Here is a 55,665-nt window from a genome sequence, read left to right as displayed (position 1 = left end):
GAAATCGGTGCATTTCATCCTGGACGGCGGATCCTTTTTAAACCGGAGCCCGGACAATGAGGAGCTGGAGCAGGCCATCAGCCTGTTGGCTTCGGCCGCGCTGCGGCTGGAGGAAGCGCAGGTGCGGTGCGGGCTTTCTCTGCCCGCGAGCAGGTCGATGGGTGCGGTAAACCTCTTTTCGGCGGATCAGAGCGCCGCGGTTTCCGACCTGCTGTTCAATCTGGCGGGCTACGATCCCGAAAGCCCGGCATCGGCCTTTGAGGAGGCGGAGCTTGCCCGTGCCAAGGAAGGCATCGGGCAGGTTTACTTCTTTACCTATGATGTGGCGGAAATCTCCTGCAAGGGGCTGCTGGACGAGCTGGGCATCTACAGTGTGACACTGGTTCCATACCGCGAATATCTGCCGTCCAGGGAGTCGGGAGCGGAATTTTTGGATTATAAAGTGGTCCCGCTGCATACGCTGGAAGGGGGCGGCGCGCATGGGTGAACGACGGGCATCGGTTGCGGATTTTACCGCGATCTTTACTGAGCTGAGCTTTATGGCCAGCCTTTTCTTCCAGTTTTCCTTTCTGCAGACCGACGTGGCAATGGAGATTGAGATCCTGCCATGGGCCTGCATGGCGTTTTTGACCTACCTGTTGAACCTGTGGGTCACAAGGCGGGGATGCACCATCCCGCAGCTGGCTGCGATGGGTGCGGCGATCTATGCGGTGCAGCTGGCCCTGGTGTTTCTGTTTTTTTCCTCACTGCAGGGCATTGGGCCGCATCTCTTTGCCGTTTTGTTTGTGGGGATCGCTGTTTTCCGCTGTGCCTATATCTGTGTGGTGCCGATTCCCAGGGACCGGTATCTCGGCTACACCGAATGCGCGATTATCGGTACGGCTCTGCTCATTTTTACCCAGATCGGCGTGGTGGCCTTCCCGCCGCTTTATAATGTCTGCCTCTTTGCGTCGGTGGTGCTCAGTTTTCTTTCAACCGTGCGCGCCCGGGTCACCAGCGATAAAAGCGAAACTCTTTCGCTTTCAAAAGGCCAGGGGATTGTGGCGCTCTGCGCAATTGCAGCGGTGGCTGCCGCACTGCTTTTTGCAGCGGGCTCGATGTTCGCGCTGCCGGTGCGGCAAGGGCTGCAAACAGCCGTGGTCACCGGCGTTTCGGCCATAAAGGCGATTCTGGGCGCGGTTGGCGCGTTTATCCTGTGGCTCTTTTCGCTGCTGCCCGCACCGGACCAGCAAGCCTATGATATGGGCGAGCCGCTGCCCGGGATGGGGATGGCGGGCGAACCGGAGATGGATCTGCAGATGCTGCCCGGATGGGTGCTGGTGCTGCTTGTGGTGGCGGCGCTGGCCGCGGCCTGTATCTTGGCGGTTATCCTGCTGCGTAAGATGCGGCTTTTGCGGGTGCAGGCCGCGCCGCGTGGGAAAACGGCGGTCAAACGCCGCAAATCCCCGCTGTCCGGCGCGTTTGGGCGTTGGTTTGCGGCAAAATGGCTTGCGGTAAAATTTTTCTGGTGCAGCCTGTGGTACAAAAATACGCCGCAGGGCCTGATGGTGTTTCTGGAAAACTGGGGCCGTGCGCATAAAATCCCGCGCGGCCAGGGCGAAACCTGCCGGTGTTACTTGAAGCGGCTGACGGATGCGGCCGGTATGCAGGACGAAACATTGCGCGCGCGGCTTTCGGAGTTGTGCATCCAGCTCGACCGCTTTTATTTCGGCCCCGAAGACCGGGACAGCCTGCGCCATGCCATGCCGGGAAAGGAAATTTCCACGCTGCGCCGCGCATGCAGGAAATATTTGCTGGCAAACATCAAAATTAAGATTGAGCGAGAAAAAAAGAGTATGGAAGAGAATACGTGAGATTGGGAGACTACACTTTAGCGGGCGAAATTGAGCGCTCCCCGGATATGCCAACCGGACGCAGGCCGGCATTGTGAATTTTCATAGAAATATGGTACAATGTAATCACAGACGGCGAAGCAAACAGCTGAGAAAAGGCAAAACGGCGTCTGCGGCGAAGATGCGCATTGGATACCGATTTATGATTCTGGGAAAGTGAGGGCTTTTTATGGGTACATGGGCACAGCTCGCGCCGGTCTTTTGGCTGGTGTTGGGAATTATTCTAGCGGTCGTGGAGGGCGTGAGCGTCCAGCTGACCGCAATCTGGTTTGCCCTTGGCGCAGCCGCGGCGGCTGTGGCGGCATTGCTCGACGCGTCCATCGGCGTGCAGGCGGCGGTATTCCTCGTGGTATCCACGCTGCTGCTGCTCTGCACCCGCCCGTTTGCCAAAAAGGTTCTGCGGGTCAAAAAGCAGAGCACCAATGCCGACCGTGTGATCGGCCAGATCGGTGTCGTCCAGGAAACGATCGACAACGATCTCGGCGCGGGCAGGGTTGCGGTAATGGGGCTCGGCTGGGCCGCGCGCACCATGGACAACCGCGATATCCCAGCTGGGGAAAAGGTTCGGGTTTTGGCGATCGACGGCGTCAAGCTCATTGTGGAACCGTATACGAAACAAACCGAAACGGAACAATAATTTTGGGGAGGACTGAAAATGGAGTTTCTTATCTGGCCGATCGTACTGATTGTACTGATCCTGTTTGTCCTGATCGTTATCGTCTCAAATATCAAAATCGTCCCGCAGGCGAGCGTCTATGTTGTCGAGCGCCTCGGAAGCTACTTTGCAACCTGGGAAACCGGCCTTCATGTGAAGGTGCCGTTCTTCGACAGCATCGCCAAGAAGGTTTCGCTCAAGGAGCAGGTCGTGGACTTTGCCCCGCAGCCGGTAATCACCAAGGATAACGTCACCATGCAGATCGATACGGTTGTCTTTTACCAGGTGACCGACGCCAAGCTCTTCACCTATGGCGTTGAGCGGCCGCTCTCCGCGATCGAGAACCTGACCGCGACCACCCTGCGAAACATCATCGGTGAGATGGAGCTTGACAGCACCCTCACCTCCCGCGATGTCATCAACTCGAAAATCACCGCCACGCTGGATGAGGCGACCGACAAGTGGGGCATCAAGGTCAACCGCGTCGAACTCAAAAACATCCTGCCGCCGCGTGAGATCCAGGACGCGATGGAAAAACAGATGAAGGCCGAGCGGGAACGCCGCGAATCCATCCTGCGCGCCGAAGGTGAAAAACGCAGCCAGATCCTTGTGGCGGAAGGTGAGAAGGAATCCGCGATCCTGCGCGCCGAAGCGGAAAAACAGTCCGCGATCCTGCGTGCCGAAGGTGTCAAGGAACAGAAAATCCGTGAGGCGCAGGGCGAGGCGGAAGCCATCGCGCTGGTTCAGAAAGCGAACGCCGACGCGCTGCGCATCCTGAGCGAAGCGAACGCCAGTGACACGGTCGTGCAGATCAAATCGCTTGAGGCGTTCCAGAAAGCGGCGGACGGCCGAGCGACCAAGATCATCATCCCGAGCGAGATCCAGTCGCTGGCGGGCCTGGCCACCAGCCTCAAGGAGATCATGTCGGACAAAAAAGCATAAACCCTGCCGCGAAAAAGAGCCTTCCGGCCAATTGGCCGGAAGGCTCTTTTTAAATCGTTACGCCAGCAGATCCTGCCGGTAGGTTGGGGAAACGGTCTCGCCGGGACGCACAAGCAGAATGTCCTCGCCGAGCCAGTCGCCCGCAAGCAGGCGGGAGAGCAGCGAAAGATCGCCTTCAGCATGGAAAAAATCCCAGTCGTTGTGCTGGGCAATGATCCGGGCCGAAAGGCTGGTGTCATGCAGACCGAGCGTGGTGTCCGCCAGATAGCAAAGAGCCTGGCATTCGGCGGCGGGGCAGGACAGGAAGAGTTCCCGGTTGCTTTCGGGAAGGCTCCAGCAGAGCTTGCCGTCGTAGAAGCTGTACAGGCGGCGGTAAGCGGCCGCGCTGCCGAGCAGCAGGGATACGCTGTTATGTACACGCGGGAGCACCAGCGGGATTTCTCCGGCGCGCAGGCCCTCTTCCGGCACGACGCAGGCGCCGGGCAGCAGCACGGCCGCGTCGCAGCCTTTGGCGCCGGCGAGCTTGTCGCGCACCGCTGTGGGATTCTGACAGAGGTCCTCGGGCAGCAGGCAAATTTCCGACTGATGTGGGATTTGCGGGAGCATCCGCTCCAGATAGGGTGCTAACGGGGGACAGGTTATCAGCAAGAGCTTCATCGGTTGTTCACATCCAATTCATTGATCTATCATTGAGTTTAGACCATAAACGCGATATGATCAATGCAAAGAATCTGGAAAATATATTGGCGGGTTCAGCCGCGGATGAAAGCCTCCCAATTGAGGAAGAATAAGCCGTACAGGTATGGAGGAAACTGGTTCTATGATAGAGAATAAACAGGAAATATTACAGCGGGCAATTCTCATCGCGGCGGATACCGGAGAATATGATGTGGAAGTCTCGCTCGACGAGCTTTCAGAACTGGCCGCAACCGCGGGCGCTCAGACGGTGGCAAAGGTAGTACAGAAACGCCCGGCCTTTGACCCGGCGACAGTGATCGGAGCCGGACGGCTCGAAGAGGTCGCCGCCTGCTGCGAAGGGGGAAGCGCGGATCTCGTCATTTTCGACTGCGAACTTTCCCCAAGCCAGCAGCGGAATGTGGAAAAGACTTGCGGCGTTCCAGTCATCGACCGCACCACCCTGATCCTTGACATTTTTGCACAGCGCGCGGTCACCGCTGAAGGCAAGCTGCAGGTCGAACTGGCGCAGCTGCGTTACCGGCTGCCGCGGCTCACCGGCCTTGGCACATCGCTTTCGCGGCTCGGCGGCGGCATCGGTACCCGTGGGCCGGGCGAAAGTCAGCTCGAAACCGACCGGCGGCATATCCGGCGGCGGATCGCGTCCTTGCAGGAGCAGCTCGCGGAACTTGAGAAACGCCGGGGGCTGCTGCGCGCGCGCCGTAAAAAAGACGGAGTAACCACCGTCGCGATCGTGGGTTATACAAACGTGGGCAAGAGCACACTTTTGAACGCGCTCACCGACGCGGGTGTGCTCGCGGAGGATAAGCTCTTTGCAACCCTTGATCCAACTTCCCGGGCACTGAGCCTGCCGGACGGGCGTTCGGTCATGCTGGTCGATACAGTCGGGCTGGTGCGCAGGCTCCCGCACCAGCTTGTTGAGGCGTTTAAATCGACTCTGGAGGAGGCTGCGAACGCCGACCTGCTCTGGTGCGTCTGCGACGTTTCGTCGGATGAGGCGGATGAGCAGATCCAGGTGACCAAACAGCTGATGCAGGAACTTGGCGTACAGGATACGCCGGTGCTCACTGTGCTCAACAAATGCGACCGGATTGCGCGGGTTCCGCTGCCGGTGAACGATTTGACCGCGCTGATCTCCGCAAAGACCGGATTTGGATTTGACGAGCTGCTGCGCAAGACCGCCAAGGCGCTCGCGCCGACCCACAAACGGCTCAAACTGCTGATCCCATACGATAAAACCGGACTTATCAATGAGATTTTGCGGGATGGGAAGGTCTTTTCGCAGGAATACGCGGAGGACGGGACCGTACTTGACGCGCTGGTTGATGTGAAGATCCTGCATAAGGTCGCGCAGTACGCCAGATAAAAGGGAAGCCCCGTCGAAAGCGGGGCTTCCCTTATTGTTTACGCTTTGGTGCAGACGAACGCGCCCATCCGGAATTCCGCTTCCGAAAGCCGTTCGCGCAGGATAAAGCCCGCCTGTGCGAGCGCGGCGCGGTATTCCGCCTCGGAGAATAGGGTGATTTTTTGAAGGTGGTGGAATTGCTGGACCGCCCCGTCCTGTTCGACCAGATGGAACATCTCAACCTCGACCGCTTGCGGCGCCTTCCGCTTCACCGTTTCCATCCGGCAGAAATGGATCCCATCCCGTTCGCCGCTCTGGGAAACGATCCCTTCCCGGAAGGTTTCCCGCGTGGCCCATGGCGTGAGCAGAAAAACCCCGCCCGGCGTGAGACAGTCATACACGCACCGCAGCCCGTCGCGAAGCTGGTCGTAACCCCGTGCAAAGCCGATGCTTCCGTAGAGGTTGACCGCCGCGCCGAACGGTTCGTCAAAGTGAAAATCGAAGATATCCGCGGGCAGAAATTCAGCGGACGGCACCTTGCGGGCGGCCGCGTGGAGCATCTCCTCGCTCAGGTCGATGCCGGTTACCGCGAAGGATTCCGCAAAGGTGCGGCTCTGCTCGCCGGTACCGCAGGCCAGATCCAAAAGGCGGCGGTTTGGACAGGTTTTGTATTTTTCGATCAGCGCGGCGGCTTTTTGTGCCTCCGCGCGGTATTCCGCCGGGTCCACATACATGATATCGTAGTAGTCGGCGATCGTTTCAAAATTCGCAGGCATGAAAGACCTCCTGAAAGTAATTTTTTGTGATATCACATCCCCATTGTAACCCGTAAAATAAAAAAAGAATAGACTTTTTCTTTCGGTTCTGGTATAGTAAAAATTAACCCGTACCTAGGGGCATAAAACCGGCGCGCAGCAAAAAGCTGCGCGCCGGTTTTATGCTTTTGGACCGGATTTACTTTTGGTAGGCGCCGAGGATTTCCGCAACATAGAGGATGTGGTAATCTTTGCCCGGATAGTTGGCCGCGTCGAGCGATTGGTCGATGAAACAGGCGGGATCGAACTGCTGGCGGTAAAGCTTGCGGCAGGTGAGGACCAGCTCCGCTTCGGAGATGACCGGCGCGCCATCCAGGGTGCCGGAAGTGAAGCCGCAGGCGGCGAGCTTATCTTCATTTCGGCCGGAATGCGCGCCGCAGTAGCCAAGCTGGCTGCGGAATTCCTCCGGGACAAAGCAGGCTGAGAAAAGGCTGGTATCGTCCAGCAGTTCGCGGGAGAACCGCTGCGGGCGCAGGAAAATATAGGCCACCGGCTTATTCCACAGCACGCCCACGCCGCCCCAGCTGGCGGTCATCGTGTTTGTTTTCTCACCGCGGCGGGTGGTGATGAGCGCCCACTGTTTGCCGATCAGCTGAAAAGGGTTCTGCGTCAGGTCGTATACGGAGATGCTTTGCATAAGAATCCACCTTTCGGATTGATTTACCGGATGTTTCACTTCCATTATAGCATTACAGGCGGGGAAAAGAACCCCCTTTTGTGCAATAGCAACCAATAAAAAAGTGAATAAGATGAATATTCATGCAAAAATTGGCTTGTAATTGTATAATTATGATGTATAATAGGGTGCATAATGAATGATTAACCACTGGAGGGTGTTTAAAATGGAGCAGATAAAGTATAAAAAAGTTGTTCTTGCATATTCCGGCGGGTTGGACACATCGGTTATTATCCCGTGGCTCAAAGAAAATTACGGCTGCGAAGTCATCGCGGTGGCCGCCAATGTCGGCCAGGGGGACGGAGAACTTGAGGGGCTGGAAGAAAAGGCCATCAAGACCGGCGCTTCCAAAATCTACATTGAGGACCTCACCAAGGAATTCGTCGACGACTTCATCATTCCCACAGTAAAGGCCGGCGCGGTTTATGAGGGGAAATATCTGCTGGGCACTTCCTTTGCCCGTCCGATCATCGCCAAACGTCTTGTCGAGATCGCAAAAAAAGAGGGCGCCGACGCGATTGCCCACGGCTGCACCGGCAAAGGCAACGACCAGGTCCGGTTTGAGCTGACCATCAAGGCTTTCGCGCCGAATATGGGCATCATTGCCCCTTGGCGCTTCTGGGAGCTCAATTCCCGCGAGAAGGAGATCGCCTACGCGGAGGAGCACAATATCCCGCTCAAAATCAACCGCGAGACCAACTATTCGAAGGATAAGAACCTCTGGCACCTTTCGCATGAGGGCCTCGACCTTGAGGACCCCGCAAACGAGCCGGATTATGAAAAAATCCTGGAGATGGGCGTTACACCCGAGCAGGCCCCTGACAAGGACACCTATGTCACCGTCAGCTTTGAAAAAGGCGTGCCCGTCGCGCTCGACGGCGTCAAGATGGATTCGGTCGCACTGCTCGAAAAGCTCAATAAGCTCGGCGGCGAAAACGGCATCGGCATCATCGACATGGTCGAAAACCGGCTGGTCGGCATGAAGAGCCGCGGCGTCTATGAGACCCCCGGCGGCACCATTCTCTACCAGGCGCATCAGACGCTCGAGGAGCTCTGCCTTGACAAGGAGACCCAGCACTATAAGATGCAGATGGCCATCAAGTTCAGCGAGCTGGTCTATAACGGCCAATGGTACACCCCGCTGCGCGAAGCAATGAGCGCGTTCGTCGACAAGACCCAGGAAACGGTCACCGGCGACGTCAAGCTCAAGCTCTACAAGGGCAATATTATCGGCGCGGGTGCATCCTCTCCGTACTCGCTCTATTCCGAAGAGATCGCAACCTTCGGCGAGGACCATGTGTATGACCAGGCGGATTCCGCGGGCTTTATCAACCTGTTTGGTCTGCCGCTTAAGGTGAAGGCGTTGCTCGACGAAAAAAAGATCAAATAACAAAACAAACGACGGGGCTGTAACACAAAAGGCAGGTTTGCCCTTTGTGTTACAGCCGCTTGTTCTAAAAGAAAGGCTGAGGGATTTTTCTATGAAGATGTGGGCGGGACGTTTTGCCAAGGAAGCCGACAGCCGGGTGAACGATTTCAATTCTTCCATCCGGTTTGATTCACGGATGTATGAACAGGACCTGATGGGTTCGATGGCGCACGCGCGGATGCTCGCGGCGAACGGGATCATTCCGGAGGGCGACGCGGAAGCGATCTGCGACGGGCTGGAAGGTATCCATGCGGATCTCAAAAGCGGGAAACTGCTCTTTGACCCGGACGCGGAGGATATCCACATGTTCATTGAACAGGAGCTGACCGCGCGCATCGGTGACGCGGGCAAGCGCCTGCACACCGCCCGCAGCCGCAACGACCAGGTCGCGCTTGACCTGCGGATGTATCTGCGCGAGGAGACGAAAAGCGTTTCCGGCCTCCTGCTTGACCTCATCAGGGAGCTTGCCGGCAAGGCGGATGAACATCTCGAAACGGTCATGCCGGGCTACACCCATCTGCAGCGCGCGCAGCCCATTACATTGGCGCACCACCTGATGGCCTACGCGAATATGTTCTGCCGCGACGTAAAACGGCTTTCGGATGCGGCGGCACGGATGAATTTCTGCCCGCTGGGCAGCGGGGCGCTCGCCGGGACGACCTATCCGATCGACCGGCAGATGACCGCCAAAGCGCTCGGCTTCACGGCGCCCGCCGCCAACAGCCTGGACGGCGTTTCCGACCGGGATTTCTGCATTGAGCTTTGCAGCGCGTTTTCTACCATTATGATGCATCTTTCCCGCTTTTCGGAGGAGATCATCGCATGGTGCTCGTGGGAGTTCAAATTTATCGAGCTGGACGACGCGTTCGCAACCGGATCGAGCATCATGCCGCAGAAGAAAAATCCCGATGTGACCGAGCTTATCCGCGGCAAGACCGGGCGGGTTTACGGCGATCTGATGACCCTGCTCACCATGATGAAGGGGCTGCCGCTCGCCTACAACAAAGATATGCAGGAAGATAAGGAGGCCATCTTTGACGCGGTCGATACGGTGAAGCTGAGTCTTTCGACTTTCACGCCGATGCTGCGGACGATGACCGTCCTGAAAGAAAATATGCGCGCGGCGGCTGCGAAAGGCTTCATCAACGCGACCGACTGCGCGGACTACCTCACCAAGAAAGGCGTCCCGTTCCGCGACGCTTATAAAACGACCGGTACGCTGGTGGCGCTGTGCATTGAAAAAGGGCTCACGCTCGAGACGCTGCCGCTCGCAGACTACCAGGCGGCGAACGGACTGTTCTCGGAAGACATTTATGAGGCGATCGACCTCATGGCCTGTGTGAACGGCCGCACGAGCGAAGGCGGCCCCGCGCCGCGGGCAGTGCGAAAGCAGATCGCGCTCGTGCGGGAATTCCTCGCCGCGGCGGCGAAATAAAAGCTTCGGCGAAACCTTCCCGAAGGTTTGCGGGGGCGCGGGGGGCGCGGGGGCATCCGGGCCTAAGCGCCGAGATGGTTTTTGTTTGTGAATTTGGTTTGGAGTGTGTGTTCTATGAAAAAAATAAGGGCGGGCGTCATTGGCGCCACCGGTTACGCCGGGCTGGAGATCGTCCGGCTGCTGCTGACCCATCCGGACGTCGAACTTGCGGCAATTTCTTCGGTCAGCTTTGAAGGCCAGAGAATCAGTGAAGTCTATCCGCAGCTCACCGGCATCCTTGACGACAAACTCTGCGGCGAGGCGGCCGTCGCTGAAAAATCCGATGTGGTTTTCGGCTCGCTGCCACATGGCCTTTCCGAGCCGATCGCCCGCCGGTGCGTGGACGCGGGAAAGCTCTTCATCGATATGGGCGCGGATTTTCGCCTGAAAAATGAAGCGGATTACCAAAACTGGTACAAGGGAGAATACGCCGACAAGCCGTTGCACGAGCAGGCGGTCTATTCGATCCCGGAATTGCACCGGGGTCTTCTGAAGGGGGCAAAGCTGATCGCAAATCCGGGCTGCTATGTCACATCGGTGTGCCTGGGGCTGGCGCCAGCCATGAAGGCTGGGGCGATCGATCCGGAAACGCTTGTGATCGATGCAAAATCGGGCGCGACCGGCGCGGGCCGGGGACTGGCGCTGAACACCCACTACACCGAATGCAACGAGGCGTTCGCTCCCTACAAGGTTGCCTGCCACCGGCACACGCCGGAGATCGAACAGGTGCTCGGAGAACTCTCCGGCGCGCCGGTCACCGTGACCTTTGTGCCGCACCTGCTGCCGGTAAACCGGGGCATCGTCTCGACCATGTATGCGAAACGCATGCCCGGCTTTGACGAGAAAAAGATCCGAAGCCTTTACGAGTCGTTTTATCAGTGCGAACCGTTTGTGCGTGTCCTGCCGGAAGGCTCGGTTGCCAACCTGAAAAATGTGAAATTTTCAAACCTCTGCCATATTTCGCTGCACAGCGATCCGCGCACCGGCCGCCTCATCGTGGTTTCGACGCTGGACAACATGGTCAAAGGCGCGGCCGGACAGGCGATCCAGAATATGAACCTCGCGCTTGGGCTCGAGGAAACCGCGGGGCTGGCGATTGTGCCGCCCGCATTTTAAAGACAGTGAGGAGCCGAGAATATGCCTTTTAAATTTGTGGACGGCGGCGTCTGTGCCGCCAAAGGGTTTGCTGCGGGCGGCGTGCATTGCGGCATCCGGAAAAATAAAGAGAAAAAAGACCTCGCCATGATCTACAGCAAGGCTCCCTGCGCTGCGGCGGCGGTCTACACCCAGAATAAGGTCAAAGGCGCGCCGATCGCGGTAACCAGGGCGCATATTGCCAATGGTTATGCGAAAGCCGTGCTCTGCAATTCGGGCAACGCGAACACCTGCAACGCGGATGGGGAATACATTGCAAACGCGATGTGTGAAAGCGCCGCCAAAGCGCTGGGCATTGCGGAGGATGATATCGTCATCGCCTCCACCGGCGTCATCGGCCAGCCGCTGCCGCTTGCCCCAATCACCGGCGCGATGGGGAAACTTGTGGGGGCGCTTTCGGAGAATGGAAGCGCCGACGCGGCCGAAGCCATCATGACCACCGACACCAAACGCAAGGAGATCGCGGTGCGGTTCGAAATCGGCGGGAAGATCGCTTCGGTGGGCGGAATCGCCAAGGGCAGCGGCATGATCCATCCGAATATGGCGACCATGCTCTGCTTTGTCACAAGCGATGTGGCAATCGCGCCGGCCATGCTGCAGAAGGCCTGCAAGGAAGTGGCGGACGAGACATTCAATATGATCAGCGTGGATGGGGACACCTCCACCAATGACATGCTCACCGTGCTGGCGAACGGCCAGGCGGGCAATGTACAGATCGACTGTGAAAACGGCGACTACTTCAAATTTGTCGAGGCGCTGACGATTGTCTGCCGAACCCTTTCCAAAGAGCTGGCCGGAGACGGTGAGGGCGCTTCAAAGCTGCTTGAATGCACTGTGTCCGGCGCGCCGGATAAGGCCACGGCCAGGACGGTGGCCAAAGCGGTCATCTGCTCGAGCCTTTTCAAGACGGCGATGTTCGGCGCGGATGCGAACTGGGGACGGATACTCTGCGCGATCGGCTATGCGGACGCGGCGTTCGACATCGGCAAGGTGGATGTCTGGTTCGCTTCTTCAAAAGGGAAGATCGCGGTCTGCAAAAATGGAACAGGCATCGATTTCAGCGAGGAGAAAGCCAAGGAGATCCTGCTGGAGAGTGAGATCCAGACGCTGATCGAGATGAACCAGGGCAGTGAAACGGCCACCGCGTGGGGCTGTGATTTGACCTACGAATATGTGCGGATCAATGGCGACTACAGGACTTAAAGCGCCTTCCAGGCGCCCGGGCCCCCTTTCTTGCTCGTGCAAGAAAGGGGGAAAAGAACACGCCAAGGGGGAACCCCTTGGAACCCCACCGCCGCTGGTTGCTTCGCAAAGGCGGCGGCCGCGTCCTTAGACTTCGAGACCTGCGCCGCAGCCGCTCCCAAGGAAACGGTCAGCTCAGGACTGAATGCAGCGTTATACGCTCCCAGCGGTGGGAACGGTCGGATGCAGGACAAAACGCAGCGCTTTGCGCTCCCTGTGGACGGCTGGGGCCGGCAAGGGGATACAAACAGGAGAAAACAGAGGTGGGCAATATGAAGATCAGCAATACCGACAAGGCCGCCGTTTTAAACCAGGCGCTGCCTTATCTGCAAAAATACTATAACAAGGTGGTTGTTGTCAAATACGGCGGCAACGCGATGGTCAACCCGGAACTGAAAGCCGCGGTCATGAGCGACATCGTGCTGCTTTCGCTGGTCGGTATCCGGGTGGTTCTGGTGCACGGCGGCGGACCCGAGATCAACGAAATGCTCTCAGCTGTCGGCAAGGAGAGCAAATTCATAAACGGCCTGCGCTACACCGACGAAGAGACGGTCAAGATCGTGCAGATGGTGTTGGCGGGCAAGACAAACAAAGACCTGGTAGCGCTTTTGCAGCAGCAGGGGGGCAAGGCGCTGGGGCTTTGCGGTATCGACGGAAAGCTCATCCAGGCGCAGAAGGTGAAAAGCGAAGTGGATCTGGGATTTGTGGGCGAGGTGACCGGTGTGAACACCAAATTGATCCACGACGCGCTCGATATGGGCTACATCCCGGTGATCTCGACGCTCGGCTGCGGGGAGGACGGCACCGTCTACAACATCAATGCCGACGCGGCGGCTTCCCGTATCGCGGCCGAGCTGCATGCGGAGAACCTCATCTCGCTCACTGATATCCGGGGACTTTTGCGCGACAAGGACGACGAGAATACACTGATCCCGGTGGTCAATGCGAGCGAGGTGCCGGAGCTCATCCGGCAGGGCGTCATCAAAGGCGGTATGATTCCGAAAGTCGACTGCTGCGTCGACGCGGTGCGCCGCGGAGTGAAGCGCGCCTTTATAATAGACGGCCGTATTCCGCATTCGATCTTAATTGAAATGATGACCGATGAAGGTATTGGCACCATGTTCCTGGGCTGACGAAGGGAGTGGAATAACATGAAAATCAAAGAGCTGGACCAGCAGTATATCGCGAACACCTATGCGCGGTTCGATCTCGAGGCGGCAAGCGGCAAGGGCGCGACCTGCAAGGATTTTGACGGCAAAAGCTATGTGGATTTTTCCTCTGGCATCGGGGTGAACAGCCTTGGCTTCTGCAACGAAAAATGGGTGGCGGCGGTCACCCGGCAGGCTTCCACCCTGCAGCACATCTGCAACCTTTATTATTCCGCGCCGCAGGCCGAGCTCGCCCAAAAGCTCTGCGGGCGCACGATCGCAAAGAAAGTGTTCTTCTGCAATTCCGGGGCGGAAGCGATTGAGGGCATGATCAAAGCGGCCCGCAAATACGGCGCCGATAAATACGGCAGGGAACGTTATAAAATCATTACGCTGGTGAATTCCTTCCACGGTCGTACGATCACCGCGCTTGCGGCGACCGGGCAGGAGGAATTTCATCAGAAATTCCTGCCGCTCACCGACGGGTTTGATTATGTCCTGGCAGGCGATCTGGACGACCTGAGAGACAAGCTGGACGGCACCGTTTGCGGCGTGATGATGGAGATGATCCAGGGCGAAGGCGGCGTGATTCCGCTGGACAAAGATTTTGTGGTGGGCGCGGCAAAACTCTGCGCGGAAAATGACGTGCTGTTTTTGGACGACGAAGTGCAGGCGGGGGTTGGCCGCAGCGGGAAATTCCTCTGCCATGAGCATTACGGGATCGAACCGGATGTGGTTTCCCTGGCAAAGGGACTTGGCGGCGGCCTGCCGATCGGCGCGGTGCTGCTCGGCGAAAAATGCGAGCAGGTCTTTGCCCCGGGTGACCACGGTTCCACCTTCGGCGGAAATCCGGTCGTCTGCGCGGGCGCGAACGCTGTGCTCGATCAGATCGACCAGAAGCTGCTCGATGAGGTGCTTGCCAAAGGTGAATACATCGCCAATCAGGTGCGCAGGATGCCGCATGTAGCGGGCGTTGTTGGAAAAGGGTTGATGCTTGGAATTGCATTTGACGGGTTGAGCAGCAAAAGCGTGTCCGCCGCATGCTTGGAAAAAGGGCTGATCGTCATGCCCGCGAAGGAAAAGGTGCGGATGCTCCCGCCGCTGACCATCACCTATGAGGAGATCGAAACCGGACTGAAAATTTTAAGTGAGGTGCTGAGCGAAATATGAAACATTTACTCCAGCTGCTCGATCTTTCGGGCGAAGAAATCATTGACATCCTGAATTTTGCCGACCAGCTCAAATATGAACTCAAACACGGCATCCGTCACCAGCATCTGAAGGGCAAGACGCTTGGCATGATCTTCCAAAAGTCCTCCACCCGCACCCGCGTCTCGTTTGAAGTGGGCATGGCGCAGCTGGGAGGCTCGGCGCTTTTCCTTTCGGCGCGCGATTTGCAGATCGGACGCGGTGAACCGGTCGAGGACACCGCCCGCGTGCTTTCCCGGTATCTCGACGGCATCATGATCCGTACCTTTGCCCAGCAGGAGGTTTCTGACCTTGCCAAATACGGCTCGATCCCGGTCATCAACGGACTCACCGACTTTGCGCATCCCTGCCAGGTGCTGGCCGATCTCATGACGGTGCGTGAACATAAGGGTCGGCTTTCTGGAGTGAAAATGTGCTACATCGGGGACGGCAACAACATGGCCAATTCCCTGATCGTCGGCGGGCTCAAGACCGGCATGCAGGTTTCAGTCGCGACCCCGGCAGCCTATCAGCCCGATCCGGTCGTCCTGGAATTCGCCAAAACCTATGGAGACAAATTCCAGCTGACTTCCGACTGCGCGCAGGCCGCCGCCGGCGCGGATGTGGTCTTTACCGATGTGTGGGCCTCGATGGGTATGGAAGGCGAAGCGGATGAGCGCCACAAAGCATTTGCTGGCTACCAGGTGAACGATCAGCTGCTTTCGGTCTGCGCACCCGACGTGATGGTGCAGCACTGCCTGCCCGCCCACCGCGGCGAGGAGATCACCGCCGAAGTGTTCGAGGCGCATGCCGATGAGATCTTCGATGAGGCCGAAAACCGTCTGCATGCCCAGAAGGCCGTCATGGTCAAAGTGATGGGCTGACTGGGTTTGCGTGTCCCGTCACGCGGGACGGGCACGTTGCGCCATGCACACTTTGTGCGTTTCGCCGCGCGCCACGGGAATCAAGCGGCATTGCCGCTTGAGAATCACTGGCACGTTTCGCCGTGCACACGAGTAACTTTCTTGTGCGCACAAGAAAGTTACCAAAGAATGCGCACAAGGGGACTAGCCGTCCCCTTGTGAAACCTTGGCAGACGCCTTGCCAGAACTTGCTTCGCGGGCACTCCCCACAAACGGTCAGCTCAGGACTGAACGCAATGTTACGCGCTCCCCGCGATGGAAACGTCAGACCCAAGCAGGTCTTTTGCGCTCTCCCCGATACCTACAGAGACTGCCGGCCGGCGGTCTCTGTTTTACTTTATTCGGCGCAGCCGGTTTTCGCAAGGTTGTGAAAACCCGTCCCGCGTTCCTTATCCCGAATCCGTCGCCAAAGGCGGCGGGTCGTCGCAGACGACTCTTTACCGGGAGACACGGGGGCGGAAAGCCCCCGTGAGCAGCCGTCGCGCGTTAGCGCGCTTCGCCGCCAGGCGAGCAGGCTGCCAAACGCGGGAGGCATCGTTTTGTCTAAGCAGATTGCGGGCTGTCTTTGCCGAAGGCAACCAAACAGCCCGCAGGGGGTCGCGGGGATCTCCCCGCGCGTCTTCTTTCGCCCCTTTCTTGGACGGGCAAGAAAGGGGCCCTGCGGAGCAAAAGTTGACACTATTCGGGCGATGGGATAAAATAACGGTAAGAATGTTTGCGGCCGAAAGGAATTAAGAATATGAAATGGAAAAGATTCCTGGCGATTGTTCTTGCGGGCGCCCTGCTTTTCTCGATGGGAGCTTGCAAAAAAAATGAAACGGATGACAGCAGTTCCGCGCCAAGCGAGCCGGAAGAGGTGGTGGATCCCAATTATCCGGTGTCGATTGGGGATATCCATGTGGACGCGCGGCCGGAAACGATTGTCTCGCTCTCTCCGGCGATGACCGAGCTCATCTGTGCGCTCGGCGCGGGCGATCGGCTCGAAGGGGTGAGCGACTATTGCGATTATCCGTCGAGCGTGGACGATCTGGAACGCTGCGGAACCGCCGCCACGCCGGACCTTACGGCGATTGAAGAGATTGGGCCGGATGTGGTGTTTGCCTCGTCCAATCTTTCGCAGGACGACACGGTGAAGCTTCAGCAGATGGATGCCCAGGTGATTGTATTGGGCCGCGCGGATTCCTTGGACGAGCTGGAGGAGGTCTATGTGACCGCAGCGACCGTGCTTGACGGGCTCGTTGACGGGGAGGAGAATGGGCAGGCGTTTTTCGACGGGCTGCGTGCCCGGTATGACGCGCTGAAATACGCGGCGGACGGGATTGCCGACCGCCTGCACGGTATTTATCTGCGGATGGTCCCGCTCACAATGGCTACCGGCGATACTTTTGAAGGGAAACTTTTGAACGACGCGCTTGGAGTGAATAACGACGCGGGACAGTACACCGGCTGGCTGTATCCGGAAGATCAGGCGGTCAATCTTTATCCCGACATTATTTTTCATGACCAGAGCATTGACCAGACCTATTTTGGTGAGACAAAGGTCTACAGCACGACCGCCGCCTACCAGAATAAGCGGCTGTATGCTTTCGATGCGCTCGCCTTCGAGCGGCAGAGTCCCCGCATGTTTGACGAGCTGGAGGAGATGTTCGCGCAGGCCTATCCGGACGTAAAAGTGCAGGAAGCAAAAAGCCGTCCGGATGACGAGGTGCCGGAAGACGCGGACAGCGAAGCGGATGATGACGACGAGATGCTCGATCTTGACGACGCGACACAGATTATAGAGTAGCAGACAGGAAGAAAGGTCTGGTGGGGATCTTTATGATGATGACAGGCGCGCAGGCGATGGTCAAATGCCTGGAGGCCGAAGGGGTGACAACCATCTTCGGATACCCGGGCGCGGCGATCTGCCCATTTTATGACAGCCTGGTGGATTCGTCCATCCGGCATATTCTCACGCGCAATGAACAGAATGCCGGCCACGCGGCCAGCGGCTATGCGCGCGTTACCGGCAGGCCCGCGGTCTGCGTTGCGACCTCCGGGCCGGGCGCGACCAACCTTTTCACGGCCATTGCGACCGCTTACATGGACAGCATTCCGCTCGTGGCGATCACCGGGCAGGTTTCGAGCGAGCTTCTGGGCCGGGATGTCTTTCAGGAGGTCGATACGACCGGCGCCGCCGAGCCGTTCACCAAATACAGCTATCTTGTGAAGGATGCGGCGGAGATCCCGCGCGTGTTTAAAGAGGCGTTTTATATCGCGTCCACCGGACGCAAGGGGCCGGTGCTCATTGATATGCCGGTGGATATCCAGCGGGAACTGCTCGATTTTTCCTACCCGCATATGGTCAATATCCGCGGTTACAAGCCGCAGTTCAAAGGCCATCCGATGCAGGTCAAGCGGGTTGCCGCCGCCATCAAGGCGGCCAAACGGCCGCTGCTCTGTCTGGGCGGCGGAGTCTTTGCGGCAAATGCGCAGAAGGCGGTCCGCAAGCTTTGCGAGCAGTGCCGCCTGCCCGCTGTCACAACCATGATGGGGATCGGCGCGCTGCCGAGCGGGCATCCGCTTTATTTCGGCATGCTTGGCCAGAGCGGGGACGGGCTTGCGAACCGCGCGGTGGAGGAGAGCGACCTGCTCATCATCATCGGCGCGCGGGTGGGCGACCGGGCGATCCAATCGCCGCGGGCGCTTGAAAGCATGACGACTGTGGTGCATATCGATATCGACGCGGCTGAAATTGGTAAAAACCTTGGCACAACCATCCCGCTTGTGGGCGATGCGGCTCTGGTGGTCGAGCAGCTTGTGGAGCAAAATCCCATGGGAGAATGGGATAAGTGGATCGGCTGGCTCGATGGCCAGCGGGAGCCGTTCCCGGCGCATCCGGCTGCGGGCGCGGGTTATATCAATCCCAATGCCTTCATCCGGCTGCTTTCCGAACGCTTGGAAAAGGACGTTCTCTATGTCTCGGATGTGGGCGAAAACCAGATCTGGTCGGCAAAAAACCACATTGTCCGGGAGGGGCGCTTTCTCACAACCGGCGGCATGGGTACGATGGGTTACGCGCTGCCCGCCGCCATCGGTGCGAAGCTGGCTGCCCCAGGCCGCCAGGTGGTCGCGGTCTGCGGCGACGGGGCGTTCCAGATGTCGATGATGGAGCTGGCCACCATGAACCAGCACGGCGTGCCGGTTAAACTGGTGGTCATGCGCAACGGGGCCCTCGGCCTGGTGCGGGAGATTCAGCAGAATCAGTACCGCGACCGTGAAATCGCGGTTGACCTCACCGGCAGTCCGTCGATTGCAGGGATCGCGGCAGCCTACGGAATTCCGTCAATGCAGGTGTCCGATATGCAAGACGCGCCGGCGGCGCTCGACGCGTTCCTCGAAGGGCCGGAATCGTTCGTGCTCGAATGTGTGGTCGATCCGAAGGAGGGAACCTGATGAAACAGATCCTTTCAGTCCTGGTGGAAAACAAGGCGGGCGTCCTGTCCCGGACGGCCGGACTCTTCGCGCGGCGGGGCTTCAATATCGAAAGCCTCGCGGTGGGCGAAACAGAAGATCGGACCGTTTCGCGCATGACCATTGTGGTCAATGGCGACGAGCGCACGATGGAACAGGTGGAAAAGCAGCTCAACAAGCAGATCGACGTGATCAAGGTCAAAACCCTGGAGATTGACGCTTCCACCCGGCGGGAACTGGCGCTCATCAAAGTGAACGCAAACCAGCAGAACCGCGGCGAGATCATCGACATCTGCCAGATCATGAAGGCGAAGATCGTCGACCTGTCGCAGACCACCCTCACCATCGAATTCTGCGACCGGCCGGAACGGGTCGACTTGCTCTTAAACATGGTTTCGCAGTACGGCGTGGCCGAGATGGCGCGCACCGGCATGGTCGCATTGCAGAAGGGCTCCGGCGCGATCGAGATCAAAAATAAATAACGCGGATTCCATCAAAAGAGGCCGCCGGCAACAGCCGGCGGCCTCTTGGCGTTCACAGGAAGCGGGTCATCAAAATCGCATCCTCAGTGGGATTTGCGTAGAAATTTTTGCGCCGCCCTACCTCCCCGAAACCGAGTCCCTCGTAGAGCTGGATCGCGGGCCGGTTTCCCGCGCGCACCTCGAGCGTGAGGAACCCGAGCCGCTTTTCTTTTGCGAAGGTGAGGAGCGCCTGCATAAGCGTCTTTGCCACGCCCTGCCTGCGGAATGCTTCGTCCACCGCGATGTTGGCGATATAGCCCTCGTCCATCACCCGATGCATCCCGACATAGCCGGCCAGCAGCCCCTCCTTTCTGGCGACGTAAAAAATCGCATTGGGATTTTGCAGTTCCGCTTCGAGCACCTGGGCGCTCCACGGCTGTGAAAAGCACTGCCGTTCGAGCGCGGCCACAAGCGGAACGTCTTTTTCTGTCATCGATGTGATCTGCAAGGTTGTCAGTCCTCCTGCCTATTTTGCATCCAGCCAGTTGTCCCCGACGTTTGCGTCGGCTACGAGCGGGACCTTCAGGGTGATCGCGTGTTCCATCTCCTCCTTGAGGATGATGGTGGCGAGCGGCACCTCCTGCTCGGGCGCCTCGACAAGCAGTTCGTCGTGCACCTGCAAAATGAGCTTTGCCTGCATCTTCTCGCGCCGCAGCCGCTCGAACACCCGCACCATGGCGATCTTGATGATGTCCGCCGCGGTGCCCTGGATCGGGGTGTTGCGCGCGACCCGTTCGCCGAACGCCTGGGTCACCTTGTTCGAAGCGGCAAGCTCCGGCAGGTAGCGTCGGCGCCCAAACAGCGTTTTGACATAGCCGTTCTCCCGCGCGAAAACGATGGTGTCCTCCATGTATTTGCGCACGCCCGCGTAGGTGGCGAGATAGTTTTTGATGTAGCTGTCCGCTTCCGCCACCGAAACGCCGATGTCCTGCGAGAGCGAAAACGCCCCGATTCCGTAGACGATCCCGAAATTGACCGCCTTGGCGCGGGAACGCAGTGCGGGTGTCACCATCAGTTCCGGCAGGCCGAAGACCTGCGCGGCGGTGGTGGTGTGGATGTCCTGACCGCTTTTAAAGGCGGCGATCATGTTTTTGTCGCCCGCCAGGTCGGCCAGCACCCGCAATTCGATCTGCGAATAGTCCGCGTCGATCAGCTTCCAGCCCGGCCGTGCCTTGAAGAAGCGGCGCATTTTGCTGCCCTCCGCGGTGCGAATCGGGATATTCTGGAGATTCGGTTCGGTTGAGGAGATGCGTCCGGTGCGGGTTTCGGTCTGCTGGAAGGTCGAGCGCACCCGTCCGTCCGGGCCGACCACCTTTAAAAGCCCGTCCACATAGGTGGATTTGAGCTTCGAGAGCTTGCGGTATTCGAGAATGAGCTCAATGATGGGATGCTTGCCGCGCAGCGAATCAAGCACATCCGCGTTGGTGGAATAGCCGGTCTTGGTTTTTTTCTTGGCGGGGAGGCCCAGGTCGACGAACAGCACATCGCCGAGCTGCTTGGGGGAATTGAGGTTGAAGGAGTGGCCCGCGTGACGGTAGATGCCGTCCTCCAGCTCCCCGATCCGCCCATCGAGGTCCGCGCCGTACTCCCTGAGCGCGTCCGTGTCCAGCGCAAAGCCCTCGCATTCCATTGCGGCGAGTACCCGGGCAAGCGGCATCTCGATTTCATAGAGGAGCTTTTGTTGGCCGGTCGCTTCGATCTCCGCGGCGAGCTTGTCATGCAGCGCGGTGATGACCGCCCCGTCCGCCGCGATCGATGCATATTCGGAAGGGATCTCCGTCTCGAATACGCAGGGTACGACATTGTATTGCGCGGCAAGCGGCTGCGGCGCGTAGCTCGAGGTGGTTGGGCTGAGCAGATAGGCGGCGAGTTCCCCATCGAAATTTATATTTTGTATATTTTTATCAAAACTATACAAATAACGATAGAGCGGTTTGCTGCTCCAGATCCGCAGTCCGGCTGAAAAGCCCAGGATTTCGTTGAGCTTTGCGCCGTCCGCAAGAATCAGCCGCCCCGGAACGGCGGCAGCTACGGCTTTGGGTTGGTCATCATCCCATTCAATCAGCAAGTCAATCGCTTTTTTATCGGTAAACAGTGCGGACAGTTCACCTGGATCACAGGAAACCTGCAAAACAGCCTGCGGCGCGGATTCCTCCAGTGCCGGATCGGCTGCCGCGGCCGTAGGATCGATCCCCCATCGGTCAGCCAACTTAAACATTTCAAACCGCGCGAAGAGTGCGCCCGCTTTGGCTGCGTCCGGTTCGGCACGGCGGTAGCTTTCCGGGTCGGTGTCAATCGGTACATCGCAGTCGATTTTGGCCAACGTACGGCTGGTGTAAGCCATCTCCTTGTCCGCTGCGAGCTTTGCGCGCACGCCCGGCTTGATTTCGAGCTCGTCCAAGTGGTCATAGATGTAGTCAAGATCGTGATACTGCGCGATGAGCGAGAGCGCGGTCTTTTCCCCGATACCCGTCACGCCGGGAATATTGTCGGAAGCGTCGCCCATAAGCGCCTTGACGTCGATGAGTTCCCGCGGAGGCACACCGTATTTCTCCATCACGGCGGCCACGTCGTAAACGGTCGAGCTGGCCTGGCCCATCTTGGTGGTGGCCAGGCGCACGGTGGTGCGTTCCCCAACCAGCTGGAGGCTGTCCCGGTCCCCGGTGGCGATGACGCACTCGTCGCCGCGTCCGGCGCAGGACTTTGCAAAGGTGCCGAGGATATCATCCGCCTCGTAACCCTCTTTGGTGACAATTTTGTAGCCAAGCGCGGCCAGCAGTTCCTTGAGCGGTTCAAGCTGGGAGGCGAGCTCTTCGGGCATGCCTTTCCGTTGGGCCTTATAGCCCTCGAACATCTGATGGCGGAAGGTCGGCGCGCGCAGGTCGAAGGCGCAGGCGACCGCGTCCGGCTGGGTTTCTTCCAGCAGTTTCAGCAGGATATTCAAAAAACCATAGATTCCGTTGGTGAATTCTCCATTTTTGGTAGTCAGCGCCTTGATTCCGTAGAATGCGCGGTTCAGAATACTGTTCCCGTCGATGGCCAGCAATTTCATGGTAAATCTCCTCTGCGATATGTGAAAGATGATAAATCTTGACAATTATAAATTATTATACCACAAAAGATTGTCCATTCACCAAATTTCTGTTAAAATAATCATTTAGAATCATGAACAAATTGGAGGGGCCCCATGAAGATCGGCAATCTGGAAATCAAGCGTACCGCCGCGCTCGCACCGATGGCAGGCGTCGCGGACAGCGCCTTCCGGCGCATCTGCAAGCAGTTCGGCGCGGCGTACCTGGTAGGGGAGATGGCCTCTGCGAAGGGGATGCACTATTCCGACCGCAAGACCGCCGAGCTGCTCGGGGTGAGCGACGAAGAACGCCCGGTCGCGGTGCAGCTCTTTGGGGATGATCCGGAGCTGATCGCGGAAGCCGCGAAAAAGGCGCTCGATTACCGGCCGGATGTGATCGACCTCAACATGGGCTGTCCGGCGCCCAAGATCGCTGGAAACGGCGGCGGTTCAGCATTGATGAAGAATCCCACGCTTGCGGGGAAAATTACGGAAGCAGCTGTAAAGGCAGTTGACCTGCCGGTTACGGTGAAATTCCGCAAAGGCTGGGACGACGAACATGTCAATGCCGTGGAGTTCGGGCGAATCATGCAGGAGAGCGGCGCGGCGGCGTTGACGGTGCATGGCCGCACGCGGGAGCAGTTCTACGCGCCTCCGGTCGACCTCGACATTATCGCGGCAGTGAAGGCGGCCGTTTCGATCCCGGTGATCGGGAATGGGGATTGTGACAGTATACAATCTGTGATAAATATGTACGATTATACAAAATGTGACCTCGTGATGATCGGGCGGGGCGCGCTCGGAAACCCATGGATCTTCCGGCAGGTCGACCAGTTCCTGGCCGACGGGACGGTACTGCCACTGCCGCCCTTGGAGGAACGGATGGCGGTCATGCTGCGGCAGTTTTCGCTCGCCTGCGAACAGAAGGGCGAATATGGCGCAATGCGCGAAGCGCGCAAGCATGCCGCCTGGTACATGAAGGGGGTGCGCGGCGCGGCGTCGCTGCGGCGGCAGGCAGGGACGCTCTGTACACTGGCCGACGCGCGGGCGCTTGCGGAGGAAGCGCTGCGCCTCAATCCGGAGGAAGCCGTTTTGGACAAACCGTCAAATGAGGAGGAAGAAAGATGAGACCGCGTAAAAAACCGAATTTAGCCCCGCGGCTGGCCGCCTGCGAATCGATTGTTCTGAAGGACCCGGTTTCTCTGAAAGGGCATATCCGTGAAACATTTCCGAACCCTCAGGCGCCGCTGCATCTGGAAATTGGCTGCGGAAAGGGTGGCTTTGTCTTTGAAATGGCGCGGCGAAACCCGGATATAAACTTTGTTGCGGTGGAGCGGGAACCGAACGTCGCGGTGATCGCGACAGAACGGGTACTCTCAGCCGTGCCGCCGCTTCCAAATATCAGATTTATCCTGGATGATGCGGAAAAGCTCCCGCAGATCTTTCTGCCTGGAGAACTCGAACGGATCTACATCAATTTCTGCGACCCCTGGCACAAGCATCGGCAGTTCAAACGGCGGCTCACCTACCGCGAGCGGCTGAAAACCTATCAGAATCTGCTCCTGCCAGGCGGGGAAATCTGGTTTAAGACCGACAACTACAACCTTTACCATTTCTCACTCTATGAATTCGCAGCGGCTTTTCCGGCATATTTCACGACGAACAATCTGCATCAGAGTGAATGCGCCGCAGGCAACGTCATGACCGAGTATGAGACGCATTTCTCCTCGCTCGGCCAGCCGATCTATGCGATCCGCGCGAAAAAAACAGCGGAACCGGGAAAGGCCCCCACGCCATGAAACAAACCCTGCGCGCGGTGCTGATGAGCGCCTGCCTGTTGCTGGCGGGCTGCCAGGGCCGCGAAACGACCCCGATGGCGCAGGACGTTTCCGCGTCCGCATCCTCTGCCGAAGCGTCCGCCCCTGCCGGGGGCGCGCTCTCGCCATCCGGCTCGTCCGCGCCGGAAAGCCCCGTGCCGCCCGCCGCTTTTTCGGAGCCGGCGGAATCGGCTCCGCCGCTCTATGACGGCGTCCAGCCCGACCCGACCCTGCCGGAAAATCAGAAAGGGCCGTATATTATGTGGGATCATATCGAATACAAAAATTTCGGAGACCCGGCGGAATGGGAATGGCACACGGTCACGCTGATCAACTATGACGCGGAGAAACAAGGCCTTCCGCCCGAGCGCGTCGAAGCGAAGCTGCTGCTGCCGCCGCGCTGCGGGATCGACGAAGTCATCGTATACGACGGCGGCTTCGCGAACGGGACGATCAAAATCGGGGACATCGGGGGATACTATCCTGAGGGCGAGGCACTGTTCAGCGCGTGGAATGTATTTTCAGCGGAAGGCAATCCGATAACCGGCGAAACCTGGGAGGCATTCGAATCAGCAGAAAATGAGATTGGCGCCTACTGCTGTGGCGACCGCTTTACACGGTATATCACGCCCGGCCTGGGCGGGAATGTCCTGGAATATATGATGGATTTGGGCGAAGGGCATTTCACTTATCTGTATTTTTACGTCTCCGCTTCGGCAACAGCGGACGACCTCAAGCTTTATGATATGATCGCACAAAGCGTGAAACCCGCCTGATGGCGGCGAAAGGAAAATGGCTATGAAAATCCTTGCAATTGAAAGCTCCTGCGACGAGACTGCCGCCGCAGTGGTGGAGGACGGGCGGAAAGTTCTTTCCTCGGTGATCAATTCTCAAGTCGCGGAGCACCGAAAATACGGCGGCGTGGTGCCGGAGATTGCCTCCCGCCGCCATACCGAAAACATCGTGCCTGTTGTGCAGGGCGCGCTAGACGAGGCCGGGCTGACGCTTGCCGGGATCGATGCGGTCGCTGTGACCGCCGCGCCAGGGCTGATCGGCGCACTGCTGGTTGGTGTAAACTACGCCAAGGGGCTTGCGCTCGCGGCGGGAAAACCGCTCATCCCGGTTCACCATATCCGTGGGCACATCGCCGCCAATTATCTCGCGCATCCGGATCTTGAGCCGCCGTTTCTCTGCCTCGTTGTTTCGGGCGGGCACAGCCACATCGTTGAAGTGAAGGACTACACCGACTTTCGGATCATTGGCCGCACCCGCGACGACGCGGCCGGGGAGGCGTTCGACAAATCTGCCCGCGCTATGGGGTTCCCATATCCGGGCGGAATCTATATCGACGAGGCGTCAAAGCGCGGCGATGACAGAAAGTATAAGCTTCCGAAGCCGCGCGTCGAGGATTCGCCTTATGATTTCAGTTTTTCCGGTCTCAAAACGGCGGTGCTGAACCTTTTGCATAATGCCGCCCAGAAAGGGGAAAATGTGGATACAGATTCGCTGGCGGCAAGTTTCCAGCGCACCATCTGCGAGATCCTGGTGGGCCATCTGGAACTGGCCGCGCGGGAATACGGCTACAAAACGATTGTGGCGGCGGGCGGCGTCTCCGCCAACAGCGGGCTGCGTTCCCGCCTGGAGGAGATGTGCCGGCGCCACGGGTACAGGCTCTGCGTCCCGCCGCTGTCCCTTTGCGGGGACAACGCCGCGATGATCGGCGCGCAGGCCTATTATGAGCAGCTTTGCAGCCCGCCGGCGGGGCTTGATTTAAACGCTTGCGCCTCGTGGAATATCGACCTGCCTTTCCAAAATCCGTATGATTCTAAGCATTCTGTCTCAAAATGATTGGTTTTGCAGGAAGAAAAATGATGAATTGCATGATTGTCTGAAAATTCACAAAATTCTAACGAATTCACGTTGCTTTTTTGCAGTTGATCCATTATAATGCTAAGTGTGAAAAGTTCGAGTTTCATGCGGGATGCAACCCCATGAACCGTTGACTTTCAGCCCCATATGTATCATTGTGTTATTAAAAATTCAATACAGCGAGAGGAGTAAAATCATGACGAACAACAAAAATGTCCTCAATTGGATTGAGGAGATGAAAGCGCTTGTCAAACCGGATAAGGTTGTCTGGATTGATGGAAGCGAGGCACAGCTCAACGAACTGCGCGAGCAGGCTTTCTCCACCGGAGAGCTCGAGCCGCTCAACCCTGAGAAGCTTCCGGGATGCGTCCTGCACCGCACTGCGGTCAACGATGTCGCCCGTGTGGAGGGCAGAACCTTTATCTGCTCCAGAACGAAGGAAGAAGCGGGCCCGACCAACAACTGGGAAGACCCGAAAGTCATGTACCCGAAACTGCGCGCCCTGTTTGACGGCGCCATGAAGGGCCGCACCATGTATGTCATCCCGTACTGCATGGGCCCGATCGGTTCCAAATTCTCCAAAGTCGGCGTCGAGCTGACCGACTCGATCTACGTTGTACTGAATATGGATATCATGACCCGCATGGGCCAGAAGGCGTTCGACCACCTGGGCGACACCTCCAACGATTTCGTCCGCGGCCTGCACTCCAAGGCCAAGATGGAAGAAGAGAACCGTTACATTGTCCAGTTCCCCGAGGACAACGCCATCTGGTCGGTCAACTCCGGTTACGGCGGCAACGTTCTGCTCGGCAAAAAATGCTTCGCGCTGCGCATCGCTTCCTACCAGGCGAAACAGGAAGGCTGGATGGCGGAGCACATGCTCATCCTCGGCCTGCAGAACCCGAAAGGCGAAATCAAATATATCTGCGCCGCGTTCCCGTCCGCCTGCGGCAAAACCAACCTGGCCATGCTCATCCCGCCGAAGGAGCTGCTTGACAAGGGTTACAAGGTTTGGACGGTCGGCGACGACATCGCCTGGCTGCGTATCGGCGAAGACGGCAGACTCTGGGCAATCAACCCGGAAAACGGCTTCTTTGGCGTTGCCCCTGGCACCAACATGAAGTCCAACCCGAACGCGCTGGAAACCACCCGCCGCAACACCATCTTCACCAACGTGGTCCACAACCTGGACGACAACACTGTTTGGTGGGAGGGCCTCGATAAGAACCCGCCGAAGAATGCGGTCAACTGGAAAGGCGAGAAATGGGATTGCACCGATGGCAGCAAAGGCGCGCATCCGAACTCCCGCTTCACCGCTCCGGCCATCAACTGCCCCTGCATCTCCTCCGAATTTGCAAATCCGAACGGCGTGCCCGTCTCCGCGATCATCTTCGGCGGCCGCCGCGCCAAAACCGCTCCGCTGGTTTATCAGTCCCGTGACTGGCAGCATGGCGTGTTCGTAGGTTCCACCATGGCTTCCGAGACCACCGCGGCCGCTTCGGGTGCTGTCGGCGTTGTCCGCCGCGACCCGATGGCGATGCTCCCGTTCTGCGGATACAACATGGGCGACTACTGGCAGCACTGGCTCGAAATGGGCAAGAAGCTCGGTGACAAAGCGCCTAAGATCTTTAACGTCAACTGGTTCCGCACCGATGACGAAGGCCACTTCATCTGGCCGGGATTCGGCGACAACCTGCGCGTCCTCAACTGGATCATCGACCGCGTCGAAGGCAAAGCCGAAGCTGTTGAAACCCCGATCGGTTACGAGCCGAAACCGGAAGATATCGACATCACCGGTCTTGACGGCATCACCACCGATACTGTCGCCGGCCTGCTGACTGTCGATAAGGACCTGTGGAAAGAGGAAGTCAAGGGCATCAAGGAGTTCTATGCCAAATTTGGCGACAAACTCCCCAAAGAGCTCGAGACCGAGCTCGAAAAGCTCGAAGCCAACCTCGCGAAATAAGGCTTATGATGAGGGAATACCGTCAGATCAACCCGTGGCGCGGCGTCACGGCGGTGGCACTGGTTGCAGCAGCCACCATCGTGGCTGTGCTGTACGGTATCATGGCTGTTTTGGTCCTCAACCGGGACCGCCACTGAACAAAAAAGTGAAAGCGCATGGAATCGTCAGGTTCCATGCGCTTTCTTTATTGTCTCCCTGCAAAAATGAGGAATTCGCTTGTTTTTTGCGCCCTCCGGGCGCCCGGGGATTGCGCCTTCCAGGCGCTCCGGAGGAGTCGCCTCCGGCGGCCCTATTTCTTGCTCGTGCAAGAAATAGGGGAAAGAACACGCCAAGGGGAAACCCCTTGGAACCCCACCGCCGCTGGTTGCTTCGCAAAGGCGGCGGTCGCGTCCTTGGACTTCGAGACCTGCGACGCCGTCACTCCCAACTGCCGGTCAGCTCAAGACTGATGGCAACGCTTCGCGCTCCCATGTTACGGGCTTGCTGCAAAATCCGCGCCGGATTCGTTCAATGGGTATTGTCAATCAATCGTTCTCAGAAATTCCCGCAGCTTCTCCATCCGCTTTTCAAGCTGCACAAAATAACGCCGGGTGACAACGCTTGCTGCATCATCCTTGAGCTGGCATGCGGACAAATTCATCTTGCCCGCATAGGTGTAAACTTGCCGCGAAAGTTCCCGCAGCCGTAAATGTTCTTTTGAAGTCATGGCTTATCTCCAAATATGTTATAATTTATAACATAAATTATAACATATTAATCACCACGATTCAAGCATAAAATATGTTCAGAGGTGGTGATGGAAATGGCGATTGTCGTAAAGCCCAAACGTCCGAAAGGTGAGGATGGATATAAGACCTTTTCCATCCGGATCAAGGAAGAGACAGTTTCAAAGCTGGATGAAATTTGCGCTAAGACAGGACATAAGCGTAACGAGCTGATCGGGATTTTCCTGGAATATGCGGTTGATAATTGTGAAATAGAAGAAAAATAAGAGCGCCGGACAGAGGTCCGGCGCTTTTTAAATTGAAATCCGTTTGTCCTTATTGCGCGCAGCGCATCGCCGCAAGGTTGCGGCGATTTGTCCCGCGTGCTTTTTATCACGCGGCACAGTACGTATTGTCTAAGCAGATTGCGGGCTGTCTTTGCCGCAGGCAATGAAACAGCCCGCAGGGGGCCGCGGGGTATCCCCGCGTGTCCTTCTTTCGCCCCTTTCTTGGACAAGCAAGAAAGGGGCCCGCCGGAGGCAATCCGAGCCCGCGGAGGCAATCCGAGCCCGCGGAGGCAATCCGAGCGCACGGAGGGCGCAAGAGAAACCTGAGCGCGCGAAGGGCGCAAAGGGGATTATCAGGGGCGCCGCCCCTGATTCTTTTCGCGCAGAAGCGCGATGTCAGCGGCAACCTCATCTGCGGATCGACCGGCGTCGATTGTGAGGCCATTTTGCGCGGCCTTGCGGTAGGCCTCCCGCCGCCGCGCGAAGAGCGCCTGAAACTGTTCGGGCGTATTCTGCCGCAGGATTGGGCGGTCGCTGTCCTTGATGCGGCTGTAGCAGACCTCGAACGGGGCGTCGAGAAAGACGACGAGGTCGCGCTGGTCGATGGCTTCGATATTGCGGTCGAAGGTCATGGCGCCGCCGCCGGTTGAAACCACGCAGTTGACCCGGCGGGCAAGGTTGTGGACTGCTTCATGTTCGAGGTCACGGAAATGGGCTTCCCCATAGATGGAGAAGATGTCGGGAATGGGCATTCCGGCCTCCCGGATAATTTCGTCATCGAGATCGATGTATTCGAGGCCAAGCCGTTTTGCGAGCAGCTTGCCGACGGTGGTTTTGCCACAGCCCATGAAGCCGCAAAGGATCAGATTGTTCAAGCTTCCCGCTCCTTTCTGAGGAGGATCTCGTGCATCTCGTCCACGATCCTGTCGACCGAGGCATTGTCAAAACTGCATCCATGCCAGTATTCGTGGGCGACAGCAGCCTGCCACACCAACATATGCATACCGCCCATGCAAAGGCAGCCTGCCGTCTTTGCGCGGCGGAGCAGCAGGGTTTCGGCGGGGTTGTAAATGCAGTCGAACACCGCGTCCACGCTGGTGAGGAAGCTTTCGGGCACCGGGCAGGCATCCACCTTGGGGAACATGCCGACCGGCGTGGCATTGATGAGAAGGCCGAACCGGCCTTCCGGGCTTGCGATGTCGCAGAGGGAGATCTTGCGGCCGAACTGTTCAGCGATCTCCTTCCGGAGCGCTTCGGCGCGGCTGCGGCCGCTCTCGCGCACCGCGACGGTCACGTCGCCGCCCTGACGGGCGCATTCGATCGCGAACATCCGGCCCACGCCGCCCGCGCCCAGCACACAGACGCGGGTGTCAAGCGAAACGCCGTGAGCGGACATGGTGCGCAGAAAGCCGTCGCAGTCGGTGTTATAGCCAATGTGCCGGCCATCCGGCAGACGGCGCACCGTATTGACCGCGCCATAAAGCCGCGCCGATTGGTGCAGCTCATCGAGATGGGGGAGGATGGTCTGTTTATATGGAATGGTGATATTGAATCCGTCGAGCGCCATCAGCTGCGCCAGATGCGATTCGAATTGTTCCGGCGGAAAGGAATTGAGCGTGTACGCGGCTTCGCGCTCCTCGAGTGCGAAGAGTCGTTCGTGGATCGGCGGGGACATGCTGTGCCCGAGCGGATGCCCGATCAGCTGGAATTGTTCCATATGGTTCACCTTCAGAGGGACGCTTTCCATTTGTCAAGCGTCTTTTGATTTTCGAGGTTGTAGGCGGAGGCTTCCTTGAAGCCGCGCTTTACAAGCATGGTGAGCACCTTGCCCGGTCCGCATTCGACGAAGGAGCTGATCCCGGCGGCGAGCATGGCGGAGATTTCCTCGTGGAAGCGCACCGGCGAAACAAGGTGCCGGGCGAGGTATTCGACGAGGTCGGTATCCGGTGGGAGCAGCCCGCCGGTGACGTTTGAATAGAAGGGCTTTTCGAGCGGGGCCGTTTTGATCCCGGCGATCCGCTCCTTGAATTCCACAGCGGCGCAGTCCATCAGTTTGGAATGAAACGCGCTCGAAACAGCCAGCTTGACAGCTTTTGCGCCCATTCCGGCGAGCCTGTCGGCCGCTTGCTGCGCGGGTTTTGGCTCGCCCGCGATGACCGTCTGGGAGAGGGAATTGTAGTTGACGGGGAGCACGTAGCCGTCGGTCTCCTCGCAGACGCGGGAGATGGTTTGTTCGTCGCTGCCGATGATGGCGAACATGCTGCCGGGGTTCTCGTCCGCCGCGCGCTGCATGGCCGCCGCGCGCGCGCCGATCACCCGGAAGCCGTCCTCCAGGGAGAAAGCGCCGTTTGCGGTGAGCGCGGCGTATTCGCCGAGCGAATGCCCCGCGAAGGCGGCGGGTTCGCAGGATTCCTTCGCCACGGCGCAGGCTGCCATCGAGACCGCAAAGATCGCGGGCTGTGAGATTTTGGTCTGGGCGAGCTCGGATTCCGCGCCTTCAAAGGAAAGTTTGGCAAGATCGAAACCGAGGATATCCGCGCCGCATTCGTAAACCTGCCGGGCGGCGGGGAAATTCTCATAAAGTTCGCGGCCCATGCCGGGATACTGGGAACCCTGGCCGCTCATCAGGAATGCAGTTTTGCTCATGGGGAATACTCCTTCCGGCCCGGAAAAGCGGGCCTCATAAAGTTTCATATACGATGCCTTTACGGATTAAAAAGTGGGCAAACATACCAAAATCTCAACAGAAAAAATTTATTAACAAATTTTTTCTTGACAACTTGTGTGGATTGACGGTATGATAACACAAGAAATATAACACTTGTTACATTTTTCGACCCCAATTATAACACAACCCGGTTTATGGAATCAAGTATTGTGGGGCGAAAAATTCCCGGAACAGTCAGGAGAAGAGCATGAACGGAATCAAATTATGCGCAACGGGCAGCTATCTGCCCGGTCACATCGTGGACAACGAAGCTTATACGGCTTTTGTGGAAACCTCGGACGAATGGATCCGCACCCGGACCGGCATCGTCACCCGGCATGTCGCGGACAGCGACGCCACCTGGATGATGGGCGCGAAGGCGGCGCGGTCCGCCATCGAGAAGGCCGGGGTCGATCCTGAGGAGATCGGACTTATCATCGGCACCACCGTGAGCGCCGACTATGTCACGCCGTCGATGGCCTGCATCATCCAGCAGGCGGTCGGCGCAAAAAACGCCTTCTGTTTCGACCTCAACGCCGCCTGCGCGGGCTTTGTGTTCGCGCTTGATATGGCTCGACGCTACCTCTACAGCGGCGGGGTGGATACCGTTCTGGTTGTTTCGTCCGAGATGATGACCCGGATGATTGACTTTAACGACCGTTCAATCTGCGTCCTCTTCGGGGATGGCGCGGGCGCGGCGGTCGTGCGGCGGTCTCAGACGGGCGTTTTCGCCTCCGCGCTGCATTCGGACGGCTCCGGCTACGGGCTCATCTATTCCAAGAACGCCCCGCACCAAACCCCGTTCGGCGGACAGTCGGTGCCCGAGGATGACATCAGCCGGACCGAAACCGGACCGCATGCGCTCACCCAGAACGGCCGGGAGGTCTACAAGTTCGCGGTGAAAGCGATGCCCGACGCGGTGCGGGAGGCCTGTGAAAAGGCCGGGATCATGCCGGAGGATCTCAGCTATATCATCCCGCACCAGGCGAATGTGCGCATCGTGCAGACCGCGATGAAAAACCTGGGGCTTCCCATGGAAAAAGCGTTCATGAACATTGACCGGGTCGGCAACACCTCGAGCGCCTCGGTGGCGATCGCGCTCGATGAACTGCTCCGTTCGGACAGGGTGCGGCCGGGCGACAAGCTCTGTACCGTGGGATTTGGCGCGGGGCTGGTGTACGCGGCGGCGGTTTTCACATACGAAGCATAACAATGGGAGGAAACCAGAAATGATAAAGACAAAAATCACCGAACTTTTGGGGATTCAGTATCCGATTTTCCAGGGCGGCATGGCCTGGGTGGCCGACGCAAAACTTGCTGCCGCCGTTTCAAACGCGGGCGGGCTTGGCCTCATCGGCGCGGCGAGCGCGCCGGGCGAGGTGGTCGAAGCAATGATCAAGCAGGCCAAAAGCCTCACCGATAAGCCGTTCGGCGTAAATATCATGCTGATGAGCCCGTTTGCCGACGACGTGGCGAAAGTCTGTGTCGAGCAGAAGATTGCGGTCGTGACGACCGGCGCGGGCAATCCCGGGAAATATATGGACGCGTTTAAAGGCGCGGGCATCAAGGTGATCCCAGTCGTGCCGTCGGCAGCGCTGGCCAAACGCATGGAACGCGCGGGCGCGGACGCGGTGGTGGCCGAAGGGTGCGAATCGGGCGGACACATCGGGGAGCTCACGACGATGGCACTGCTGCCGCAGGTGGTGGACGCGGTTTCGATCCCGGTCATCGGCGCGGGCGGCATTGCGGACGCGCGCGGCTTCGCGGCGGCGCTGATGCTCGGCGCCCAGGCGGTGCAGTGCGGTACGATCTTTGTCTGCGCTGCGGAAAGCCCGGCGCATGACACCTACAAACAGCTGATTGTCGACGCGAAGGACACCGACACGATTGTCACCGGCCGCGCGGGGGGCGCGCCGCTTCGGTCGCTGAAGAATAAATTCTCCCGCAGGCTTGCAAAAATGGAGGCCGACGGGGTGGATCGTGAGGAATTTGAAAAGGTTGCGGTCGGTTCGCTTCGGAAGGCGGTGCAGGACGGCAACACCGAGGAAGGCACCTTTATGGCGGGACAGATCTCCGGGCTGGTGCATGAGGTTGCGCCTGCGAAGGTCATCGTGGAGAAGCTGATGGCCTCCACCGAGGCCTATTTGAAGGATCCGTTTGCGGGAAGGGGGATCACCATTGAATAAAGTAGCGATTGTCACCGGCGCAAAGCAGGGGATCGGCCGCGCGATTGCCGAACGGCTGGCGCAGGAAGGCTTTGACGTGGCGGTCAACTGCCGGGGAGAGGAATCGGTTCCGGCGGCGCAGGAAGTCGTGGCAGCCTGCCGCAGATGCGGTGTGGATGCCGACTGCTTCGCGGCGGACGTTTCGGATTTCGAAGCTTGCGCCGGGATGGTGAAGCGGATTTTGAGCCGTTTCGGGCGGATCGACCTGCTGGTCAACAACGCCGGCATCACCCGGGACGGGCTGATTGCCCGGATGGGTGAGGAGCAGTACGATGCGGTCATCGATTCAAACCAGAAGAGCGTATTCAATATGATGCGGCAGGTGGTGCCGGTCATGATGAAGCAGCGGGAAGGCCGGATCATCAACATCTCATCGGTCGTGGGCGTCTATGGGAACGCCGGGCAGCTCAACTACGCGGCCAGCAAAGCGGCGATCATCGGCATGACCAAGAGCGCCTCGAAAGAGCTCGGCGGTCGGGGGATCACGGTGAACGCGGTCGCGCCCGGCTTTATCGAAACCAGCATGACCGAAAAGCTCCCGGAAAAGACCCGGGAAGCGATCGCGGGCATGATCAGTCTCAAACGGATGGGTTCTCCGGAGGACATTGCCGCAGCGGTGGCCTTCCTCGCGGGCGAAAACGCCTCGTACATCACCGGGCAGGTGCTCTGTGTCGATGGCGGCATCACGATGTAAGATGTTAAAGGAGTTTATTCTATGAGAAGAGTAGTCATCACCTCCCAGGCAGCGGTTACACCGGTCGGACTCAATGCCGGGGATTTCTGGGAGAGCCTCAAGGCGGGACGGCACGGCTTCGCGCCGATTTCTGCGTTCGATACCTCCCGCGTCCCGGTCAAGTACGCGGCGGAGATTAAGGACTGGGACCCGGTCGCGATGGGGCTGGGTAAAAAGGATGCCCGCCGGATGGATCGCTTCACGCAGTTCGCCATGGCGGCCGCCAAGGAATTGATGGAAGGCGCGGGCGATCTTTCGGGGGTGGACCCGTACAGGATCGGCGTGATCGTGGGCAGCGGGATCGGCGGTTTTGGAACCACCCTCTCCGAGCATGAAAAGTTCCTGGAAAAGGGCCCGGACCGGGTTTCGGTCTTTTTGATCCCGATGCTCATTTCCAATATGGCGGCCGGACAGATTGCCATCGAATACGGCTTCAAAGGAGATAACTTTGCGATTGTTACCGCCTGTGCCAGCGGCAACCACTGCATTGGCGAGGCATTCCGCAAGATCAAGTTCGGTTATCTCGATATGGCGGTGGCGGGTGGAAGCGAGGCCGCGATCAATGAATTCGCGGTAGCGGGCTTCAACAATATGACCGCGCTGACCCAGGGGACCGATCCGGACCGGCTTTCGATCCCGTTTGACAAGGAGCGCAGCGGCTTCGTCATGGGCGAGGGCGCGGGGCTTCTGATGCTCGAGGAATACGAGCATGCCAAGGCGCGCGGCGCAAAAATCCTCGGGGAGATCGTGGGTTATGGCGCGACCGACGACGCGCATCACATCACCGGTCCTTCCCCGGACGGCGAAGGAGCTGCCCACGCGATGATGAACGCGATGCAGGAGGCGGAAATTGCACCCGAACAGGTCGGCTACATCAACGCGCACGGCACTTCGACGCCGCTCAACGAGCGGTGTGAGACCAACGCGGTTAAGATGGCATTCGGCCAGCATGCCTATAAGCTTGCAATCAGCTCGACCAAATCGATGACCGGGCACATGCTCGGCGCGGCGGGCGGCGTGGAAGCGGTCGCCACGGTGAATGCGCTGGCGGAAGGGATCCTTCCGCCGACCCTGGGCTACAAAGTTTCGGATCCGGAGTGTGACCTCGATTACGTGGCCGAGGGTGCGCGCAGGGCCGACGTGGAGTATGCCATTTCCAATTCGCTCGGCTTTGGCGGGCACAACGCCTCCATACTTTTCAGAAAATATGAGGGTTAAAAATATGTCGAAGGAATTTTCAGTCGAACAGATCCAGGCGCTGATGAAAAGTGTCTCGGAGAACCACATTGGGGAACTGCAGTTCGAGACCGAAGGCGTCAAACTGAAGATCAAAAACTGGATGATGGCCCCGTCTGCGGGCGAGGGAAGCCAGCCCGCGGCGGTTTTGGCGGCGCCCGCAGCAGCTCCGGTCGCGGTGGCGGTAGCGCAGGCAGGGGAGCCCTCCCTGGAGAAATCCGCTGAGGCGCCGAAGGTGATCACCTCCCCGCTGGTCGGCACCTTCTATGCGGCGAGCGGCCCCGATAAGGAACCGTATGTCAAGGTGGGCTCCGCCGTCAAGGCGGGGGAAATTGTCTTTATCGTCGAATCGATGAAGGTGATGAACGAAATCCCGGCCGACCAGTCCGGCACGGTCGTGGAAATCCTTGTCGCGGATGGCGCGCCGGTCGAATACGGCCAGCCGGTCCTGCGGCTCGAATGAGGAGGACGAAAGGATGCCGCTGCTGAATAAAGAACAGATCAAACAGATCATCCCGCACCGCGACCCCTTCCTGCTGATCGACGAGATCGAGGAGATGGAGACTGGCAAGCGGGTGGTCGCGAAGAAATTCATCGCGCCGGATTCGTTCTGGTTTGCGGGCCACTTCCCGGAACATCCGGTGACGCCGGGTGTACTCACCATCGAGATGCTCGCACAGGCCGGCGCGGTCTGTGTGCTGTCGATGCCGGAACACAGAGGGAAGATCGCATTTTTTGCGAAGATCGATAAGGCAAAATTCCGTCGTCCGGTGCTGCCTGGCGACACGGTGCGCCTGGAAGTCGAGATGCTGAAGCTGCGGTCGAGCTTTGGCGTGGGCAGGGCGGTTGCCACCGTCGGCGGCGAAATGGCTGCAGAGGCGGAGATCACCTTCGCGCTTGGGAATTAGAAGGTTCTTTGGTTCTTTCTTTTGCAAAAAGAAAGAACCAAAGAAAAAATGCGCCTGAAGTGGATCTGCGGGCCGGGGCGAGGGGGCGCTGCCCTCTGCAACCCCATTTGCAATTTTTTAAAAAATGTCGCGCAGCGACAGCCCGGATGGGGTCACCATTTGCCCGAAGGGCAAGTGGCGAGCAAAACTTCCGACTTTTTTCATTTTGCGCTGGAAAGGGGACCGGAGAGACGGCCAAAGGACCGTTTCACGGAACGTTGCTTATGTTTACGAAAGTTCTGATAGCCAACCGCGGGGAGATTGCGGTGCGGATCATCCGCGCCTGCCGGGAAATGGGGCTGCGCACCGTGGCGGTATGTTCGGCCGCGGACAAAAGCGCGCTGCATGCTCAGATCGCGGATGAGTGCGTCTGCATTGGGCCCGCGCCCTCCAAGGACAGCTACCTCAATATGTCCGCGATCCTAGCCGCCTGCGAACAGACCGGCGCGGATGCGATCCATCCCGGTTTCGGCTTTCTCTCGGAGAACGCCTATTTCGCGCGGCTGTGCGCGACCTGCGGCATCAAGTTTGTGGGTCCGAGTCCCGAATCGATCGAGCTTCTGGGCAACAAGGCCCAGGCCAAAGCCACCATGCGGGACGCGGGCGTCCCGGTGGTGCCCGGATCGGACGGCGCGGTCGCGGACGCGGACGAAGCGATGCAGGTCGCGCGGCGGATCGGGTTCCCAGTTATGGTGAAGGCCTCCGCCGGGGGCGGTGGGCGCGGTATCCGCATCGCGCATACGGCGGACGCGCTCGAAAATGCCTTCCATACCGCCCGGCAGGAGGCGGTTGCCTGCTTTGGGGACGGCGCGATCTATCTGGAAAAATTCCTGGTAAATCCGCGCCACATCGAAATCCAGGTGCTGGCCGACGAGCGCGGAAATGTGATCCATCTGGGGGAGCGCGACTGCTCGGTGCAGCGCCGCAACCAGAAGGTGATCGAAGAATGCCCGTCCCCCGCGCCGGTGATGAACGAACAGCTCCGGCAGCGGATGGGCGAAGCGGCCTGCCGCGCCGTCAAGGCCGCGGGCTATTATAACGCGGGCACCATCGAGTTTTTGGTGGATGCGGACGGCGAATTTTATTTCATGGAGATGAACACCCGCGTGCAGGTCGAACACCCGATCACCGAGCTGGTGACCGGGGTGGATATTGTCAAATCCCAGTTGGCCATCGCGCAGGGGAAACCGCTGCCGGTCGCGCAGGATGAGGTCGGCATGCACGGATGCGCGATCGAATGCCGCATCAACGCGGAAAATCCGGCGCAGGGTTTTCGCCCGTCGCCGGGTACCATCCGGGCGCTCTATATGCCGGGCGGGCCGGGCGTGCGGATTGACAGCGCGGTCTACGCGGGCTATACGATTCCGCCGTATTACGATTCGATGATTGCGAAGCTGATCGTCTACGCGCCCACAAGGCCGGAAGCAATCATGAAGATGCGCTGGGCATTGGCGGAATTTTTGGTGGAAGGGGTAGACACGAATATCGACTTCCAGCTTTCGCTTTTGCACAATCCGGATTTTGAAAGCGGAAAGTATGACATCGGGTTTCTGGACCGCTTGATGCAGAAAGATTAAAAGAGGAGGCGAGGCGGGTAAATGTTAGAGGATCTGTTTGCGAAGGTAAAATCCCGCGCATCTTATGAAAAACCCGCCGCGGAAAAGGGGAAGATGAACATCCCGGAAAATCTGATGTTCAAATGCCCCCGCTGCGGCAAAGTGGAATTCATGGACGCGTTCGAGACGGCCAACAAGGTCTGCCCGAACTGCGGGTATCACGCGCGCCTGTCCGCGCCGGAACGGATTGAACTGACGGCGGACAATTTTACATTTGTTGAATATGATAAGCATATGAAAAGCCTCAATCCCATCGGTTTTGAGGGTTACACGGAAAAAACCTTTTATCTGCGGCGCAAAACCGGCCTGCGCGACGCGGTCATCACCGGCGAATGTTCGATCATCGGGCAGCCCTGCTGTCTTGGCGTGATGGACACCCGGTTTATGATGGGGTCGATGGGCTCTGTCGTGGGCGAAAAAGTCGCGCGGCTGTTTGAAACGGCAGCGGATAAGCGCCTGCCGGTCGTGCTGTTCACCGCTTCGGGCGGCGCGCGGATGCAGGAGGGCATTGTGGCGCTCATGCAGATGGCCAAGACCGCTGGCGCGGTTGGACGCCACAGCCGCAAAGGGCTGCTTTATATCACCGTCCTGACCGACCCCACCACCGGCGGCGTGACCGCGTCGTTTGCGTCGCTCGGGGACATCATCATCGCGGAGCCCAAGGTGCTGGTTGGTTTCGCGGGCCGCCGGGTCATTGAGGGGACGATCAAGCAGCACCTGCCGGACGATTTCCAATCGGCCGAATTCGCGCTGCAGCACGGTTTTGCGGATCTGATCGTCGAACGCGGCGCTATGCGAAAAACGCTCGCGCAGCTGCTCAGGCTGCACAATATGGGAGGTGGGGAAAATGCCTGAAACCACGGCATATGAACGCCTGCAGATTGTGCGGGAGAAAAACCGCCCCACGGTGCGGGATTATATCCCGCTGATTTTTGACAATTTTATTGAGCTGCACGGCGACCGTCTCTACGGTGACGACGGTGCGATCCTCGGCGGGATCGGTACGATCGGCGGCATCCCGGTGACCGTGATCGCCGAGGTCAAAGGCCGCGACCTGAAGGAAAACCAGGCCGCGAACTTCGCCATGCCACATCCGGAGGGATACCGCAAAGCGCTGCGGCTCGCCAAACAGGCGGAAAAATTCCACCGGCCGGTAATTTGCTTCATCGACACGCCGGGCGCCTTCTGCGGCGTGGGCGCGGAGGAACGCGGACAGGGTGAGGCGATTGCCCGCAACCTGATGGAGTTTATGGAGCTTGCGACTCCGGTCGTTTCAATCGTACTGGGCGAAGGCGGCAGCGGTGGTGCGCTGGCGCTGGGAGTCTGTGACGAGCTGGCCATGCTGCAAAATGCGGTCTATTCGGTCATATCGCCGCGTGGGTTTGCCTCGATCCTGTGGAAGGACGCGAACCGCGAGAAGGAAGCGGCGAATATCATGCGCATTACGGCGGAGGACCTTATGGGATTTGGAATCGCGGAAGCGATCATCCCGGAACCGCCGGGCGGCGCTCATAATGATCATAAAATGGCGGCGGAAAGCATATCCCGGTACATTTTGGAAACAATCCAAAAATATATGGAAATACCTATTGCCAAACTCTTGGAAAACAGGTATTATAAGTTCCGTAAGATTGGAGAGTTCACAGAACAGAAAGGCGCGAACCCTCTTTAATCGGTAAATAAATCATTTATATAATAAGTAGGAGGAAACGATCATGGTATTTGAAAAGGTAAGGGAAATCCTCGTGGATCAGCTCGACGTTGAAGAGGATGCGGTCACAATGGAGGCCAACATTTCCAACGATCTCGGCGCGGATTCGCTGGATATCGTTGACCTGGTCATGAGCCTTGAGGAAGAGTTTGATTGCGAGATCCCGGACGAGGAGATCGAAAACATCAAAACCGTCGGCGACATCGTCAAATACATCGAAGACCATCAAGAATAAGCCTCCGGCGGCCCTGTTTCTTGTTCGTGCAAGAAACAGGGGAAAGAACACGCCCGGGGATCTCCCCGGGCCCCCAATGCGCGCCGTGAAAGCTGCCTTCGGCAGAAACGGCGCGAAATCTGCCGAGATGAAACGAATTGAGCCGCGCGCGCTTCGCAATGACGCGCGGGACAGATCGCCGCAACCATTGCGGCGATTCGCTGGCGCTTAATGAGGACAAATGGATTGATAAAGGGCGGAAGCACTTTGGTGCTTCCGCCCTTGTTTTGCCCCAAAGCGCGGGGGAATGCAAAAAGCAAGGGCGGACGTAAGCCGGTTCATCTTGACCCTTGCTTTTTGCAGGCGGCCGCGCTACCCCGCGAGAAACGCCTCGGCGGCAAGGCACAGCCCAAGGGAAAACCCCTGGCGGAAACGCGCGGCTTCGCTCACCCCGAGGATTTCCGCGTGCGCGTTCAGCAGGCGAATCAAAAGGGTTCGCTCCTTGCCGCCGAGCAGCAGGGTCAGCCGCTCCTCGCAATCGTCCCAGACCGCGGCCGCGGCACGATACTGCTTGTTGTCCTCCGGACTCGTCAGATTTGGCGACAGCTCGCCGAAAAACAGATCGTCTATGGTTGCCATTCAATCACCTCTTTCAAGATTTGTATTGCAAGTATAGCAGAATATTGTGGAAAAAGGATCATTTCACACTACATCTGGCGTAGGACTTTTTTTATTGCCGCCCTTCGGCGGCAATCGCGCTATCGCGCGTTGCTGGACAGGGAGAAAAGTCTACTGGCATCGATTTTGCGGCGCTGTACGCTTAGAGGCTTGCGGGCGCGGCTCGTAGGGCCGCACATATGAAAATCCGCTTGTCCGCTTTGCGCGCAGCGCATCGCCGCAAGGTTGCGGCGATCTGTCCCGCGTGCTTTTCATCACGCGGCACGCTTCGTGGCATCTAAGCAGATTGCGCGCGATCTTTGCCGCGAAGCGGCGACGAAATCGCGCGCATGGGGCCGCGGGGTGTCCCCGCGCGTGTTCTTTGGGTACTTTCTTGCACGAGCAAGAAAGTACCCCTGCGGAGCAAATCCGTGCGCACGGAAGGCGCAACTCCCAGTCGCACGGAGGGCGCAAAGGAAGGGGCTTGCAATTCGCGGTGGAAACGGGTATGATAGAAAACGTGTAAAAGCCGGTGGGCGGCATGCCCAGAAAACAGGCCTGTGGCGCAGCCGGATAAAAAGGAGTAATAACCGATGGCAGATCAGAAAAAAATGGTGGAAGCGATCACCTCGATGGACGAGGATTTCGCAAAATGGTACACGGATATCGTTAAAAAAGCCGACTTGGCCGATTATTCTTCGGTGCGGGGCTGTACGATTGTGCGGCCATACGGCTGCGCGATCTGGGAAAATATCCATGACGATCTTGACGCCCGCTTCAAAGCGCTCGGACATGAGAATGTCATGATGCCGATGTTCATCCCCGAGGGATTGCTGCAAAAGGAGAAGGACCATGTCGAAGGCTTTGCGCCGGAAGTCGCATGGGTGACCCACGGAGGCGAGGAAAAGCTGACCGAGCGCCTTTGCGTTCGTCCAACCTCGGAGACGCTCTTCTGTGAGCATTACGCCAACATTATTCATTCCTACCGCGACCTGCCAAAGCTCTATAACCAGTGGTGCTCGGTTGTGCGCTGGGAAAAGACCACCCGTCCGTTCCTGCGCACCTGTGAATTCTGGTGGCAGGAAGGCCACACGATGCATGAGACCGCGCAGGAGGCGATGGAGGAGACCGAGCGGATGCTCAACGTCTATGCCGACTTCTGCGAGGAGAGCCTTGCGATCCCGGTCACCAAGGGCCGCAAGACCAAGAAGGAACAGTTCGCCGGCGCGGAAGCCACCTACACCATCGAAGCGATGATGCATGACGGCAAAGCGCTGCAGTCGGGCACCTCGCATTACTTTGGCGACGGCTTTGCCCGCGCGTTTGATATCACTTTCCAGAGCCGCGACAACAAGCCGGAATACCCGCATCAGACCTCTTGGGGCATGTCCACCCGCATCATCGGTGCGATCATTATGACCCACGGCGATGACAACGGTCTGGTGCTGCCGCCCGCGATCGCGCCGATCCAGGTGATTGTGCTTCCGATCGCGCAGCATAAGCCGGGCGTGCTCGATAAGGCGCGTGCGGTCACCGAGCAGCTCAAAAAATTCTGCCGCGCGAAGATTGACGACAGCGACAATTCCGCCGGCTGGAAGTTTGCCGAATACGAGATGAAGGGCGTCCCGCTGCGGCTCGAAATGGGACCGCGCGATATCGAAGCAAACCAGTGTGTGCTGGTCCGCCGCGACAACCGCGAAAAGACGATTGTTTCGCTCGATGAGCTGGAAACGAAGATTCCCGAACTGCTCAAGGCCGTCCATGACGGGCTCTATCAGAAGGCGCTTGCCAACCGCGAGGCGCGCACCTGGGCCGCGCACACCTTCGATGAGCTCAAAGAGCTTGCGAACACCAAATCCGGGTTCTTCAAAACGATGTGGTGCGGCGACGAGGCCTGCGAACTGCGGGTTAAAGAAGAAGCCGGCCTAACCTCCCGCTGCATGCCGTTCGCGCAGGAAAACCTGGGCGAAACCTGCCCGATCTGCGGCAAGCCCGCGAAAACCATGATCATCTGGGGCAAAGCCTACTAAGAGAGAACCGGTGCGGGGCACAATGCGGTTACTGACTGATCCCCAAAAAGAAGCCGACGGAAATCCGCCGGCTTCTTTTTTTGTTACACCGGCGGGGTATCCGGCATAACGATACAGGAGGTGGTGCGGTTTTGTGGAACGGAAAAAAAGCCGAACGTTTTTTTGACGGGCTTTGTGAAGATTATTATGAAAAGGTTCTGCGCTACCTGTATGCCGCGCTTGCAGACGAGCAGGCAGCACGGGACACAGTGCAGGAGGTTTTTCTGGTGGCGTGGCAGAAACGAGAGGCATTGCTTACACATCCGAATCCAGGCGGCTTTTTATTCCTGACGGCGAAAAACCTCGCACAGAAGGCCCGGCGGGAAGCGTTCGCACGCATGGCGCGGGAAGAGCTCGACGGGGATGGCAGGCTGGAGGCACAGCCTGACGGCACAAATCTTATTGAGACAGCGCTCGACCGGGCGGTGGATGAAAGCGCTTATATCGACGCGGTCCTTGGGCAGCTCAGCCCGGAAAAGCAGAAGCTCTACAGCCTTTACTATATAAAAGGGTGGAGCATGTCTGAAATCGCCGCCCAATACCACTTGGAGGAGACTGCGGTGCGGATGCGCTATGTGCGGCTGCGGCGGGAAATCCGAGCGATCGCCGCTGAGGTGGCCCAGAAGGAATTTTCCTTCTGAGGCCGTTACACACAGATAAAAACCAGCATATGAAAGTGTACGGATGAAGCGCTTCAATCCGAGTACACCGGTAAGGAGGAATTGTAATGGAGTCAAAACAGCAACTGAAGCAAAAGCTTGACCAGGCGATTGACGAGATGGACCTGGACGGCATCTGTGAAACACTTGACCGCCTGACCGGTTTGGAGGATCACCCCATTGCGGCAGAATCGCCGGAGTTATTTGCCGCAAGGATCAAAAAATTGGATAAGGAGCGTAAGCAGCCGATGAAAATGAGTAAAACGATACGCGGTGTGTTTGCCGCTGCGGCGATTGTCGCAATGCTGTCGGTCGGGGTCTATGCCTCAGGCGCATGGCAGCGGTTCGCGTTTGTAAAAGATGACCAGATGGTCGTGGTACAGACCGGCGACGGAAAAATGTCACAGAAGCAGGCGGAAGAACTGGCCAAGGAGGGCGTGCACGTGCAGGTTGCATCGTCCGCTGAAGTCCCAGGCGGTCAGCTGCCCGATCCGGATCAGATGGTGATCGGAGAAGATGAAATCCAGTTGAGCTGGACGCAGGACGCGCCGGTTGATTCGGATATCAACCTTTCGGTCACCGAGAAGGAGACGGCAGACTATGCTTCGGCGCAGGAAGCGGCCAAAGCGCTTGGCCTGCCGCTGGCGCTGCCGGAGATCCCGGACGGAATGGCATTTGCCTCTGCCAAGGCAAGCAGCCTGGGGGATGACAAAGGCCAAAGCTTTGGCAAAACGATGTGGGTGAATTATGACAGCGAAAAACGCAGCCTGGGTATCACAGTTGACTGGATGAAGATCAGTGAAAAGATCACCGCTGTGACTTATCATGGCATTGAACCGGGAAGCGGAGGCAGCTACAAAACTGCAAAGGGCTATGAATTCACCACTGTGCGGGAGGATGGCTCCGACATTGCGACCATCTTCTGCGGTGAATACGAATATACGCTGGTGTTCAACGGATTCACCGAAAGCGAACGACGGCAGATGCTTGACAGCGTCGACCTGTCTGTCTACCAGTGAGCGGCGCGCGGCCGGCGGATTTTCTCCAACAAAAAAAGGACGGCATTGCCGTCCTTTTTTTGTTGAACCATCGATTGGGGAACAGGTCGGAAGCGCGGCCGAACCGGTCACAACAAACTCAATACCAAAAGAAACAGGGCGGCGCAAAGGATGTTGACCACGGCGAGAACCAACAGACTGTTGCGCAGGCCGTGTGTTTCGTGCTGTACCCGACAGTTGCTGACCAGAAGGAACCCGCCGGTGGAGAAAGGGGATATTCCGGCGCAGGTGGAGCCAATAAAGATGGCGCTGTAGAGCAGCAGATGGGAGACGCTGAGCTCGGAGGAAAGCGCGGGCACCAGTGGAAACAGCACGGGGATAACCACCGAGAGGGAGCTGCTGAAGCAGCTCATGACCCCGGCAATGAACGCGAGGGCGGCGGGGAGGAGCAAAGCCGGCACATTGCTTTTGACCAGTGCACTGAGCCATTCCACAACGCCGGCCTCCACCGCAACGCCCATCAGCAGAGTCATGCCGGTGAAAAAGACCAGCATCTGGACCGGCACGTATTTTTGGCAGACGGTGGGGAATTCCCCCAGGGAGAGGGCGGACTGGGCCAGCACGCCCAAAAGCATGACGAAACTGAGGTCAAACTGTGTAAAGACGGTTTTCCAATAGCCTTCCGCCAGCAGCTGACCCAGCAGGGAAAAGGCGATAACCGTCCCCAGGACGAGACAGAGCAGCAGAAGCCCCCTCGCCTGCGCCGGAGTGAACGGTCTGGGTTCCGGCAGGCTGCCTTTGGCGGAACTGGCCCGTCCTCTGGTCAGCAGATACACCACCGCGTAGGTCAGGGAAAAAAACAACAGGCTCAGGAAAAAGGCGCGAAGCATGATCGGCCGTCCCTGACCGGCGTAGGCCAGCGACTGATCGATGATGGCGCTGGAGATGATACCGCCCTGGCTGAGAATGAAATTTCCGCCGATACACACGCCATAGGAAACCGAGACCCCCAGCAGCAGCGAATGCCGTCCGATGCAGGGAGCGACTGCCATGGCGATGGGGGCGAGGATGACGGTGGCGGTGGGAGCGCCGGTTCCGATCCCGCTGATGACGATGCTCATCAGAAAGAGCGCGAGGGGAATGCAGGAAATGCGTCCTTTGAGGGCATAAAGTACATGGCCGATTGCCGCCTGCAAGGTTCCATTTTCCGAAAGAAAGCCGTAAAACAGGGTGACCATGGTGACGGTGAAGATGATCTTGCCGGGCAGAAGCGCGAAAAAGGCGCTGGCGGGCATCTGCAAAACCAGAACGCCAATGAGCACGGCGAAGCTCCCTGCCAGGATGCCCACGTTGATTTTGAAACGGTTGCCAATCAGGATGCTCAGCAAAATTGCGCAGAACGATAAAAAGATGGCCATGCCCACACGCTCCCTCTCGTTTGGCCGCGCCGTCCCGACAAATATTTGTTAATTTTTCAGCAATCCGAAGGCTGCTTAAATTATAGTATGGAATCAATTAAAAGTAAATAACATTTTTGATTTTTTAATAAATAATTTTTTATAATATTGACAAATACAAAATAATTGTTAAAATGAAATTGTTAATAAAAACACATTATTGCTTTCCCGGCATCTGTTGTGTGCGAGCGATCCGATCCGGCAACCAAAACAGTAATTGAGGAGGTACGATTTCATGGAAGGGGCAACGACAAAGAAAAAAGCGGTCTACAGCCTCGCAAGCTATCGGTACGGTCTGGGGAATTTTTTTACCACCATTATCACCAATCTGTCCTCGACCTATTTCAGCGCGTTTTTGACCATCTCGGTGGGGCTCTCGGCGGCGGCCATGGGTTCGGCAATGTCCATCGCGAGCGTGGTGGACACCATCTCCATCCCAATCATCGGTATCCTGATCCAAAAGTCCAATTTCAAAAGCGGAAAATTCCGCCCGTGGATTCTCTGGGGCGCCATTGCATGCGCCATATTCAACTGGCTGCGCTTCAACAACTTCGGCCTGACGGGTGCGAGCGCGGTTTTCTATTTCGGCGCGATGTACACCCTCTGCTACCTCGCCTATAACTTTGTCTACTGCCCGTATACAGGGCTGCTGCCGGTGCTTGCGCCCGATCCCGGCGACCGTGCCTCCTATGCGGCCTGCCGGATCCAGTGCAACTCGATCGCCAAGTTCCTGCTGAGCCTGGTGGCGGTTACGCTGTTTGAGAAGATCGGCTATTCCACCTTTGCGGCGATCCTCTCGGTCCTGTGCTTCCTCGGCTTCTATCAGCTCTATATGATGGCCAAACCCTACGACATCCCCGAGCCGGTTGGCGAAACCGGCAAGGCCCGTGCGAGCGACGTTTCAATCTGGGAGATGATCCGCAGCATCATCTCTTACCCCATGCTGATGTTCCTGATCGCGGGCATCCTCAAGATCGCCACCTATTTCTCGGTCACTTCGCTGTCGGTGTACTATTACACCTACGTCATCGGGGACAAAGCCCTGCTGACCGTCTATCTTTCGGCGAGCACCGCGCTGATGATCGGCGGCGCCTTTCTGACCCCCTTCGTGTCGAAGCTGGCCGGCGGCGCGCGCAACGCCTACATCATCGGCGGAATCATCTACGGCGGCAGTATGCTGATCTCCTTCACCACCCAGGGCAACGCACTTCTCTTCACCATCCTGCTCGCGGTGGGCTATGTGGGCTATTCCTTCATGCATTCGGCCGAAGCCGCGGTTTATTCCAATCTGGTCGACTACACCCTCATCAAGACCGGCAAAGACCTGAAGGGCTTCCTGATGACCATCTTTTCGCTCTCCCCGAAGGTCGGCGGCATCTTCCAGGGGCTCATCCTGGGCGTGGGGCTGTCGCTCATCGGCTTTAACGCAGAGAACATCACCGATCAGGCGATTGCCGGGCTGCCGGTGCTCTTTGCGCTGCTGCCCGCTATCCTTCTGGCGATCGTGATCGTCGCAATGCTGCTCTACCCGCTGACCGACAAGAAGATTGCCGAGATGAAGAAGCAGGCGGGCATCGAATAAGAAAAACCATAAAAAATAGGGCCGCATGCCCGGTGGACGTGCGGCCCTCCAGCACACAGAAGGAGGAAATTCACGATGTTTGAGAAGATGAAGGCTCTGCTGTCCGCGGCCCGCTGCGCCGCGCCGGCCTACTGCCCCTACTGCGGAGCCATGCTTATGCCCGGCATGAAGATCTGCCCGCACTGCGGCGCGCCGGTTCCGGAAAGTTAATATAAACAAAAATAGTGCGGATTTTTGTCGCGATATTTGCATTGACAATTAGTTAGCAAATAAATATAATTTAAATATAGAAATATTTAATAAATATTAATTATTTCTTAAAAACAACAGATAACACAGCACCATTCACCTGTACACAACAGAACCCCGGGAAAACAAAAAACGCAGTAAAAGGAGTTTTGGGTATGAAATGGGATAAAACAGTGGACGTCGTCGTGGTTGGCCTGGGCGCAGCCGGCGGCTGCGCAGCCATCGAAGCGTACGACAACGGCGCGGACGTGCTCGTCATCGAAGCGGATAAGGTCCCGGGCGGAAATACCCGTCTGAGCGGCGGCACCCTGCGTGTATTTCTCGACAACGAGAAGGTCTACCAGTACTACCGCGGAGTGTTCGACGACACGGTCAAGGATGATCTGATCCACAAGTTCGTCGAGGTCACCGCCACCAGCCACGAATGGTTCAAGCAGAAATGCGACTGCGACTTCAAGATCGCGGAGAAGGTTCCGTTTCCGCCGGCCCCCAACGCCGTCTGGGATTTCCTGCCAGGCTCCGAGGGACTGGGCGGCCGTTCGCAGTTCGTTCCCAAAGACGGCGGCGCGCCTGGGATGAACGGCGGCTATTACCTGATTGCCTCCCTGATGCACGGCGTCAACAAGCGGGGAATCAAGATCCAGTATGAGACCCGTGGAAAGGAGCTCGTCACCAACGCCAGCGGAGAAGTCATTGGCATCAAGGCCGAAACCCCGGACGGCCCCTGCTTCATCCGCGCCAAAAAAGCGGTTTGCCTCACCTGCGGCGGCTTCAACCGCAACGCTGAGATGCAGACCAACTATCTTGGAATGCCGCTGATGAGCCAGGGCTGCATGTGCAGCGTCGGAGACGGGCTCACCATGACCGCGAAACTGGGCGCGAAGATGTGGCATATGACCGGCGTCTCCTGCGGCGTCAGCTATAAGGTAAAGGATCATGAGCAGCCGATCGGCATTGGCATGCACGCGCCCAACTATATGTATGTCGACCAGAACGGCGAGCGTTTTCTGAATGAGTCCGGCCTGGACGTGCATGCGATGGCATTCGACTTCACCGCCTGCAACGCTGAAAAGATGGCCTACCCGCGGATGCCTGCCTGGATGATCTTCGACGAGAACGTCCGCGAGGCAGGCCCGATCATCGGCCATTGCCCCGGCATTATCCAGGAGGACCCCACCTGGGAGGGCTGGAGCCAGGACAACCAGCGCGAAATTGAAAAAGGCTGGATCAAGATGGCCTACACCATCGCTGACCTGGGCAAACAGCTCGGATATAACCCGGGAGTCCTGGAGAAGGCCGTTGCGGACTATAACCAGGCGGCGCTCACCGGCTATGACCCGAAGTTCAACCGCGACTGCTTCAAGATGGGCCCCATCACCAAGCTGCCTTTCTATGCCATCGAGCTGTGGCCGTCGCTCTTAAACACCCAGGGCGGCCCGATGCACGACGCGTACGGCCGCGTTCTGGACAACGACGAGAAACCCATCGAGCGCCTTTTCGCGGCTGGTGAACTGGGTTCGATCGTCAACAAGTTCTATCCGGGCGGCACCAATATCACCGAAGCCATCGCGATGGGACGCGTCATCGGCGAATACACTGCGAAACTGGCTGACACGGTCGAGTAATCAGATACTTATCCCTCCGTTAAAATATCCTCCGGCACAAAAACGACCTCCGTCCAACAGGGCGGAGGTCGTTTCGTATGATCTTCGAAAAATTGGCAATCCTATCCTTTATATAAAGAGAACGGGACAGCTTCACTCGGCCGGCGCATCTTTGAGCTGTTCGAGGGTGATTCCATGGGAGAGGGGGTTCAGTTTCTCAAGCAGGACCAACAGGTCCTCAATGGCCAGATACAGCTTGAGCCGCTCCTCCTCGGTGAGGTTGTTGTAGTAAAGGTCGTAAAACTTCCCCATCGATTGTTTGGTCTTATCTATGTACTGGACGCCCTTTTCGGCCATCCGGATGATGATTTTGCGCCGGTCGTTGGGGTCCGAGATGCGCTCCACCAAGCCGAGCCGCACCAGCACGTCCACGTTTGCGGTGAGCTGGGGCTTGCTCATGACGAGCCGGTCGGCCAGTTCGGACATGGAGATTTCCGACACCACCTGCAGCACGGTGAGCACCTTGCTCTGATAGTTGGTCAGTTCCTTCTGGGTGATGAGCTTCATGGGGCGGCCGAACTGGTATTCAAATTCCGGGATGATCTTGACGATGTCCTCTACGATCAGTTTGGTAGTAATCATACTGCTCCTTCATCAGACAAAAATATTCATAATTAATAACTGTTTTGGTTTGCTATTATTTTACGCTTTTCAACGTGGAAAAGTCAAGCGGCTTTTCCGTTTTCGGGCCGTAATTTTTTAATGACTTTATTGCCAAAAATATTTATAAAAATACTTGCATTTTGCCGGAGGTTATGGTATTATAATCGAGCGTGACTGCACAAGATATGCGTTGATGCGGGAGGTGGCCGCCCTTGAGGCGGGGAATTTCCGCGGAGTATGTCCGATTTTAAACCGGGCGACTTTAATACTGAACAGGAACTGTGCGCTTTCCATAGGGGGAAGTTTGCGGTTGCGGGGAAACCCGCGGGCGGTATAAAGTCCGGATAAACTGTTACGGTTTACCGGATTTTTTGTATGCCCAGCCGCGAAACACCCGGAGCGGTGTGCAGAAGAAATCAGTTCTTAAAGCGTCGTCGTGAAAACTTTAAGGAGGCGATGTTTAAGTGGCAGTCAAAGAAAAAATCAGGATCCGGCTCAAAGGCTATGATCACCAGCTGGTGGATGCATCGGCGGAGAAGATCGTGGAAACCGCAAAGCGCACCGGCGCCCGCGTTTCCGGCCCGATCCCCCTTCCCACCGAAAAGGAGATCGTTACCATTCTGCGTGCTGTTCATAAGTATAAGGACAGCCGCGAGCAGTTCGAGATGAGAACCCACAAACGGCTCATCGACATCCTGCGTCCGTCCAACAAGACGGTCGAGGCGCTGACCGGTCTCGAACTTCCCGCCGGCGTGGAAATTGAGATCAAGCTCTAATGATCCGGCAAACCCCGACGACGGCAAGCCGCCGTCAGGTCATGTTGGCGAATGCCAACCAATAACCGTAGGAGGTAAAGAAAGGTATGCAAAAGTGCATCGTAGGCAAAAAGATCGGTATGACCCAGCTTTTTGACGAAAACGGCAAGATGATCCCCGTCACCGTCGTTGAAGCGGGCCCGTGCGTTGTCGTTCAGAAGAAGACAACCGAAAACGACGGCTATGAAGCCGTGCAGATCGGTTTCGGCGACATCTCGGACAAGGCCTGCAACAAACCGATGAAGGGCCACTTCGCAAAAGCTGACGTCGCAAACAAGAAAACGCTGAGGGAATTCCGGCTGGCCGACTGCGCCGCTCTGAACGTGGGCGACATCATCAAGGCCGACGCTTTCGCGGCGGGAGACGCTGTGGACGTTGTTGGAACCAGCAAAGGTAAAGGTTACGCCGGCACCATCAAGCGTTACAACTTCGGCCGTCTCAAAGAGACCCATGGTTCCGGCCCGGTTGCCAGACACCAGGGTTCCCTGGGCGCCTGCTCCGACCCGTCGAGAGTCATGAAGGGCAAGAAGCTGCCTGGACACATGGGCGCCGAGCGCGTCACCGTCCAGAATCTCGAGGTCGTCAAGGTTGACGCCGAAAATAATCTGATTGCTATCAAGGGAGCGATCCCCGGCGCCAAGGGCGGCGTGGTCTGCATCACCGATAGCGTCAAGGCGTAAGGGAAGGAGGATACACACAATGCCAAAGGTTAATGTATACGATATGGCCGGCAAAGTTGTTTCGGAGATGGAACTTTCCGAAGCCGTGTTCGGTGTGACACCCAACCCTGCGGTCGTTCACCAGGTTGTCGTCAACTACCTTGCAAATCAGCGTCAGGGCACCCAGTCCACGCTGACCCGCACCGAAGTATCCGGCGGCGGCAAAAAGCCGTGGAGACAGAAGGGCACCGGCCATGCGCGCCAGGGTTCCATCCGGGCTCCGCAGTGGAGAAAGGGCGGCATCGCGCTTGGCCCGAAGCCCCGCGATTACAGCTACTCGCTGAACAAGAAAGTCCGCCGTCTGGCAATCAAGTCGGTCTTCTCCGACAAGGTCCTGACCGGCGACATGATTGTCGTTGACTCGATCGCTGTCGACGGGTTTAAGACCAAAGCGATGGTTGGCATGCTCAAAGCGCTCGGCGCCGAGAAAAAAGCGCTGATCCTGATGCCCGAAGTGAACGAGCAGGTCATCAAGAGCGCCGCGAACATCCCCGGCGTAAAGACCGCTCTGGTCAACACCATCAACGTCTACGACATCGTGAACTGCGACAAGTTCATCGTTGCCAAAGACGCCGTAGCCAAACTTGAGGAGGTGTACGCGTAATGAAAGCTCCGCAGGACATCATTCTTCGTCCGGTTATCACCGAAGCTTCCATGGCGAACGTGCAGCTGAAGAAGTACACCTTCAAGGTTGCAAAGGACGCCAACAAGATTGAGATCGCAAAAGCGGTTGAGGGCCTTTTCCCCGGCACCAAAGTGGCGAAGGTCAACACCCTGAACTGCCGCGGCCGCATGAAGAGAATGGGCCGCAACTTCGGTTACACGCCGTCTTACAAAAAGGCGATCGTCACCCTGACCGAAGGGTCGAAGACCATTGAGTTCTTCGACACCATGCTGTAATGGACCCAGCCAGTCCACGTATGGGGAACTCATAACCCGCCGGAAAGCGTCCGGCGGCATGGTGCCAAATCCCGCGGCGCGCGCCGCCCGCCGGTTTAGCGGCCAAAACGGCTAAAACAGCACCGTTTTTGGAAGGGATGCGGCACAACCCCGCTAACACATTATGAGGAGAGTGAAACCGAATGGCTATTAAATCCTATAAGCCGACAACCCCGTCGCGCCGGCAGATGACTGTCACCGACTACAGCGGGCTGTCAAAGGTTGCTCCCGAGAAAAGCCTTCTGGAACCCCTGAAGAAGCATTCCGGACGCAACTCGAACGGCCGCATCACGGTCCGTCACCGCGGTGGCGGCAACCGCCGGAAATACCGCGTCGTCGATTTCAAACGCGACAAGGCGGATATGAAAGCAACCGTTCTGACCCTTGAATACGACCCGAACCGTACCGCGCACATCGCGCTCATCCAGTATGAGGACGGCGAGAAGCGCTACATCATCGCTCCGAACGGCCTGAAGGTCGGCGACACCGTCGTTTCCGGCGCGTCCGCGGATATCAAGCCCGGCAACGCACTGCCGATGATGAACATCCCGACCGGTACCTTCATCCACAACATCGAGCTTTACCCCGGAAAAGGCGCGCAGCTGGCGCGTTCGGCCGGCGTCATGGCGCAGCTGATGGCGAAGGAAAACGGCATGGCGCTTGTCCGGCTTCCGTCCGGAGAACTCCGGAACATCCCGGAAATCTGCATCGCCACCATCGGCCAGGTCGGCAACATTGACGCGGAAAACGTCAACTACGGCAAGGCCGGCCGCCGCCGCCACATGGGCTGGCGTCCTACCGTCCGCGGTTCGGTCATGAACCCCTGCGACCATCCGCACGGCGGTGGTGAGGGCAAGAGCCCTGTCGGACGTCCCGGACCTGTCACCCCTTGGGGCAAACCGGCGCTCGGGTACAAGACCCGCGCGAAACACAACCGCTCCGACAAGTTTATTGTCAAGCGTCGCAACGCGAAGTAAAGCGGGCTGAAAGGAGGAAATTTTCATGGGTAGAAGCGTGAAAAAGGGACCTTATGTACAGCCCGTTCTGCTGGCTAGGGTTCAGAAGATGAACGAGAGCGGCGAGAAGAAACAGGTTCTCAAGACCTGGAGCCGCGCATCGACGATATTCCCCGATTTTGTCGGGCACACCTTTGCGGTGCATGACGGCCGCAAACATGTGCCGGTATATGTGACCGAAGATATGGTTGGACATAAGCTCGGCGAGTTTGCGCCCACCAGAACTTATCGTGGCCATGCCGGCGCGAGAAAAACCAAGTAAACGTGGCCGAAAGGAGGAAATCACCAATGGAAGCAAAGGCTTCGTTGAGACATGCCCGAATCGCGCCCCGTAAGGTGCAGATCGTGCTTGATCTTATCAGAAATAAGCCTGCTGATCAGGCTATGGCAATTCTCCGGCACACTCCCAAGGCCGCTTGCGAGCCCCTTGAGAAGCTGCTGAAGTCGGCTGTGGCGAACGCGGAAAACAACTTCAACATGGATAAGAATAATCTCTATGTTTCGGAGTGCTACGTCGTCCCCGGCCCGACCATGAAACGGATTCGTCCCCGCGCCCAGGGCAGAGCGTTCCGGGTGCTGAAAAGAACTTCACACGTATTTATCACCGTCGCAGAACGGGAATAAGCTGAAAGAGGAGGTAAACTATGGGCCAAAAAGTGAATCCGCACGGCCTTCGTGTCGGAGTAATTAAGGATTGGGATTCCCGCTGGTTTGCTAAGGACTCTGCTTTCGGCGATATCCTGGTTGAGGATTATAAGCTGCGCAAGTTCTTAAAGAAAACCCTGTATGACGCAGGTATCCCCAGAATCGAAATTGAACGTGACGCCACCAAGGTGCGCATCCACGTGCACTGCTCCCGCCCGGGTATCGTGATCGGTAAGGGCGGATCGGAGATCGAAAGAATCCGCAAGCTGTGCGATGAAATGATCAACAAAGGCAAGGCCGACGCCGACCGCCGCCAGGTGTTCATCAACGTCGTCGAGGTGAAATCCGCCGACAAGAACGCCCAGCTCGTCGCTGAAAGCATCGCCGCGCAGCTCGAGGGACGCGTTTCTTTCCGCCGCGCGATGAAACAGGCCATCGGCCGCGCCATGAAGTTTGGCGCCAAGGGCATCAAGGTTGAGGTTTCCGGCCGTCTGGGCGGCGCCGAGATCGCGAGAACCGAACATTACCATGAGGGCACCATCCCGCTGCAGACCATCCGCGCCGATATCGACTACGGCTTCGCGGAGGCGAACACCACCTACGGCAGAATCGGCGTCAAGGTTTGGATTTATGCCGGGGAGGTACTCGGGGATGCCAGAGCTCCTCGCAGGGAAGGAGGCAGCAAATAATGCTTCTGCCTAAGAGAGTGAAATACCGCAGAGTACACAGAGGCCGTCTGACCGGCAAAGCGTACCGCGGAAACAAAGTCACTTACGGTGATTTTGGCCTGCAGGCAACCGAGCCGGCGTGGATCACCTCGAATCAGATCGAGGCGGCCCGTATCGCCATGACCCGTTACATCAAACGTGGCGGTCAGGTTTGGATCAAGATTTTCCCGGATAAGCCGATCACTGAAAAGCCGGCTGAGACCCGAATG

Annotated in this window: 59 protein-coding genes (2 of these 59 only partly in view); 47 read left to right on the top strand and 12 right to left on the bottom strand. The window is 57.8% G+C overall.

What is annotated here, in order from left to right:
* The 4 genes from BN4275_RS06155 to BN4275_RS06140 form a co-directional block, all read left to right on the top strand.
* Window positions 1-487, top strand: partial view of a DUF58 domain-containing protein gene (locus BN4275_RS06155; RefSeq protein ID WP_066455509.1) — the 3' portion only. 812 nt of this gene lie to the left of the window's left edge; 487 of the gene's 1,299 nt are visible here — the last part of the coding sequence; its start codon lies beyond the left edge, outside the window; the stop codon is at window positions 485-487.
* Window positions 480-1,853, top strand: coding sequence for a hypothetical protein (locus tag BN4275_RS06150; RefSeq protein WP_066455507.1), 1,374 nt, complete (start codon window positions 480-482; stop codon window positions 1,851-1,853). Before BN4275_RS06155 ends, BN4275_RS06150 begins: the two co-directional genes overlap by 8 nt.
* A 208-nt stretch (window positions 1,854-2,061) precedes the next feature.
* Window positions 2,062-2,529 (top strand): NfeD family protein, encoded by a 468-nt coding sequence (locus BN4275_RS06145; RefSeq protein WP_066455504.1) that lies wholly within the window; start codon window positions 2,062-2,064, stop codon window positions 2,527-2,529.
* Window positions 2,530-2,547: 18 nt separating this feature from the next.
* Entirely contained in the window at window positions 2,548-3,489 is a 942-nt protein-coding gene (locus tag BN4275_RS06140; RefSeq protein ID WP_066455502.1) for an SPFH domain-containing protein, read from the top strand.
* A 57-nt stretch (window positions 3,490-3,546) separates the two neighbouring features.
* On the opposite strand, the gene BN4275_RS06135 is transcribed toward BN4275_RS06140, so the two are convergent.
* On the bottom strand, window positions 3,547-4,146 hold the full coding sequence (locus BN4275_RS06135) for a DUF1638 domain-containing protein (RefSeq protein WP_066455499.1): 600 nt from the start codon (window positions 4,144-4,146) through the stop codon (window positions 3,547-3,549).
* 163 nt (window positions 4,147-4,309) lie between these two features.
* Here BN4275_RS06135 and hflX point away from each other — a divergent pair, with 163 nt between their 5' ends.
* Window positions 4,310-5,551 (top strand): GTPase HflX, encoded by a 1,242-nt coding sequence (hflX, locus tag BN4275_RS06130; RefSeq protein ID WP_118477895.1) that lies wholly within the window; start codon window positions 4,310-4,312, stop codon window positions 5,549-5,551.
* Between the two features lie 38 nt (window positions 5,552-5,589).
* On the opposite strand, the gene BN4275_RS06125 is transcribed toward hflX, so the two are convergent.
* A complete protein-coding gene (locus BN4275_RS06125; RefSeq protein WP_066455494.1) occupies window positions 5,590-6,306 on the bottom strand; it encodes a class I SAM-dependent DNA methyltransferase in 717 nt (238 codons plus the stop codon).
* 178 nt (window positions 6,307-6,484) lie between these two features.
* Complete coding sequence (locus tag BN4275_RS06120; protein ID WP_066455492.1) at window positions 6,485-6,982, bottom strand: flavin reductase family protein; 498 nt, start codon at window positions 6,980-6,982, stop codon at window positions 6,485-6,487.
* 205 nt (window positions 6,983-7,187) lie between these two features.
* Here BN4275_RS06120 and BN4275_RS06115 point away from each other — a divergent pair, with 205 nt between their 5' ends.
* The 10 genes from BN4275_RS06115 (at window position 7,188) to ilvN (ending at window position 19,515) form a co-directional block, all read left to right on the top strand.
* Window positions 7,188-8,411: an argininosuccinate synthase gene (locus BN4275_RS06115; protein ID WP_066455490.1), complete on the top strand. Its 1,224-nt coding sequence runs from the start codon at window positions 7,188-7,190 to the stop codon at window positions 8,409-8,411.
* A 91-nt stretch (window positions 8,412-8,502) separates the two neighbouring features.
* On the top strand, window positions 8,503-9,885 hold the full coding sequence (argH, locus tag BN4275_RS06110; RefSeq protein WP_066455487.1) for an argininosuccinate lyase: 1,383 nt from the start codon (window positions 8,503-8,505) through the stop codon (window positions 9,883-9,885).
* A gap of 114 nt (window positions 9,886-9,999) precedes the next feature.
* Entirely contained in the window at window positions 10,000-11,040 is a 1,041-nt protein-coding gene (gene argC / locus BN4275_RS06105) for an N-acetyl-gamma-glutamyl-phosphate reductase (RefSeq protein ID WP_066455484.1), read from the top strand.
* Between the two features lie 21 nt (window positions 11,041-11,061).
* Window positions 11,062-12,282, top strand: coding sequence for a bifunctional glutamate N-acetyltransferase/amino-acid acetyltransferase ArgJ (gene argJ, locus BN4275_RS06100; protein ID WP_066455481.1), 1,221 nt, complete (start codon window positions 11,062-11,064; stop codon window positions 12,280-12,282).
* 311 nt (window positions 12,283-12,593) lie between these two features.
* Window positions 12,594-13,454: an acetylglutamate kinase gene (gene argB, locus BN4275_RS06095; protein WP_066460236.1), complete on the top strand. Its 861-nt coding sequence runs from the start codon at window positions 12,594-12,596 to the stop codon at window positions 13,452-13,454.
* An 18-nt stretch (window positions 13,455-13,472) separates the two neighbouring features.
* Window positions 13,473-14,639, top strand: a complete 1,167-nt coding sequence (locus BN4275_RS06090; protein ID WP_066455468.1) for an aspartate aminotransferase family protein — start codon at window positions 13,473-13,475, stop codon at window positions 14,637-14,639.
* Complete coding sequence (gene argF / locus BN4275_RS06085) at window positions 14,636-15,541, top strand: ornithine carbamoyltransferase (RefSeq protein ID WP_066455467.1); 906 nt, start codon at window positions 14,636-14,638, stop codon at window positions 15,539-15,541. The genes BN4275_RS06090 and argF overlap by 4 nt, the downstream gene beginning before the upstream one ends.
* A 778-nt stretch (window positions 15,542-16,319) precedes the next feature.
* On the top strand, window positions 16,320-17,366 hold the full coding sequence (locus BN4275_RS06080) for an ABC transporter substrate-binding protein (protein ID WP_066455464.1): 1,047 nt from the start codon (window positions 16,320-16,322) through the stop codon (window positions 17,364-17,366).
* A gap of 32 nt (window positions 17,367-17,398) precedes the next feature.
* Window positions 17,399-19,015, top strand: coding sequence for a biosynthetic-type acetolactate synthase large subunit (gene ilvB / locus BN4275_RS06075; RefSeq protein ID WP_066460234.1), 1,617 nt, complete (start codon window positions 17,399-17,401; stop codon window positions 19,013-19,015).
* On the top strand, window positions 19,015-19,515 hold the full coding sequence (gene ilvN / locus BN4275_RS06070) for an acetolactate synthase small subunit (protein ID WP_066455462.1): 501 nt from the start codon (window positions 19,015-19,017) through the stop codon (window positions 19,513-19,515). Before ilvB ends, ilvN begins: the two co-directional genes overlap by 1 nt.
* A 52-nt stretch (window positions 19,516-19,567) precedes the next feature.
* Here the strand turns inward: ilvN and rimI are convergent, their stop codons facing one another.
* Entirely contained in the window at window positions 19,568-20,002 is a 435-nt protein-coding gene (gene rimI / locus BN4275_RS06065) for a ribosomal protein S18-alanine N-acetyltransferase (protein WP_242863590.1), read from the bottom strand.
* Window positions 20,003-20,020: 18 nt separating this feature from the next.
* The gene (polA, locus tag BN4275_RS06060; RefSeq protein WP_066455460.1) at window positions 20,021-22,606 is read right to left on the bottom strand and encodes a DNA polymerase I; all 2,586 of its coding nucleotides are present in this window, start codon (window positions 22,604-22,606) and stop codon (window positions 20,021-20,023) included.
* Window positions 22,607-22,741: 135 nt separating this feature from the next.
* On the opposite strand from polA, the gene dusB reads away from it, so the two are divergent.
* The 6 genes from dusB (at window position 22,742) to BN4275_RS17805 (ending at window position 28,413) form a co-directional block, all read left to right on the top strand.
* Entirely contained in the window at window positions 22,742-23,752 is a 1,011-nt protein-coding gene (gene dusB / locus BN4275_RS06055) for a tRNA dihydrouridine synthase DusB (protein ID WP_066455458.1), read from the top strand.
* On the top strand, window positions 23,749-24,423 hold the full coding sequence (gene trmB, locus BN4275_RS06050; RefSeq protein WP_066455454.1) for a tRNA (guanosine(46)-N7)-methyltransferase TrmB: 675 nt from the start codon (window positions 23,749-23,751) through the stop codon (window positions 24,421-24,423). Before dusB ends, trmB begins: the two co-directional genes overlap by 4 nt.
* Window positions 24,420-25,217: a hypothetical protein gene (locus BN4275_RS06045; protein ID WP_066455451.1), complete on the top strand. Its 798-nt coding sequence runs from the start codon at window positions 24,420-24,422 to the stop codon at window positions 25,215-25,217. The genes trmB and BN4275_RS06045 overlap by 4 nt, the downstream gene beginning before the upstream one ends.
* A gap of 22 nt (window positions 25,218-25,239) precedes the next feature.
* Window positions 25,240-26,289, top strand: coding sequence for a tRNA (adenosine(37)-N6)-threonylcarbamoyltransferase complex transferase subunit TsaD (gene tsaD, locus BN4275_RS06040; protein WP_066455448.1), 1,050 nt, complete (start codon window positions 25,240-25,242; stop codon window positions 26,287-26,289).
* A gap of 217 nt (window positions 26,290-26,506) precedes the next feature.
* A complete protein-coding gene (locus BN4275_RS06035) occupies window positions 26,507-28,276 on the top strand; it encodes a phosphoenolpyruvate carboxykinase (GTP) (RefSeq protein ID WP_066455445.1) in 1,770 nt (589 codons plus the stop codon).
* 8 nt (window positions 28,277-28,284) lie between these two features.
* Window positions 28,285-28,413: a hypothetical protein gene (locus BN4275_RS17805; RefSeq protein ID WP_255420047.1), complete on the top strand. Its 129-nt coding sequence runs from the start codon at window positions 28,285-28,287 to the stop codon at window positions 28,411-28,413.
* Window positions 28,414-28,796: 383 nt separating this feature from the next.
* Here BN4275_RS17805 and BN4275_RS06030 read toward each other — a convergent pair whose 3' ends face one another.
* A complete protein-coding gene (locus BN4275_RS06030; protein ID WP_066455442.1) occupies window positions 28,797-28,982 on the bottom strand; it encodes a hypothetical protein in 186 nt (61 codons plus the stop codon).
* Window positions 28,983-29,078: 96 nt separating this feature from the next.
* Between BN4275_RS06030 and BN4275_RS06025 the strand changes: the two genes are divergently transcribed.
* Window positions 29,079-29,267 carry a ribbon-helix-helix protein, CopG family gene (locus tag BN4275_RS06025; protein WP_207734300.1) on the top strand — a complete coding sequence of 63 codons (189 nt, stop codon included), beginning with the start codon at window positions 29,079-29,081 and terminating at the stop codon, window positions 29,265-29,267.
* A 353-nt stretch (window positions 29,268-29,620) separates the two neighbouring features.
* Here the strand turns inward: BN4275_RS06025 and BN4275_RS06020 are convergent, their stop codons facing one another.
* From BN4275_RS06020 to BN4275_RS06010, 3 genes are read right to left on the bottom strand one after another with little or no spacing between them, the layout of a single operon-like run.
* The gene (locus BN4275_RS06020; RefSeq protein WP_079988117.1) at window positions 29,621-30,142 is read right to left on the bottom strand and encodes a shikimate kinase; all 522 of its coding nucleotides are present in this window, start codon (window positions 30,140-30,142) and stop codon (window positions 29,621-29,623) included.
* Window positions 30,139-30,984: a shikimate dehydrogenase gene (aroE, locus tag BN4275_RS06015; protein WP_066460228.1), complete on the bottom strand. Its 846-nt coding sequence runs from the start codon at window positions 30,982-30,984 to the stop codon at window positions 30,139-30,141. Before aroE ends, BN4275_RS06020 begins: the two co-directional genes overlap by 4 nt.
* A gap of 11 nt (window positions 30,985-30,995) precedes the next feature.
* Complete coding sequence (locus BN4275_RS06010; RefSeq protein ID WP_066455436.1) at window positions 30,996-31,913, bottom strand: ACP S-malonyltransferase; 918 nt, start codon at window positions 31,911-31,913, stop codon at window positions 30,996-30,998.
* A 269-nt stretch (window positions 31,914-32,182) separates the two neighbouring features.
* Between BN4275_RS06010 and BN4275_RS06005 the strand changes: the two genes are divergently transcribed.
* The 10 genes from BN4275_RS06005 (at window position 32,183) to BN4275_RS05960 (ending at window position 40,677) form a co-directional block, all read left to right on the top strand.
* The gene (locus BN4275_RS06005) at window positions 32,183-33,184 is read left to right on the top strand and encodes a beta-ketoacyl-ACP synthase III (RefSeq protein WP_066455434.1); all 1,002 of its coding nucleotides are present in this window, start codon (window positions 32,183-32,185) and stop codon (window positions 33,182-33,184) included.
* A gap of 22 nt (window positions 33,185-33,206) precedes the next feature.
* Window positions 33,207-34,160, top strand: coding sequence for an enoyl-[acyl-carrier-protein] reductase FabK (fabK, locus tag BN4275_RS06000; RefSeq protein WP_199719765.1), 954 nt, complete (start codon window positions 33,207-33,209; stop codon window positions 34,158-34,160).
* On the top strand, window positions 34,153-34,893 hold the full coding sequence (gene fabG / locus BN4275_RS05995) for a 3-oxoacyl-[acyl-carrier-protein] reductase (RefSeq protein WP_079988116.1): 741 nt from the start codon (window positions 34,153-34,155) through the stop codon (window positions 34,891-34,893). Before fabK ends, fabG begins: the two co-directional genes overlap by 8 nt.
* Before the next feature lie 21 nt (window positions 34,894-34,914).
* On the top strand, window positions 34,915-36,150 hold the full coding sequence (fabF, locus tag BN4275_RS05990) for a beta-ketoacyl-ACP synthase II (protein WP_066455425.1): 1,236 nt from the start codon (window positions 34,915-34,917) through the stop codon (window positions 36,148-36,150).
* Between the two features lie 4 nt (window positions 36,151-36,154).
* Window positions 36,155-36,631: an acetyl-CoA carboxylase biotin carboxyl carrier protein gene (gene accB, locus BN4275_RS05985; RefSeq protein WP_066455422.1), complete on the top strand. Its 477-nt coding sequence runs from the start codon at window positions 36,155-36,157 to the stop codon at window positions 36,629-36,631.
* 13 nt (window positions 36,632-36,644) lie between these two features.
* On the top strand, window positions 36,645-37,076 hold the full coding sequence (gene fabZ, locus BN4275_RS05980; RefSeq protein WP_066455418.1) for a 3-hydroxyacyl-ACP dehydratase FabZ: 432 nt from the start codon (window positions 36,645-36,647) through the stop codon (window positions 37,074-37,076).
* 263 nt (window positions 37,077-37,339) lie between these two features.
* On the top strand, window positions 37,340-38,692 hold the full coding sequence (locus BN4275_RS05975; RefSeq protein WP_066455417.1) for an acetyl-CoA carboxylase biotin carboxylase subunit: 1,353 nt from the start codon (window positions 37,340-37,342) through the stop codon (window positions 38,690-38,692).
* A gap of 21 nt (window positions 38,693-38,713) precedes the next feature.
* Window positions 38,714-39,586 carry an acetyl-CoA carboxylase, carboxyltransferase subunit beta gene (accD, locus tag BN4275_RS05970; RefSeq protein ID WP_066455416.1) on the top strand — a complete coding sequence of 291 codons (873 nt, stop codon included), beginning with the start codon at window positions 38,714-38,716 and terminating at the stop codon, window positions 39,584-39,586.
* On the top strand, window positions 39,579-40,403 hold the full coding sequence (locus BN4275_RS05965) for an acetyl-CoA carboxylase carboxyltransferase subunit alpha (RefSeq protein WP_066455415.1): 825 nt from the start codon (window positions 39,579-39,581) through the stop codon (window positions 40,401-40,403). Before accD ends, BN4275_RS05965 begins: the two co-directional genes overlap by 8 nt.
* A 43-nt stretch (window positions 40,404-40,446) precedes the next feature.
* A complete protein-coding gene (locus tag BN4275_RS05960; protein WP_066455408.1) occupies window positions 40,447-40,677 on the top strand; it encodes an acyl carrier protein in 231 nt (76 codons plus the stop codon).
* A 351-nt stretch (window positions 40,678-41,028) separates the two neighbouring features.
* On the opposite strand, the gene BN4275_RS05955 is transcribed toward BN4275_RS05960, so the two are convergent.
* On the bottom strand, window positions 41,029-41,295 hold the full coding sequence (locus BN4275_RS05955) for a DUF6809 family protein (RefSeq protein WP_066455404.1): 267 nt from the start codon (window positions 41,293-41,295) through the stop codon (window positions 41,029-41,031).
* A 611-nt stretch (window positions 41,296-41,906) separates the two neighbouring features.
* Here BN4275_RS05955 and proS point away from each other — a divergent pair.
* The 3 genes from proS (at window position 41,907) to BN4275_RS05940 (ending at window position 45,060) form a co-directional block, all read left to right on the top strand.
* The gene (proS, locus tag BN4275_RS05950) at window positions 41,907-43,343 is read left to right on the top strand and encodes a proline--tRNA ligase (RefSeq protein ID WP_066455402.1); all 1,437 of its coding nucleotides are present in this window, start codon (window positions 41,907-41,909) and stop codon (window positions 43,341-43,343) included.
* Window positions 43,344-43,474: 131 nt separating this feature from the next.
* On the top strand, window positions 43,475-44,023 hold the full coding sequence (locus BN4275_RS05945; protein ID WP_066455393.1) for an RNA polymerase sigma factor: 549 nt from the start codon (window positions 43,475-43,477) through the stop codon (window positions 44,021-44,023).
* An 86-nt stretch (window positions 44,024-44,109) separates the two neighbouring features.
* Entirely contained in the window at window positions 44,110-45,060 is a 951-nt protein-coding gene (locus tag BN4275_RS05940; protein WP_066455387.1) for a hypothetical protein, read from the top strand.
* Between the two features lie 107 nt (window positions 45,061-45,167).
* On the opposite strand, the gene BN4275_RS05935 is transcribed toward BN4275_RS05940, so the two are convergent.
* Window positions 45,168-46,457, bottom strand: a complete 1,290-nt coding sequence (locus BN4275_RS05935) for an SLC13 family permease (RefSeq protein WP_066455385.1) — start codon at window positions 46,455-46,457, stop codon at window positions 45,168-45,170.
* A 274-nt stretch (window positions 46,458-46,731) separates the two neighbouring features.
* Between BN4275_RS05935 and BN4275_RS05930 the strand changes: the two genes are divergently transcribed.
* From BN4275_RS05930 to BN4275_RS05925, 3 genes are all read left to right on the top strand, one after another.
* On the top strand, window positions 46,732-48,078 hold the full coding sequence (locus BN4275_RS05930; protein WP_066455383.1) for an MFS transporter: 1,347 nt from the start codon (window positions 46,732-46,734) through the stop codon (window positions 48,076-48,078).
* Window positions 48,079-48,153: 75 nt separating this feature from the next.
* Window positions 48,154-48,288 carry a zinc-ribbon domain-containing protein gene (locus BN4275_RS16985; protein ID WP_079988113.1) on the top strand — a complete coding sequence of 45 codons (135 nt, stop codon included), beginning with the start codon at window positions 48,154-48,156 and terminating at the stop codon, window positions 48,286-48,288.
* 194 nt (window positions 48,289-48,482) lie between these two features.
* Window positions 48,483-49,952: an FAD-dependent oxidoreductase gene (locus tag BN4275_RS05925; protein WP_066455381.1), complete on the top strand. Its 1,470-nt coding sequence runs from the start codon at window positions 48,483-48,485 to the stop codon at window positions 49,950-49,952.
* Window positions 49,953-50,084: 132 nt separating this feature from the next.
* Here the strand turns inward: BN4275_RS05925 and BN4275_RS05920 are convergent, their stop codons facing one another.
* Window positions 50,085-50,573, bottom strand: coding sequence for a MarR family winged helix-turn-helix transcriptional regulator (locus BN4275_RS05920; RefSeq protein WP_066455379.1), 489 nt, complete (start codon window positions 50,571-50,573; stop codon window positions 50,085-50,087).
* Window positions 50,574-51,058: 485 nt separating this feature from the next.
* Between BN4275_RS05920 and rpsJ the strand changes: the two genes are divergently transcribed.
* The 9 genes from rpsJ to rplP form a co-directional block, all read left to right on the top strand.
* Window positions 51,059-51,370: a 30S ribosomal protein S10 gene (gene rpsJ, locus BN4275_RS05915; RefSeq protein ID WP_006873286.1), complete on the top strand. Its 312-nt coding sequence runs from the start codon at window positions 51,059-51,061 to the stop codon at window positions 51,368-51,370.
* Window positions 51,371-51,456: 86 nt separating this feature from the next.
* Window positions 51,457-52,089 carry a 50S ribosomal protein L3 gene (rplC, locus tag BN4275_RS05910; protein ID WP_066455377.1) on the top strand — a complete coding sequence of 211 codons (633 nt, stop codon included), beginning with the start codon at window positions 51,457-51,459 and terminating at the stop codon, window positions 52,087-52,089.
* A 19-nt stretch (window positions 52,090-52,108) separates the two neighbouring features.
* On the top strand, window positions 52,109-52,732 hold the full coding sequence (gene rplD / locus BN4275_RS05905; RefSeq protein ID WP_066455375.1) for a 50S ribosomal protein L4: 624 nt from the start codon (window positions 52,109-52,111) through the stop codon (window positions 52,730-52,732).
* Complete coding sequence (gene rplW / locus BN4275_RS05900) at window positions 52,732-53,028, top strand: 50S ribosomal protein L23 (RefSeq protein ID WP_066455372.1); 297 nt, start codon at window positions 52,732-52,734, stop codon at window positions 53,026-53,028. The genes rplD and rplW overlap by 1 nt, the downstream gene beginning before the upstream one ends.
* 182 nt (window positions 53,029-53,210) lie before the next feature.
* Window positions 53,211-54,044 carry a 50S ribosomal protein L2 gene (gene rplB / locus BN4275_RS05895; RefSeq protein ID WP_066455369.1) on the top strand — a complete coding sequence of 278 codons (834 nt, stop codon included), beginning with the start codon at window positions 53,211-53,213 and terminating at the stop codon, window positions 54,042-54,044.
* 25 nt (window positions 54,045-54,069) lie between these two features.
* A complete protein-coding gene (gene rpsS / locus BN4275_RS05890) occupies window positions 54,070-54,345 on the top strand; it encodes a 30S ribosomal protein S19 (protein WP_066455366.1) in 276 nt (91 codons plus the stop codon).
* A 26-nt stretch (window positions 54,346-54,371) separates the two neighbouring features.
* Complete coding sequence (gene rplV / locus BN4275_RS05885; protein WP_066455364.1) at window positions 54,372-54,707, top strand: 50S ribosomal protein L22; 336 nt, start codon at window positions 54,372-54,374, stop codon at window positions 54,705-54,707.
* Window positions 54,708-54,727: 20 nt separating this feature from the next.
* A complete protein-coding gene (gene rpsC, locus BN4275_RS05880; protein ID WP_066455362.1) occupies window positions 54,728-55,417 on the top strand; it encodes a 30S ribosomal protein S3 in 690 nt (229 codons plus the stop codon).
* Window positions 55,417-55,665, top strand: partial view of a 50S ribosomal protein L16 gene (gene rplP / locus BN4275_RS05875; RefSeq protein WP_066455360.1) — the 5' portion only. 183 nt of this gene lie beyond the right edge of the window; the window shows 249 of its 432 coding nt (coding positions 1-249); it begins with the start codon at window positions 55,417-55,419; the stop codon falls past the right edge of the window. Before rpsC ends, rplP begins: the two co-directional genes overlap by 1 nt.

The sequence above is a fragment of the Anaerotruncus rubiinfantis genome (genome assembly GCF_900078395.1).
GTDB classification, from domain to species: domain Bacteria; phylum Bacillota; class Clostridia; order Oscillospirales; family Ruminococcaceae; genus Anaerotruncus; species Anaerotruncus rubiinfantis.
Note: the sequence above shows the minus strand (reverse complement) of the source record. Positions and strands in the feature narration are given on the sequence as shown.

What these genes read in the sequence shown, in the direction of transcription:
- BN4275_RS06150 (WP_066455507.1), top strand. Translation starts at nt 480, where the DNA reads ATGGGTGAACGACGGGCATCGGTTGCGGATTTTACCGCGATCTTTACT.
- BN4275_RS06145 (WP_066455504.1), top strand. Translation starts at nt 2,062, where the DNA reads ATGGGTACATGGGCACAGCTCGCGCCGGTCTTTTGGCTGGTGTTGGGA.
- BN4275_RS06140 (WP_066455502.1), top strand. Translation starts at nt 2,548, where the DNA reads ATGGAGTTTCTTATCTGGCCGATCGTACTGATTGTACTGATCCTGTTT.
- BN4275_RS06135 (WP_066455499.1), bottom strand. Translation starts at nt 4,146, where the DNA reads ATGAAGCTCTTGCTGATAACCTGTCCCCCGTTAGCACCCTATCTGGAG.
- hflX (WP_118477895.1), top strand. Translation starts at nt 4,310, where the DNA reads ATGATAGAGAATAAACAGGAAATATTACAGCGGGCAATTCTCATCGCG.
- BN4275_RS06125 (WP_066455494.1), bottom strand. Translation starts at nt 6,306, where the DNA reads ATGCCTGCGAATTTTGAAACGATCGCCGACTACTACGATATCATGTAT.
- BN4275_RS06120 (WP_066455492.1), bottom strand. Translation starts at nt 6,982, where the DNA reads ATGCAAAGCATCTCCGTATACGACCTGACGCAGAACCCTTTTCAGCTG.
- BN4275_RS06115 (WP_066455490.1), top strand. Translation starts at nt 7,188, where the DNA reads ATGGAGCAGATAAAGTATAAAAAAGTTGTTCTTGCATATTCCGGCGGG.
- argH (WP_066455487.1), top strand. Translation starts at nt 8,503, where the DNA reads ATGAAGATGTGGGCGGGACGTTTTGCCAAGGAAGCCGACAGCCGGGTG.
- argC (WP_066455484.1), top strand. Translation starts at nt 10,000, where the DNA reads ATGAAAAAAATAAGGGCGGGCGTCATTGGCGCCACCGGTTACGCCGGG.
- argJ (WP_066455481.1), top strand. Translation starts at nt 11,062, where the DNA reads ATGCCTTTTAAATTTGTGGACGGCGGCGTCTGTGCCGCCAAAGGGTTT.
- argB (WP_066460236.1), top strand. Translation starts at nt 12,594, where the DNA reads ATGAAGATCAGCAATACCGACAAGGCCGCCGTTTTAAACCAGGCGCTG.
- BN4275_RS06090 (WP_066455468.1), top strand. Translation starts at nt 13,473, where the DNA reads ATGAAAATCAAAGAGCTGGACCAGCAGTATATCGCGAACACCTATGCG.
- argF (WP_066455467.1), top strand. Translation starts at nt 14,636, where the DNA reads ATGAAACATTTACTCCAGCTGCTCGATCTTTCGGGCGAAGAAATCATT.
- BN4275_RS06080 (WP_066455464.1), top strand. Translation starts at nt 16,320, where the DNA reads ATGAAATGGAAAAGATTCCTGGCGATTGTTCTTGCGGGCGCCCTGCTT.
- ilvB (WP_066460234.1), top strand. Translation starts at nt 17,399, where the DNA reads ATGATGATGACAGGCGCGCAGGCGATGGTCAAATGCCTGGAGGCCGAA.
- ilvN (WP_066455462.1), top strand. Translation starts at nt 19,015, where the DNA reads ATGAAACAGATCCTTTCAGTCCTGGTGGAAAACAAGGCGGGCGTCCTG.
- polA (WP_066455460.1), bottom strand. Translation starts at nt 22,606, where the DNA reads ATGAAATTGCTGGCCATCGACGGGAACAGTATTCTGAACCGCGCATTC.
- dusB (WP_066455458.1), top strand. Translation starts at nt 22,742, where the DNA reads ATGAAGATCGGCAATCTGGAAATCAAGCGTACCGCCGCGCTCGCACCG.
- trmB (WP_066455454.1), top strand. Translation starts at nt 23,749, where the DNA reads ATGAGACCGCGTAAAAAACCGAATTTAGCCCCGCGGCTGGCCGCCTGC.
- BN4275_RS06045 (WP_066455451.1), top strand. Translation starts at nt 24,420, where the DNA reads ATGAAACAAACCCTGCGCGCGGTGCTGATGAGCGCCTGCCTGTTGCTG.
- tsaD (WP_066455448.1), top strand. Translation starts at nt 25,240, where the DNA reads ATGAAAATCCTTGCAATTGAAAGCTCCTGCGACGAGACTGCCGCCGCA.
- BN4275_RS06035 (WP_066455445.1), top strand. Translation starts at nt 26,507, where the DNA reads ATGACGAACAACAAAAATGTCCTCAATTGGATTGAGGAGATGAAAGCG.
- BN4275_RS17805 (WP_255420047.1), top strand. Translation starts at nt 28,285, where the DNA reads ATGAGGGAATACCGTCAGATCAACCCGTGGCGCGGCGTCACGGCGGTG.
- BN4275_RS06030 (WP_066455442.1), bottom strand. Translation starts at nt 28,982, where the DNA reads ATGACTTCAAAAGAACATTTACGGCTGCGGGAACTTTCGCGGCAAGTT.
- BN4275_RS06025 (WP_207734300.1), top strand. Translation starts at nt 29,079, where the DNA reads ATGGCGATTGTCGTAAAGCCCAAACGTCCGAAAGGTGAGGATGGATAT.
- aroE (WP_066460228.1), bottom strand. Translation starts at nt 30,984, where the DNA reads ATGGAACAATTCCAGCTGATCGGGCATCCGCTCGGGCACAGCATGTCC.
- BN4275_RS06010 (WP_066455436.1), bottom strand. Translation starts at nt 31,913, where the DNA reads ATGAGCAAAACTGCATTCCTGATGAGCGGCCAGGGTTCCCAGTATCCC.
- BN4275_RS06005 (WP_066455434.1), top strand. Translation starts at nt 32,183, where the DNA reads ATGAACGGAATCAAATTATGCGCAACGGGCAGCTATCTGCCCGGTCAC.
- fabF (WP_066455425.1), top strand. Translation starts at nt 34,915, where the DNA reads ATGAGAAGAGTAGTCATCACCTCCCAGGCAGCGGTTACACCGGTCGGA.
- accB (WP_066455422.1), top strand. Translation starts at nt 36,155, where the DNA reads ATGTCGAAGGAATTTTCAGTCGAACAGATCCAGGCGCTGATGAAAAGT.
- fabZ (WP_066455418.1), top strand. Translation starts at nt 36,645, where the DNA reads ATGCCGCTGCTGAATAAAGAACAGATCAAACAGATCATCCCGCACCGC.
- BN4275_RS05975 (WP_066455417.1), top strand. Translation starts at nt 37,340, where the DNA reads ATGTTTACGAAAGTTCTGATAGCCAACCGCGGGGAGATTGCGGTGCGG.
- accD (WP_066455416.1), top strand. Translation starts at nt 38,714, where the DNA reads ATGTTAGAGGATCTGTTTGCGAAGGTAAAATCCCGCGCATCTTATGAA.
- BN4275_RS05965 (WP_066455415.1), top strand. Translation starts at nt 39,579, where the DNA reads ATGCCTGAAACCACGGCATATGAACGCCTGCAGATTGTGCGGGAGAAA.
- BN4275_RS05960 (WP_066455408.1), top strand. Translation starts at nt 40,447, where the DNA reads ATGGTATTTGAAAAGGTAAGGGAAATCCTCGTGGATCAGCTCGACGTT.
- BN4275_RS05955 (WP_066455404.1), bottom strand. Translation starts at nt 41,295, where the DNA reads ATGGCAACCATAGACGATCTGTTTTTCGGCGAGCTGTCGCCAAATCTG.
- proS (WP_066455402.1), top strand. Translation starts at nt 41,907, where the DNA reads ATGGCAGATCAGAAAAAAATGGTGGAAGCGATCACCTCGATGGACGAG.
- BN4275_RS05940 (WP_066455387.1), top strand. Translation starts at nt 44,110, where the DNA reads ATGGAGTCAAAACAGCAACTGAAGCAAAAGCTTGACCAGGCGATTGAC.
- BN4275_RS05935 (WP_066455385.1), bottom strand. Translation starts at nt 46,457, where the DNA reads ATGGCCATCTTTTTATCGTTCTGCGCAATTTTGCTGAGCATCCTGATT.
- BN4275_RS05930 (WP_066455383.1), top strand. Translation starts at nt 46,732, where the DNA reads ATGGAAGGGGCAACGACAAAGAAAAAAGCGGTCTACAGCCTCGCAAGC.
- BN4275_RS16985 (WP_079988113.1), top strand. Translation starts at nt 48,154, where the DNA reads ATGTTTGAGAAGATGAAGGCTCTGCTGTCCGCGGCCCGCTGCGCCGCG.
- BN4275_RS05925 (WP_066455381.1), top strand. Translation starts at nt 48,483, where the DNA reads ATGAAATGGGATAAAACAGTGGACGTCGTCGTGGTTGGCCTGGGCGCA.
- BN4275_RS05920 (WP_066455379.1), bottom strand. Translation starts at nt 50,573, where the DNA reads ATGATTACTACCAAACTGATCGTAGAGGACATCGTCAAGATCATCCCG.
- rplC (WP_066455377.1), top strand. Translation starts at nt 51,457, where the DNA reads ATGCAAAAGTGCATCGTAGGCAAAAAGATCGGTATGACCCAGCTTTTT.
- rplD (WP_066455375.1), top strand. Translation starts at nt 52,109, where the DNA reads ATGCCAAAGGTTAATGTATACGATATGGCCGGCAAAGTTGTTTCGGAG.
- rplW (WP_066455372.1), top strand. Translation starts at nt 52,732, where the DNA reads ATGAAAGCTCCGCAGGACATCATTCTTCGTCCGGTTATCACCGAAGCT.
- rplB (WP_066455369.1), top strand. Translation starts at nt 53,211, where the DNA reads ATGGCTATTAAATCCTATAAGCCGACAACCCCGTCGCGCCGGCAGATG.
- rpsS (WP_066455366.1), top strand. Translation starts at nt 54,070, where the DNA reads ATGGGTAGAAGCGTGAAAAAGGGACCTTATGTACAGCCCGTTCTGCTG.
- rplV (WP_066455364.1), top strand. Translation starts at nt 54,372, where the DNA reads ATGGAAGCAAAGGCTTCGTTGAGACATGCCCGAATCGCGCCCCGTAAG.
- rpsC (WP_066455362.1), top strand. Translation starts at nt 54,728, where the DNA reads ATGGGCCAAAAAGTGAATCCGCACGGCCTTCGTGTCGGAGTAATTAAG.